Raw genomic sequence first — 57671 nt, forward strand, 5'->3', positions numbered from 1 at the left:
GTTTTTAATAAAATCTTGGCTATAGTAATGATTACTGTTATTTTAATTATCATTTTTATGCCAAAAACAAACCTTACAAATATTACTGAGAGAGTTACAGGAAAATACCTTTGGGTTGGAATGTTAGCCTTTTTCTTTTTTGGAGTTTATGGCGGATTTATAAATGCAGGACTAGGGTTTATTATGATTTTATTTTTGCATTTTTTTAATCATATGACATTAGTAAGAGCCAATGCAACAAAAGTGGCTGTTGTTTTTATGTACACCTTATCTGCATTAATTGTTTTTGTAGTTAATGATAAAGTAAATTGGTTAATAGGCCTTGTTTTAGCTATAGGAAATGGTACAGGAGCATGGGTATCTAGTAGAGTATCTGTATCAAAAGGAGATAAATTTGTAAAAACGTTTTTGATAATTATGGTAAGTCTTATGGCTATTAAACTATGGTTTTTTAATAAGTAAACTATTTTTAATTGAGTATTTTACAGTTTTTATAACGCTTTACGATATATTGATGTTTAATTTTGCATCAAATTAAAATGAAAATGGATATTATTGAAAAACTACAATGGCGTTACGCGACTAAAAAATTTGATACAACTGCTGAGGTATCTGGTGATAAATTAGAAATTTTAAAAAATGCATTTAATTTAACAGCATCCTCTTATGGACTACAACCTATAAAACTAATTATTGTAAATAATAAAGAATTACAAAAAAGTTTGGTTGAGCATTCTATGGATCAGGAGCAGGTAGCACAAGCGTCTCATGTTTTTGTATTTTGTATAGAATCTAAAATTGATACGAATTACATCAATACGTATTTTGAACGTGTAAAATCTATAAGAAATACGCCTGATGAGATTTTAAACCCATTTAAAGAGTTTTTAATTGAAGATTTTAATGAAAAATCTATTCAAGATGTTAAACTTTGGGCTACAAAACAAGCCTATCTTGCTCTAGGTAATATGTTAACTGTATGCGCTATTGAAGAAATTGATGCATGCCCTATGGAAGGTTTTAACCCTGATGCTTATAATACGATATTGAATTTAGAAGAAAAGGGATTGCAGTCTGTTTTAGTTATGCCAATAGGGTATAGGACTACTGATGATATATTTGCTGACTTTAAAAAAGTGAGAAAAGATATTACAGAAAGTATTTTTGAACTTTAATTAATAAGGTGTATAATCCATAATTTCTAATCCATAGCCTATGATCCCTACACGTTTTGTTTGCGTACTGGCATTAGAAACCAGATTAAGTTTATGAATATTTAAATCATGTAGTATTTGAGCACCAATACCAAAATCTTTAGAATCCATTTTTAATTTTGGAGCTTTAGATACTATATTTTCTTTTTGAATTTCTTTTAAAATACTTAAACGTTTTAATAAGTTATTAGATTTACTTTCTTTATTAATAAATACTATAGCGCCCTTTCCTGCTTTATTAATAAGATTAAACATATCGTCTAATCGCTTATCCGCATTATTGGTTAATGTTCCAAGAATATCGTTGTTTACTAGACTTGAGTTAATTCTGGTAAGTACAGTTTCGTTAGTAGACCATTCTCCTTTAGTTAAGGCAATATGTACTTGATCGTTTGTTGTTTGTTGATAAGCTCGTAAGCGAAATGCACCAAATCTAGTTTCGATAGTAAAATCTTCCTTTTTTTGGATAAGAGAATCATGTTGCATTCTATATGCTACTAAATCTTCAATAGAAACTATTTTTAAATCAAACTTTTTAGCCACTTCCATAAGTTGTGGTAAACGTGCCATTGTGCCATCTTCATTCATGATCTCTACAATTACTCCTGCCGGTTTTAAACCAGCTAACCTTGCAAAATCAATAGCGGCTTCAGTATGACCTGTTCTCCGTAATACACCACCTTCTTTAGCAACCAAAGGAAAAATGTGACCAGGACGTGCTAACTCAAATGGTTTTGTATTAGTATCTACTAATGCATTTACCGTTGTAGCCCTATCACTTGCCGAAATACCAGTGGTAACACCTTTACCTTTTAAATCTACAGAAACGGTAAATGCTGTTTCCATAGGATCGGTATTATTATTTACCATCATACCCAGCTCTAGCTCTTTACATCTACTTTCTGTAAGAGGCGCACAGATAAGTCCACGTCCATGGGTAGCCATAAAATTAATAACCTCTGGAGTTATTTTTTCTGCAGCAGTTAAAAAATCACCTTCATTTTCTCGATTCTCATCATCTACTACTATGATAACTTTACCATCTCGAATATCATTTATAGCATCTTCTATAGTATTTAATTGAATTTTTTGAGTTGAAGTATGAGCAGTTTCCGCCATAATAATTTCAATTTTTTGCAAAGATAGTTAAGAATAAGTTACTTAATTAGTTTTAAACCTTTATTCATCCTGTTTTTATGATAGATATAATGAATAAAGTAAAAAGGAATCCCTAATATAATAGAGATTATTGTAATAGGTAATAATTTCTTACCTTTTAATTTATTAAAATTGAATTGATTTTTTACAGATTTAAAATAAGTGATTAAAAATAGAATCATAAAAAATATACCTATTCCTAATAATGTTTTTCCCAATACAGAAAAACCATTGTTTTTAAGAATAGCTCCTAATATACTAGGCGTTATACCTACAAAGTATAAAAAAATAGACATTTTAGAATTTTCTTCATAACTAGATTTATAGCGTAATGCATTTGTATAATTCTCATTAGTTAAATTTCCAGAGAATTTTAATTCTTGTTCTCTATAACCTCTTAAATTTAAAATTTTTAATGCTGTGTTTCTATAGTTTTCAGCTTGAGGATACAAATGAAAGTTTTTAACGATATCTATAAGCTTCTTATCATCGTAAGTATTTAAATTTAAATAAGATTCACTTGTTTCTTCTAAAATAGAATTATCCTTAATGGGAGGGATGGCTTCTTTAATCACTAATTTTTTAAGAGGTGAGAGTAACTCATCTATATCTATTAAACTTCTATCTTTTGTTGCTCTTGAAGTAAAGTAAATACCTAAAGGAAGCATTACTAATGTAGGTAACCATGTTGCAAAAATTGGATTGACACTACTATCTTCAGCACTATTTTTAGCAAAAATACCTATAAAATGATATGTTAAAAATATAAGTACAGCGATAACTATAGGAAGTCCTATCCCGCCTTTTTTAATTAATGCGCCTAATGGAGCTCCAACAAAAAATAAAATAACACACATTATAGCTAATGCATATTTTTCGTAATAAGAAATAATAGTTTTATTGAGATTTCTTTCTTTATTAAGAAATGTTCTCTTATTGTTCTCAATAATTTGAATAGTGCTTTTACTCGAATTTATTGCTAAGTTTAATAATTGCACACGCTGTTGAGGTTCAAAAATCTTGAGAAAATCATTTTCTTTATATAATGTGTCTTTTTTGGGATTAATATTGGTGTTTAATGCTGAAACCCTAGACCTGTCAAACAAATTTTTTGAAAGCCTTTCAAAATCAGTCCTTTTAACCACTCGTAATGTGTCTATAACACTATCTAAAGCTTTAACCCCAAACATAGAGTATTTTTTCACAGAACTTTCTTTTTTAAAATCTACATCATTTAAACCTGAAAGATCTACAAACAATGTTTGTGCTTTAGAATTAGATTTAATAAACTCCTGCCTTACACTTTTTTTAGCCAAATTTGCTTGTTCTACATTTTTATAAGTATTCGCATCAAATAAAACAAGTTTTATGACATTTGAGTTTATACTACTTACAAGTTCTCCAGTTTTAGCAATAGTAACACTAGATATTTTCTTATCTTTTTCGTTTTCTTTTTGATGAATGATCACATTTTTTAAAAACTGCCCTCGATCTCCGCTTTTTTCTTCAACTTTAATATTTACCGTAGGACCTATTTGATTAAATTGCCCTTCAGCGATAACGGCAGAAGGTTTTAATTGTGCAATATTTCGTCTTAAGTTATAAAAGTTAAACTCTGCAGCAGGAATTACATTATTAGCAAAAAAGAAAGTCACTATGGATAAGCCTAAAATAAAAACGCTTAAGGTTTTCATTGCACGCTGAAGCGAAATTCCAGTAGATTTCATCGCAGCAAATTCATAGTTTTCTGCAAATTTACCAAACACCATAATTGATGATAATAAAATTGTAAGAGGTAAAACTAAAACTACTAATCTAGGGGTAACATTTATTAAAAATCGTAAAATAATATCTATTTCTAGATCTTTACCTGCTAACTCTCTTATGTACAACCAAACAGATTGTAAGATAAAAATTAGCATCAATATAATAAAGACGCTGAAAAATGTTTTTAAATATGTAGTAAGTATATATTTATCAAGTATTTTCAAGAGAAAATTAATCTAATTTGTTGATATAATAATCTTTATATTTTTCTTCGTCAAAAGTAAATAAGGTTTTTGATAAAGGCTCATTTGTTTTAAAAGAATTAACAGTGAGTGTAGTTTTTGTATTATTATTTCCTATTTCAATAAGATTGTAAATATGTTTTGTTTTAGAATCAATACCTAAAAGTACTTGCTTGATTTCTGAATTTGAATCGATAGGAGTTAATTTTACATATTGCACTTTTCTACCTTGCACGTTTTGAACGATATCCATTGCATAATTATAATCATTTTCATAAAAGGATAGCATTTTACTAGGAGTTATAGTACTATCGTCTTCTGTGTTTTCTGTAGAAATAGTAACTTCTTCATCTTCTGGGCTTATACTGTATAATGTCGTTCCGTTAAAAATACGTGTGATACCAAGAATGTTTAAAATATATTTTTCACCTTGCATGATTACATTCCCACGAGTTTCTTGATTAATACCTTCTTCTTCATTTGTTAAAACATATTTAAAGTCAATTGCAATATTCTCATAAGCTTTTACTTTTTTGGATACTTGATCCAGTAAAGCTTTTGCTTCTGTTGAATTTTGAGACATTCCAAAATTGCTTAATAAAAGTGTTATTATAATAAGAGTAAGGGATTTCATTTTTTATATATTATTTTCGTTTTCTAATAATTGATCTAGAGCAGTTAAATCTGATACTAGCACTTGTCTAGCTTTACTACCTTCAAAAGGACCCACTATACCAGCAGCTTCTAATTGATCTATTAACCTGCCTGCTCTGTTATATCCTAGTTTTAATTTTCGCTGTAATAAAGAAGCAGAACCTTGTTGTGCAGTAACAATTACTACAGCCGCTTCTTTAAAAAGTTTATCTCTGTCTGAGATATCTATATCAATACCTGTGCCATTTTCTTCTCCTACATATTCAGGTAATAAATGGGCATCAGGATAAGCTTTTTGAGATCCAACAAATTCTGTAATGGCCTCTACTTCTGGAGTATCAACAAAAGCACATTGTATACGAGTAAGCTCATTACCTTGTGTGTAAAGCATATCTCCTCGGCCAATAAGTTGATCTGCACCAGAACCATCTAAAATTGTCCTAGAATCTATTTTAGAAGTTACTCTAAAAGCGATACGTGCAGGGAAATTGGCTTTAATAATCCCAGTAATTACGTTTACAGATGGACGTTGAGTTGCAATAATTAGGTGAATACCAATAGCTCTTGCTAATTGAGCTAATCTAGCTATTGGAGTTTCTACTTCTTTTCCTGCAGTCATTATTAAATCTGCAAACTCATCAACTACCAGTATGATATAAGGTAAAAATTGATGACCGTCATTGGGATTTAATTTCCGTGCTTTAAACTTTTCATTATATTCGATAATATTACGACACATTGCATTTTTAAGCATTTCGTAACGATTATCCATTTCTATACACAGAGAATTAAGTGTATTAATAACCTTGGTATTATCTGTAATTATAGCTTCTTCACTATCGGGAAGTTTAGCTAAATAATGACGTTCAATTTTATTGAAAAGAGTAAGCTCAACTTTTTTGGGGTCTACTAAAACAAACTTCACTTCTGCCGGATGTTTTTTATAAAGCAGTGATGTTAATACAGCATTTAGTCCAACAGACTTACCTTGCCCAGTGGCACCAGCCATTAATAAGTGAGGCATTTTCGCTAAATCTACAACAAGAGTCTCGTTACTAATAGTTTTTCCTAAAGCAATTGGTAATTGCATTTCAGATTTTTGAAACTTTTGAGAAGCAATAACTGAACGCATTGAAACAATAGTTGCATTTTTGTTTGGAACCTCTATACCTATAGTTCCTTTTCCAGGAATAGGTGCAATAATTCGTATACCTAATGCAGAAAGCGATAAAGCTATATCATCTTCTAAATTTTTAATTTTTGAAATTCTTACTCCAGCATCTGGTACAATCTCATATAAAGTCACTGTAGGGCCTATGGTTGCTTTAATGCTAGAAATTCCAATTTTATAATTGCTTAAAGTTTCAACAATCTTATTCTTATTGTCTTCAAGCTCTTCTTGATTAATAGTAATCCCTTCTGTATTATATTTTTTTAACAGATCTAGAGGAGGGAATTGATAGTTTCCAAGTTCGAGAGTAGGGTCAAAACGACCAAAATCTTCAACAAGTTTATCTGATAAATTTTTTGTTTCTGATTGTTCCTCAACAATAGCATCTACTTTTATGTCAATGTCTTCTTCAACGGTATCTTCAACTGGAGCAATTTCAATATTTAATTCTTTCGAAGTATTTTCTGTTTTAGATTTGTTAATATTAGAATAATTAGTAATAGTCGGTTCTAAATTTTCTAATGGAATTTCAAATGATGATTTAATAGCTTCAGCTTCGGCAGTTAAATCATTATCCAATGGTATATAATCTTGAAAACTTTCTCCTTCTTTTTCTTCTACTTTAAACTCATCTTTAATGTTTTCTTTTGTTGATTTAAATAATTTTCCAAAATGTTGAGGTGTCATTTTAAAACGAGCAGCTAAATAAATAATTAAGCCTAATGCTAATAATAAAACAGTACCTATTTTACCAATATAATCTTGAAAAAAACTATTCATTTCAAAACCAATAGTTCCACCTAGTATAGAGTTATTGCTAAAAAAACCAAATAAAATGGAAATCCATATAGTTATTAAAGTACCCCAAAACCAATGACGTCTTAATCTAGATTTACTAATGTTTAATAAAAGATAAACACCTGATAAAAATATAAGTCCTGAAAAAATAAAAGATGCTACTCCAAAACCACGATAGATAAAAAAGTTACTTATCCAAGCCCCAGTTTTACTTAACCAATTTTCTACTTTAACATCTCTAGATGTAAATTCTGTTAAAGTACTTTGATCTACTTTGCCAGTAAATAAAAAAGATAAGAAGGCAAGAAAAAATAAAATACCAAGAATTAATAATAAGCTACCAAACACTAATTTTTGTTGATTAGATAAGGTTAAGCTTATTTTTTTAGATATTCTCTTTGACTTGGTTTTTTTCTTAGTTGTTTTTCTTTTGGCCATTTAAGGTTGGTTACGTTGTAACAAAAGTACAAATTACTAACGTTTATTCTAATGGTAATCGTATATTAAAAAATCTTTGGGAAATAAATTATAAACCCACCAATAACAGCTGCGACCGAAGCAATAAATACAGCGCCAGCTGCAATATCTTTTATAAAGCCAATTTTATGATGATGTTCAGGATGTACGAAATCGGCAATGGCTTCTATGGCAGTATTTATACCTTCTATACCAATAACCAATCCAATAGCAAGAATCTGTAAAATCCACTCAGTTGAAGATATTTGATAGTAAAACCCAGCAATCGTCATTATTATTGCTATAAATACCTGTGTTTTTATACTAGCCTCTGTTTTTATAAGAAGTACAGCTCCTTTAAAAGCATAAGAAATACTCTTTAATCTATTTGTTATAAAACTTTCTTTTTTAGACATTTATAAAACACTCATTACTGCATCATAATTAGGTTCATTAGCAATTTCTTGTACTTGTTCTGTATGTGTTATGATACCTTCAGAATTAATTACAACAATACAACGAGAGTGTAATGTTTCAAAAGGGCCATCTATAAAATTTACTCCGTAAGCCTTGCTAAATAAATTATCTTTATAATCTGCCAAGTTAATGATGTTTTCTAAGCCTTCAGAACTACAGTAACGAGATTGAGCAAAAGGTAAATCACGAGAAATACATAGTATTACAGTGTTTTCCATAGCACTTGCAGCTTCATTAAACTTTCTGGCTGAAGTTGCACAAGTAGAAGTATCTATACTCGGATAAATATTTAAAACAATATTTTTCCCAGCATAATCTTTTAGAGTTTTTGTAGACAGATCTACAGCTGTTAATTTAAAATCGGGAGCAACAGTTCCAACTTTTGGTAATTCTCCAGATGTTTCTACTGGTGTACCCCCAAGTGTTAATTTAGCCATAAGAATTTATTAAATAAATTTGATACGCAAAATTAATGTTTTATTAAACAATTCATACTTCTTTTATGTATTGTTAACTTATAGTTTAATAGATTATTTTGATGTAAACATAAAAACAATCAATTTTAACTATGGTAATTGCAAATATAATTTGGTAGTTTTGTCATTAAATATAGCTTTAAAAATTAATTACAAAAACAATATGGATAATATTAAAGGAGGCGATATAAGCCAGTGCCCATTTATGGGTGGTCCACAAAAACAAACAGCTGGAAACGGAACAACAAACCGCGATTGGTGGCCTAATGAGTTAAAATTAAATATTTTACGTCAAAATGCTGCAAAATCTAATCCAGTAGGCGAAAGTTTTGATTATGCTCAAGCGTTTAATGATATTGATTATGCAACGTTAAAACAAGAAGTTATTGATTTGATGACGGATTCTCAAGATTGGTGGCCAGCAGATCATGGGCACTATGGAGGATTTATGATTCGTATGGCATGGCATAGCGCAGGGACGTATCGTGTTGGTGATGGTAGAGGTGGTGCTAGTTCAGGATCACAACGTTTTGCTCCTTTAAATAGCTGGCCAGATAATGGAAATTTAGATAAAGCTCGTTTATTACTATGGCCTATCAAAAAGAAGTATGGTAAAAAACTATCTTGGGCAGATTTAATGATTTTGGCAGGTAATTGTGCCTTAGAATCTATGGGGTTCAAGACTTTTGGATTTGGAGCTGGACGTGAAGATATTTGGGAACCTGAACAGGATATATATTGGGGATCTGAAAAAGAATGGTTAGGAAATGACGCACGTTTTTCTGAAGGTCGAGATAAGTTAGAAGCACCTTTAGGAGCGGTACATATGGGGTTGATTTATGTAAACCCTGAAGGCCCTAATGGAAAACCAGATCCACTAGGTTCTGCTTTTGATATGAGAGAAACGTTTGGTCGTATGGCAATGAATGATGAAGAAATTGTTGCGCTTACAGCTGGAGGGCATACTTTTGGAAAAGCTCATGGAGCTGCAGATCCAGATAAATATGTTGGAGCTGAACCACATGGAGCTGCAATTGAGGAAATGAGCACGGGTTGGAAAAATACTTATGGAACCGGAGTTTTAGATGATGCCATTACTAGTGGTTTAGAAGGTGCTTGGACACCTAATCCAAATAAATGGGATCATGATTTCTTTAAAGTACTTTTAGATTACGATTGGGAGTTAACAACAAGCCCAGCTGGAGCAAGTCAATGGACTCCAAAAGCAGATTCTGGAGCTCCAACTGCAGCGACTGCTGGAGATGCATCTAAAAGACAAGCTTTAATGATGACTGATGCAGATATGGCATTAAAAGTAGATCCAGAATTCTTAAAAATATCTCAACGTTTTAAAGAGAATCCAGAAGCATTTGAAGATGCGTTTGCTCGTGCTTGGTTTAAACTTACACATAGAGATATGGGGCCAATTTCACGTTATTTAGGCCCTGAAGTTCCTAAAGAAGAGTTGATTTGGCAAGACCCAATTCCTGCAGGAACAAATCTTAGCGATTCAGAAGTCAATACCTTGAAAGATGCAATAATAGCTTCAGATTTAACAGTATCTCAATTAGTAACTACAGCTTGGGCCTCAGCTTCAACGTATAGAGATTCTGATAAACGAGGAGGAGCTAATGGAGGACGTATTCGTTTAGAACCACAAAGAAATTGGGAAGCTAATAACCCAACAGAATTATCTAAAATATTAGATATTTATGAAGGGATTCAAAATGGCTTTAATGGAACGGTATCTATTGCAGATTTAATTGTTTTAGGAGGATCTGTTGGTGTAGAATTGGCTGCTAAAAATGCAGGTTATAATGTAACGGTTCCATTTACAAGCGGGAGAGGTGATGCAACACAAGAGCAAACTGATGTTGAATCTTTTTGCTACCTAGAACCTCAAGCAGATGGATTTAGAAACTTTATAAAGAATAATCAAACTGCCGCTGCAGAAGAACTATTAATAGATCGCGCGCAATTATTAACATTATCTATTCCAGAAATGACAGCTCTTGTGGGTGGATTACGTGTTATAGGGGCTAATTATGATGGTTCAAATAATGGAGTATTCACAGATAGTAAAGGAGCATTAACAAGTGATTTCTTTGTAAATATTTTAGATTTTACATATACATGGAGCGCAACCTCTGCGGACGATACAATCTTTGAAGGTCGAAATCGTAGAACTGGAGAAGTAAAATTTACAGGAACTCGTGCCGATTTAATATTTGGATCTAATACAGAATTAAGAGCAGTTGCAGAAGTTTATGGTGCAGGAGATGGTGCAGAACAATTTGTAAATGATTTTGTTGCTGCATGGACAAAAGTGATGAATTTAGATCGCTTTGACTTAGCTTAATTATAGTAGTAAAATATATAATTGATTAATAGCAATAAAGGCAAGTTAATTTTACTTGCCTTTATTAATCTTTAACATTTATGGATACAACAGAAAATTTTTTTAATGCTATTCGTTCTGGAGAAGAGATAACAGTTGCAAAACTATTATCAGAAAATCCTGAATTGGTAAATACTAAAGATACAAGAGGATCAACACCTTTGATATTAGCAACGTACTATGATAATGAAGCTGTTGCTAATGTGATTATAGAACATGGAGGAAAAGTTGATTTACCAGATGCTTCTGGTAATACAGCTTTAATGGGAGTTTGTTTTAAAGGAAACCTTCGACTTGCAAAGTTTTTAATTGAGAAAGGAGCTGATGTTAATGCTAGAAATAATAATAGTACCACTCCACTTATTTTTGCAACCATGTTTAATAAAATTGATGTTGTAGATTTATTGTTAAAACATAATGCAAACATATCATTGCAAGATAGTAAAGGCCATACAGCTTTAGATCATGCTAAAATGCAATCACTAAGTGAATTAAAAGCATTACTTAAGCAATAATAAATAATAGAAGAAAATTATATACAAAACGTCTAACAAAATTAATTTGTTAGACGTTTTTATTTATGATGTAATAATCTTTCCTTTTAACTGCTTGATTTTGATGTTGAAAGCAGCAAATAATAAAGTCATAAATGGACTTAACCAATTAAAAATAGCATATAAAAAATATTCTCCTACACCAACACCCAATACACCACTATGATAAGCACCACAGGTATTCCAAGGGACTAGTACAGAGGTTACAGTGCCAGAATCTTCTAAAGTTCGACTTAAGTTTTCAGGAGCTAAACCTTTATCTTCATAAGCCTTTTTAAACATTTTTCCTGGAACTACTAGTGCTAAATATTGATCTGATGCAGTTACATTTAAAGCTAAACAACTGGCAACAGTACTAGCAAACAAGCCAAAAGTTGTAGTTGCTAAACTTAAAAGTGCTTTACTAATTCTAGCTAAAGCACCAATGCCATCCATAACACCTCCAAATACCATAGCACAAATGATTAACCAAATGGTACCTAACATACCACTCATACCTCCAGAAGTAAATAAATCATTAAGTTCAGTATTAGATGTTTCAACAGCAGTATCTACTGTTAAAGCATTCATAACACCTTGATAAGCAGATTGAAAATTTAAACTCTCTGCTCCAGCTACACTAGCTACAATATTGGGCTGCGCTATAATTGCTGCAATTCCACCTAAAAGTGTTCCTGCTAATAATGCAATCAGTGGTGGTGTTTTCTTTAGTATTAATAAAACAACTATAATAGGTACTATAAATAACCAACCACTTATATTAAAAGAAGCATCTATTGATGTTAATATGGATGCAGTATCTGCAACTCCAGTAGTATCAATGGTAAACCCTAAAATAATAAATACGATAAGCGTAACAGTTATAGTAGGAATAGTAGTTAATGCCATATATTTAATATGACTGAACAATTCACCTCCAGCCATTGCGGGTGCTAAATTAGTCGTATCACTAAGTGGCGACATTTTATCTCCAAAATAAGCGCCAGATAATACAGCACCAGCTGTCATTCCTAACGATATTCCCAAGGCTTCCCCTATACCAATTAATGCAATGCCTACAGTTGCTGCTGTAGTCCAGCTACTCCCAGTAGCAATCGATATAATTGAGCATATAATAACACAAGCTGCTAAAAATATAGTAGGATTTAATATTTGTAATCCATAATAAATCATTGATGGAATAATACCACTTATAAGCCAAGTACCAGCAAGGGCTCCAACCATTAAAAGGATAAGTATGGCGCCTGTAGTTGATTTTACATTCTCTGCTACTTCTGCAAGCATTTGTTTATAGGATACCTTATTGAAAAAACCAACTATAGCAGCCACAGCTGCACCTAATAATAATACAAATTGATTTGAACCGCTTAATGCATCATCACCAAATACGTATACATTATATGCTAACATACCTACTAAGGCAAATACAGGAATTAAAGCTTCCCAAATACTGAGTTCTTTATTATCAATTATGTTTTGATCATTAGCTTTAATTTCAGTAATGTTATTATCGTCTTGCATAGTTGTATTAAATTTGAAATGTAATGTTACGATTTTAAGATAAGCTATGCAAACAAAAAAGCTTAGGTAAAATGCCTAAGCTTTTTTTATATAAAAGAAAGGAGTTTTATAAAATATTTAATTCAATCATGCACTGTTTCATTAATGTATAAGTCCGTTCAATATCATCATCTAATCCTATTGAAAAACGAATTAAACCATCACTTAAACCCATTGCAATTTGCTCCTCTTCTGGGATTTCTGAAGAAGTTGAACTTCCTGGAGCACTAAATAATGTCTTATAAAACCCTAAACTCACTGCTAAATAACCTAAATTTCTATTCTGCATTAGCTCCATTAACTCATTGGCTTTTTCTAAAGAGCCTACATCTATAGTTAACATCCCTCCAAAACCATAATCTACATTCATTTGTTCTTTCATAATCTGATGAGAAGGATGATCTTTTAAACCTGGATATACGGTTTTAATACCGTCACTTTTAAATCTTTCAGCTATATATTGTGCATTTTTACTATGTTGTTTCATACGAATATGTAGCGTTCTTAAATTCTTTAAAATTGAAGCAGATCTGAAGCTATCCATTGTTGGACCAAGCAACATTGCAGCTCCATTGTTTACATTACGAGAAATATCAATAAATTCTTGTGATGCACAAACAACACCACCAACAGTATCGCTAGATCCATTAATGAATTTAGTTAAACTATGTATTACAATATCTGCTCCTAGCTTTATTGGAGAGATCATTAAAGGAGAAAATGTATTATCAATAATTAATGTTAAATCATACTTTTTAGCTAAATGAGCTAAACCTTTTATATCTGCAATTTCTAAAAGGGGATTACTAATCGATTCACAATAAATTACTTTAGTATTTTTTGTAATGTTTGCTTCTACAACATCTAATCTTGTAATGTCTATAAATGAGGTGTTAATGCCAAACTTTGGTGTAAAGTTTTTTAAAAAAGCATAAGTACCTCCGTAAATTGTTCTACTTGAAACAATATGATCTCCAGAATTACACAATTGTAATAGAGTAGAAGTAATAGCTCCCATTCCAGAAGCTGTAACATTAGCTGTTTCAGTATTTTCCATTGCAGCTAGAGCTTCACCTAAATATAAATTACTTGGCGACGAGTGCCTTGTATATAAATAACAACCATCTGCATTGCCTTCGAAGGTATCAAACATTGTTTTGGCTGATAAAAAAGTATAAGTTGATGCATCAGAAACTGAAGGGTTAACGCCTCCAAATTCGCCAAAGTATTGTAAATCTTGAATATTATTTGCTGGATTAAATTTCATTATAGTTTATTAAATAGTGTTATTTGTCATCAAAATTCAATATTTATTGAATTAAAAGCAATAAATTTGTATTTAATTAGAAAATAAATCTATAAAAATACATTTAAATAGTTTTATTTAATATTTTTTGAGTTTATAACTTAATTTTAATGAAAAATAACCTGTATGGTATTTGATATAATTGATAAAAAAATATTAGAATTTTTACAATTGGATAGTAAGCAAACAAATAAAGAGTTAGCTAATAAACTAAATTTGTCCACTACAGCAATTTATGAACGAATTAAAAAACTTGAAAAAGAAGGTTATATAGAAAAGTATGTGGCGTTAGTGGAAGCCAATAAAGTAAATCGATCTTTTGTTACATTCTGTCATATTAAATTAATACAACATTCGCAGGACTATGTTGTGAGGTTTGAAAAAGAAATAAAAACATTAGAAGAAGTAGTAGAATGTTATCATATTAGCGGTGATTACGACTATCTTATTAAAGTAATCGTAAAAGATATGGAAGCGTACCGAGAATTTATGGTTAAAAAACTGACTACCATTAATCATATTGGTAGCACTCATAGCATGTTTATGATTAATCAAGTAAAACATACTACTGCAATCAATTTATAACTTTATGCAATCTACATATTACAAACTCACAGAATTCTTACTTATTTTTATTTTACTTCCCATTAGTTTTGCAATACCATACCCTATTGGTATAAAAGCAATTATTACTTTAATAGGATTGTTATATATTATTTTTGTGTTGTTTCGAATCGAAAAAGTGAAATTTGAAATTGTAAAACATCTCAATTGGAAGAATTTCTGGAAGCAAACAGCTTTTAAATTTTTAATAATAGCTATTGTAACTACAGTTTTTGTGTTTTTTACAAGTAGAGCTAATTTATTTATAGTGCCTTTAACCAAGCCCAAATTATGGATAATTATATTATTTGTTTATAGTTTTCTTTCGGTATATCCTCAAGAATTAATTTATAGAACTTTTTATTTTAAGAGATATGAATCATTATTTAAAAATGAAAATTTATTTATTTTCGTTAATGCAATTGTATTTTCGTTAGCACATATATTTTTTAAAAACACTTTAGTTATTATATTAACATTTATTGGTGGCATTCTTTTTGCTATAACTTTCAAACAAACTAAATCAACATTATTAGTGAGTATTGAGCATGCTCTTTTTGGATGTTGGTTGTTTACAGTTGGAATGGGAAATATGCTTGGTTTTCCGTCATAAATTAAAAAACAAGCAACCATTTACATAAAAGTTGCGTCTGTATAAATAAATATAAACAAATTAATCATTTAATGAAAAACTTATTACTTAGCCTCAGCATCACATTTTTATTAGCTTCATGTGCTAGTATTGAAAAATACAATTTACAAGTTACAAAACAGCATTCTGTTGAAGATTTACATGAAGACGTAGATAAAGCTTACAAACAACTAAAACGACATCATCCTCATTTATATCAATATACTCCAAAAGAAACATTAGATTTTAAATTTGATAGTTTAAAAAAAGCTATTACTGAACCAATGGATAGTCGTACATTTTTTAAACAATTGGCAGCAGTAACAAAGTATGTTGGTCAAGGGCACATGACTTTAACTCCTCCTGGAAAACGATTCACTAAAAAAGAACGTAAAGCTTTAAGAGGTTCAAAATTTGATATTGTTAATTTAGACTATGAATATTTAGATGAAAAATTATGGATTGTCAATGCAAGAGGAAAAGACTCAATATTAATAGGAAGTGAAGTTATAAAGGTAAATAATGAAACCCCTCAAGATTTAATAAAAAAATATAAAAAAACGATTGTATCAGACGGATATAATACAACATTTCACGATAGAGTAGTTGGTGCTCGCTTTTTAAGTTATTATGCAAGAGATAAGGGGCGTTTTGATAGTATTTCATTAACTTTAAAAAATTCTGATTCTACATTTATTAAAAAGTACAAACGAACTCTTAAATCCGAACAGGTATTAGCTTTAAAAGATTCTACTAAAATAGACTCTACTAAAATTGTAAAAACGCAGAAAAAGAAACTAACTAAAGTAGAGAAAAAAGCTAAAAAAGCCGAAAGTAAAGCAAAATGGAAGTACAATCAAAAATATGGATATATAGCATCAAGGAAAGAATATACCAGAAATTTAAATTTTATTGGAAAAGATAGCGCAGTAGCGGTATTAAAAATAAGAGGCTTTAGTAATGGGAAATATAAAGAGTTTTATGCAGAGAGTTTTGGTAAAATTGATGCTCGTAATACTAAAGCATTAGTGATAGATTTAAGAGATAATTTTGGAGGACGTTTAAATGAAGTAACTCATTTATATACATATCTTGCGAATAAAAAATTCACGATGATTAATCCTAGTGAAGTGAATAGTAGGATTCCATCTCTAAAATTTTTAATGAGTAATACAACATCTACAGTTACTAAAATGTTTGTAGGGTTAGCATCTCCAGTTATACTAGTACAAAACCTGTTAAGAACAAGTAAAAAGGATGGGAAACTATATTATAGATTTAAATCTTCTAAAGAATCTGAACCTAACTTATTACATTATAGAGGCCCTATTTATGTGTTAACAAATGGCAATTCATTTTCAGGATCTTCTTTATTATCTACACAATTACATGGTAACAAACGTGCAACTTTTGTAGGAGAAGAAACTGGTGGTGCTTATAATGGCACAGTAGCTGGTCTTTATAAGATTTATGAATTACCAAATACTAAGGTAAGAGCGAGAATAGGTTTAATGCATATAGATGCTCCTTTTAAAGTAACTCCAGATGGTTATGGTATAAAACCTGATGTAGAAATTCTCCCTACAATTCAAGATAGATTAGAAAAAATAGACCCAGAACTGGAGTGGGTATTAAAAGACATTGAAAGTAAAAAATAAGATTTACGTCTATTAAAAAAAGCATTTTAAAAATTCGTAAAAACCACAATCAAAATTGTACTTTTGCGAAATAATTATCACCAAAGAACAATCATTTTATGAGTAAATATGATGTAGCCGTTATCGGTTCTGGACCTGGAGGTTATGTGGCAGCAATTCGTTGTGCACAGCTAGGTATGAAAACAGCAATTATTGAAAAATATACAACACTTGGAGGTACATGTTTAAATGTTGGGTGTATCCCGAGTAAAGCACTTTTAGATTCGTCTCATCATTATGAAGATGCTATAAAACATTTTGAAGAGCACGGGATAGAAATCCCTGGGGAAATAAAAGTGAATTTAGAAAAAATGATTGCCCGTAAACAAGCAGTAGTAGATCAGACTACTGGTGGTATCGATTTCTTAATGAAGAAGAATAATATTGATGTATATCAAGGTTTAGGGAGTTTTAAAAATGCTACACATATAACTGTTTCTGGTGAAGAGACAACCAAAATAGAAGCAGCAAATACAATTATTGCTACGGGAAGTAAGCCTTCAAGCTTACCATTTATTACTTTAGATAAAGAACGTGTTATTACATCTACTGAAGCTTTAAAACTTAAAGAAATCCCTAAGCATTTAATTGTTATTGGTGGAGGTGTTATTGGTTTAGAACTAGGTCAGGTATATAAACGTTTAGGAGCAGAGGTAACAGTTGTAGAATATGCAAATCGTATTGTTCCTACAATGGATGCTGGGATTTCTAAAGAGCTTAATAAAGTATTAAAGAAACAAAAATTTAAAATCAATGCGTCTCATCAAGTAACTTCTGTTGAGCGTATAGGAGATGAAGTTATTGTTAAAGCCAATAATAAAAAAGGAGAAGAAGTAGAATTTAAAGGAGATTATTGCTTAGTGTCTGTAGGACGTGCTCCTTACACCAATGGATTAAATGCTGATGCAGCAGGAATAAAATTAGATGATAGAGGTAGAGTAGAAGTGAATGCACATTTACAAACATCTGCACCTAACATATATGCAATTGGAGACGTAGTTAAAGGAGCTATGTTAGCACATAAAGCAGAAGAAGAAGGTGTATTTGTAGCTGAAACTTTAGCAGGACAAAAACCTCATATTGATTACAATTTAATTCCAGGAGTAGTTTATACTTGGCCTGAAGTTGCTGCAGTGGGTAAAACAGAAGAAGAACTTAAAGAAGCAGGAGTATCGTATAAAACTGGTCAATTCCCAATGCGTGCTTTAGGAAGGAGTCGTGCTAGTATGGATATTGATGGGTTTGTGAAAATCTTGGCTGATGCAACTACTGATGAAATTTTAGGGGTACATATGGTTGGTGCTCGTGCAGCAGATATGATTGCAGAAGCTGTTGTAGCAATGGAATATAGAGCTTCTGCTGAAGACATTTCACGTATGTCTCATGCACATCCAACATTTACAGAAGCGATTAAAGAAGCTGCTTTAGCAGCAACTGACGATAGAGCTTTACATATTTAAACTGAACTTTGTTTCGGTTTCTTTAAATTGTTTAGAGATCATCCTGAACAAAGCAATCTTTATAAAAAATCTAAAAGCATTTACTTTAAGTAGATGCTTTCTTTGTTTATAACTTTTAATGTTAGTTTTTATAAAGTATTGACTTCGAATATTTAAAATTATAACTTCGCTTATCACATAGATATAAATCATTAAAACGAATTCATATCATAACGTTGTAAAACATTTAAACTGAATGAAAATAACATTAACAATAATTGCTGTAATCGGAGTTTCTTTATTAATATTTTCTTGTACAAATAAGACCAAAAAACAAGAAAGTGAAACGATTACTATTGACCCAAACGAATTAATACCTGGACCGATTCAACATGAAGATTTATCTGAAGACCAACTGACAAAAATTAAATCGATTCACAAGACTTTTGAGGAAGTTTATCCAATAAGTTTAGAGGAAACAGTTACAAATTTTAAACGAGACCTTAATATTGATAGAGAAATTAATCTTTGGCTAAAAATGAAAGGAACATTTGAGAACGTTCTGAATGAAAAGCAGTATAGCAAAGTTGAAGAAAGAAAGGACGTTTTTAAAATTATTCTTATGAGAACTATGATGCCGAAAAATGAAGTAAAGAGTAATGTTGAAATTAATGAGTTATCCGAAAATGATACTGATTATATATTGAGTGAATTTGAAAAACAAATGAATAAATAAAAACGTTTTACAACAATGGCTATAAGTAGTTGCTTGAGGTTGGTAAGTACCAATCGGAATATTCTCCGAATATTACTCACCCTGTGCCTTTTTGCTAACTTAGTACTTTAAGCAACTACTCATAGCCGAGAACGATAAGTGTAACATTTCAAAATTTTTGTAACCTGCCTAATAACTTCTACTAATAGATAAAGATTTCTTATTAACAGTAATATGTTCGTTATTAAACGATTGTATTTACGAGATAGCAATAATATAAGAACGGTGTATGCGTATGAGCTGTTGTTTAGGAAGTTTGGCTTTACCTGCTAATATTCCTGTTGATCTCGTATATCATAATGTTGTGATTGTGTATCATAGCGTTTCATGAGTTTAACAGCTTTTTCTGGTAAATTAGCCATCGCATAATTTTTACCAACAAATCCTTTAATATCCTCTAGCTTGGAAAAGTTCATAATCGTAATAAACTCTATTTCTCCTTGATTCTCTTCAGAAACTCTGCGAAGTATTTGCATACCAAGGTAACCAGGTATCTGTTTGTTAGCGATGCCTGGCATAATATCCTCTTTTAATAGTGTCTCGTAAGCTTCGGCATTTTCAGGAGCTGTATAACCGTGCCATATACGTTGTATCATAATTTACATTATCTTTTTTAGTAATAATCAGTTTCATCTAAAAACCCTTAAATGCTATCCATTTCCTATAACATCTAAGAATCAACGAAAACAAATTTGTTTTCATTGCTAAATTATACCAAATCTTCTAAACTTGTTATAATTATACTTCGATATCATTTTGTGATGTGTCATTGATAACGCTCCAAAACCTGCAACACTTCTTTTTTATAACTTCGACTTATAGGTAATGCTTTGTTGTTAATAGTAATATGCTCGTTAGTAAAAGATGAAATACGGTTAATAGCAATAATATAAGAACGGTGTATACGTATGAGCTGTTGTTTAGGAAGTTTGGCTTCAATAACACTAATGGTTTCACGAGTGACAATAACTTGTTCTGTTAGATGTATCTTGATATAATCACTATAACTTTCAATATAAATAATATTGTTAAAATCAATTTTAATCATTTTTCGATCAGAACGAACAAACATAAAATCGATTGCCTCCGATTCTACTAACGCTTTCGTTGGAGTAGGAGTATACACATTAAAATAAGTATTTACAGCTTTTAGTAAACGTTCAAACGAAATAGGTTTAAGTAAATAATCTACCGCTTGTAATTCAAAACCATCTACAGCATAATCGCGGTAAGCTGTTGTAAAAATAATTTTGATTTCACTATTAATAGATTTTGCGAAAGAAATACCTGAAATATCAGGCATATTAATATCTAAAAAAATGAGATCAATCGTTTGCGTGCTAATGTTATTAAAGGCTTCCATTGCACTCTTACACACTGCTACAACATTTATATGTTCAATTTTAGATAAATGTGTAGTTATAACATCTCTTGCAACAGCTTCATCGTCTACAACAATACAAGAAATGGTTTTAGACATTGGTATTAGAATTTAAAATTAAATCTACTTCAAACATAGTATTTTTAGTGTAGATATTTAATTGATAGTTGTTTTTATAAAGGATTTCTAAACGTTTTTTTATATTATCTAACCCAATGCCTTGATGCTTACTTTTGGTAGACTCTGTTTTGTTTTTAATATTGAAATGAATATGGTTCGCATCACATGAAATACTAATATTGATTTGAAGTTCTCCATTTTCAATCCACCCATGTTTAAAACTATTTTCAACAAAAGGCAATAATACCATTGGTGTTATTTTATTGTGATGGGATTGATAATCCTCTAACAAGTTTACATTTAAGCGATCGTTAAAACGAAGTTCTTCTAATGAGATATAATCTTTTATATGATTAACCTCGTCTACTAGATTTACAAAAGGTTTATTGATTTGATAGAGTAGGTAATCTAATAAATTAGATAGTTTTAATATCATTTCTGGTGTTTCATCAGCTTTCTTTAAAGCAAAGCCATATATAGTATTTAAGGTGTTGAACAAGAAATGTGGATGAATTTGCATTTTAAGATAATTCAACTCATTCTCTTTTAATTTAAGCTGTGTTTCTAATATTTTAGTTTCTAATTGCTTGGCTTTTTCAGTATGTTTTAAATTAATTTTTAAGAGTTTAAAGGCACTTACTACTATTACAACCAAATAAATACAAGTAACAATAAAAAGCCCATTTCTACTTATAGGAATCATATCTTCAAACTTAAAATTTGATAAATATGTTAAGCTGAAAAAAATAGAAAACGAGATAGCAAATACAGAAACAATTAATGTATATAAGCTGTAAAGACTAAATAAAAGATAACGCTTTGTAATTAGATACTCAGGAATTAACTTGTAAATAACCACATAGGTTGTTGCTATGGTAACTGGCATTAAAAACAATGAAAAATAAAAAACATTGCTATAAATTTTATTATCAATTCCAAAAACATAGGTGTAAAATAAAAGAACACTAAACCAAAAAAATGCATGTAACAGTATTTGTTTTAATTTTTTGAATATGAATTGTCTTGAAAGCATTTTAATAATATATCCTTACAATAATAGTTTATTTTTGATTGAGGCAGAAGTTTTGTAGACGAATAACAATTTTAGCTCTGGTTTTGACATTGATGTTGTTTTTGAGGTTAAACCTGTTATTCATCGCATTTTAATTTTTTTAGAAAAACTCTAAACTATGTTTGCAATAAGTTTAATTAAAAATCATCAATCATGAACATATTATTACAGTTAATGTCAATATCAAAACTATTAGTATCCAATCCATTTGCAGATCGCTTTAGAGAAGGTGGTCCAATGATGTATTTTATTTTAATATGCTTGTTACTATCGTTATTTTTTATTGTAAAAGCATTTATAAAACGAAAAAATGATAGTATTCGATCAAAAAAAATGATAAGATTAGCAGCAGATACAGGTTTACTAGGGTTAGTAATAGGCTGTTTGGGATCTGTTACTGGTTTAATACAATTATTTGATGTGGTTGAAGCTGTTGGTAATGTAAGGCCAGATTTGTTTTCGGCAGGACTTAAAGTCTCTTTATTGACCATCACTTTTGGGCTAGCTTCGTTTGTACTTGTTAGAATAGCTATTCTCATTTTAAAATGGATGGAAGAATTGCGACAATGAATGGTTTTGATCGAAAAGAATTCCTTGACACTTGCCTTAGCTTTTAGTCAAAACCTGTATTGAGTTTGCTATAATCTGTTATTCTGAATAAACACAAAGCATTTACTCCTAAAGTAGATGCTTTTTTGTGTTTGATTTGACGATTCATATTAAAATTTATTTGATATATAAATTTTCTTATAAAATTTAACTCATTCAAAAAGTATTTTCACTAAGTTAGTAGTTTAGTTAACTCAATAGCATTTTATATCTGCAGATAAGCGTATTAAGTTTGATAAAACTTTATATTATGAAAACACAAAAATTACCACAAAACTATTTAGATTTAAAAAAGGCAAGATGTGTTAAATCTACTCATTTTAACTCATTAATTGTAATGAGCTTTGTATTTATGATGACTTTATCGAACTCTATTCTCGCTCAAAGTATATCTGATGAATCAATAATCGTTACAGGTTTAGAAAACCCTATAATAGAAACCGTTAAAGAATATGTTCAAATTAAAGGTATTGTAAGTGATAAAGAAGGACCGTTACCTGGAGTTACCATCTTATTAAAGGGAACAACTATTGGTACGTCATCTAATAGTAAAGGAGAGTTTACCTTTCCTAGAAATCTTAATTCGGGAGATATTTTGATGTTTAGTTATATTGGATATAAGACTAAAGAAGTGACAATTAAAGAGAATACATCATTTATAAAAATGACTATGGAAGAGGAAGATATAAATATCTTCGAATCGTTACAAACAAACAAGCCTTATAAAACAAAGCGTAAATCACTATAATATTCTTAATGAAATTAATAATATTTATTGGATTCTTTGTTTTTGTCATTCAATTACAAGCTCAGATATCTGATTTTAATCATATTGATTTTCATAAAGCAGATACTAAAGCACTGACATTTAGAAAAGAAAACCTTAAAGATTTACCGAAATTAGCATATAAACTAACATCAGATTTAGATACTGATGTAGAAAAGTTTAGAGCTATTTATATGTGGGTAACTGCTAATATTGCTAATGACTATAATTTCTTTTTAAAACATAAAGCTAAAACACTACGTTATAAAGAAGATAGCCTTAAGCTCGAATATTGGAATGAAAAGTTTAGAAAAAAACTGTTTAAAAAGCTCCTGAAACAACAAAAAACCATTTGTACAGGATATGCTTATATGGTAAGGGAGCTTTCTAAACTAGCTAATTTAAACTGTCAGATTGTAAATGGTTTTGGGAGAGTAAGTGCTACAGATATCGAGAGGTTTGATACTCCAAATCATTCTTGGAATGCTGTTAAATTAGAAGGAAAGTGGTATCTCAGTGATCCAACTTGGGCTAGTGGGCTTATAAATGCAGATAATGGTAAATTCAAGTTTGAGTATAATGATGGTTACTTTTTAACACACCCTAAACTTTTTGTTAAAAATCATTATCCTATTGATAAAAAATGGATGCTTTTAAATGAAAATAAAGCTCCTTTATTTGAAGAGTTTTTAGAAAACCCAGTTATTTATGGTGCTGCCTATAAAAAAATATTATATCATAATACACCTCAGAAATTATATAATGAGATTCTTAAAAAAGAGAAGGTTATATTTGAATATCAATTAATAGCACCAGTAAATATAAGTGAAGTGGGTTTAATAATTGATAATGGTTTTGAGGGCAAAACTGTAAAACCTAAGATAACTCTTAGTGATAATAATATTCTAACTTTAGAGTATCAATTTGATAAAAAAGGACTTTATGATGTTCATTTTTTTATTGGAGACGATTTAATTTCTACTTATACGTTTAAAGTAAGGAGTTAGATAAGGTTTTTATTAAATAAATTAGTTATTTAATTATAAATTTGATGCAATGAAAAAATGGATTAATCGTAAAAAGATTATCATTTTTATAATAGTTATTTTACTGTTGTTATTATGGGTAGAACTTGGCGTTGGGATTTTTGGATCTCCTATTGCTGGTGATTAAAATTATTTAACCTTAGACCCATACAATTCAATATCTGCAGTTGTCCAATTTTCTTTAATTAGGCGTTCCATTTTAGTTATATTTTCAATGTCATCTAATTTTTCGTAGGCGAGTTTTAATCCATGGTATGCCCAACCATTTTTAGGAAGTCGTTTTAAATCTTCGTTATAAGTATCAATTGCATCATGATAGTTACCAGCTTTAATTTGTATATCTCCTAAATGATGTCTGATAGAAAAAAACCAATCAGGAGGTTCATTATAATTTAAGCTATCTTCTATAATAACAGCTTCTTTTAATAGAACACTACTTTTTTCAAAATCACCAGCTATTGCTAATAATTCGGCTTCTAAAACACGACTAGCAATTTGTATTAATGTTCCTACCGAATTAATATCCCAAATAGTAATTTCATTTAAACTTTCATCTTTAGCATAGCTTTTTAATGCAGATAACTCCATTTTGGCTTTCTCCAAATTATTGATATTGGCATAAGCCATGCCTTTAGCGTAATGTTGTATTGCTAAAGGATATTTAAGAGAACTAGATTCTTCTCGTTCTAAAATAAGATTCCATTTACCAAATTTTACCATAGAGTAATAGGGTATTACATAGTAATGCTGTAAAGTTCCCCAACCAGGTTCAGCCATAATATCTGGGTGAACATGTTCAGAAACTTTATTAGCTCCTATCATTGCCCAATGACTATTGCCTTCTAAAGCAGCAGTAGCTGCCATAAAATGATAATTATGAGGATAGTAGGCTAAAGGGTATGCACCTTGTGCATGGCATATCGTGACATAAGTACTATCTGCTTTTACGGCATTAATATTTGCAATAGTGCCTTTATGGTAATCTCCAGTTCTGATATAAACATGAGATGGCATATGTACCAAATGCCCAGCGCCAGGTACTGCACCATCATCAAATATTTTTGCAGAATGATATGCACGTTCTGGTGTATCTGAAGCTTCTACTGCATGAATATAAAAATGATTAGCACCAGGATGTTTGGGTGATTTTTCTATAATAGTTTCTAAAACAGAAACAATTGGTTTGGTCCATGCTTTTTCAGTGCCATCTTTTTCATTGAGGTCCCATGGGTGTAAATTCATAACAGATTCTGCATACATCGTAGCTATATCTAAATCATCTGGAAATTTATCTAATAAATCTTTTAAAGCTTCAGAATATGCAATATCTAAATACGAACGATCTTCAGGAGGTGATATCGCATAACGCTTAGCCATTGCTTGTATTAAACCTTGTTCTTTTTCTGTAGCATTTTTAGAAAGTTTTACAGCTTGTTGAATGGCATTATAGGCACGTTCATAATGATCATCTTCCATTCCTGCGTTATAATTAGGACCTAGTACATAAGCATAACCCCAAAATGCCATAGCACAATTGGGGTCGAGTTTTGTGGCATAAAAAAAAGAACGTGCAGCTTCTGCATGATTAAAACCATAAGCAAGAACTAAACCTTGGTTAAAATAGCGTTGTGCTAACTTATTTTTTGTGGAAATAGGATATTTTAAAACGTCTAATCCATCAAAAAGAGGAGCAATGTTGTCTTTTTTATACCAATCTACATCTGTTATACGTGGTGTACAACTGTATTTTGATTGAGGAGGGGATTTGGTAATAATATAATTTTCTGTAGTATTATTTTTTTTGCAGGAAGTTGTTAATAATAATAGGGCATAAAAAAGTAATGATAACTGTTTCATGATCTTAATTAATTGATTTATAGTTTTTTAATAAAATAAAGATACGAAAAATGTAATTGTCATTTCTCTACATCACTATGTTTTAAAATGATAGTAGTATATTTATTACATTAAAAACAGATTGTTATGAGAAACCTATTTACTTTGTTACTATTATGCTCAAATTTAATTATGGTAGCTCAATCAGATATTAAAACCATACAAAATGAAATTGATCAAACAGTTTGGAAACCTTTTCAAAAAGCATTTGAAACTTTAGATGCTAAAGCCTTAAATGCGATTTATGCAGAGAAAACACTTAGAGTAACACCTCAAGGAATTGATACTAAAGAGGCATACAAATCATTAAATGTTGAACGCTTTAAAGCATCAAAAGATGGTAATGTTTCTATTAAATTAGATTTTTGGTTTGATAGCCGCTTTACTAATGGAGATACTTCTTACGAAGTTGGATTTTACAGAATCGCAGCTACGATAAATGGACAAACTAATAACAGTTATGGACAATTTCATATTGTAATAAAAAAAATAAATGATATTTGGAAAATCACTCAAGATTGGGATACGACTACAATTAATGGTCATATAATTGATAATACTGATTTTGAAAAACAGTTACCTTTAAAATTTTGACTAAAAGATTATTGACATTTAGTTATTTTCTCTTATTACGTCTGTTATAGTTTTTATCTCCTCTAGTTTTAGGTTTTTTATATTTTTGAGCAATCTTAAATTTATATGAGCCTCCAAGGTTTTCTTTTTGATTCTTTTCTGATTTCTCATGAAATGCAGGGCCAGGAGCATTTTCGTCTGTTTTTCTTTTATGAGGATTATTAGGTTCTTTTAGCTGAGGGCGCTCTTCTTCAATAAGCTCATTAGAAACTTCTACAGTTTCAGGAAAATCTAATACAGGAATATGTATATGCATCAATGCTTCTATATTTTCAATATATTCTTTTTCTTTTTCAGTAGAAAAAACAAGAGAAACCCCTTGTTTTTCAGCACGTCCAGTTCTACCAATCCTATGAATGTAATTTTCAGGATAATCAGGAGTATCAAAATTAATAACATGAGAAATATTATCGATATCTAAACCGCGAGCCATTACATCTGTAGCAATTAAAATCCTGTTTTCACCTTCTTCAAATTGTTTGATACTGCGAAGCCTATAATTTTGTGTTTTGTTAGAATGAATTACGCAACACTCATCATGAAATAATTCTTCTAGCTGATCAAACAAGCGATCTGCCATTCGCTTATATGCTACAAAAATTAATACCTTAGAGTATACCTCTTCATTTTTTAATAAATGATTTAGTAAATTAACTTTGGTATAAAAATTAGGAGCATTAAAACGTTGTTGAGAAATATTCTCTAAAGGCGTACCAGAAACCGCTACAGAAACTCGTTTTGGGCTAATAAAGAATTCATCAATAATTGCATCAACATCTTTAGTCATAGTAGCAGAAAACATAATATTCTGCCTGCGCTGCGGTAAAATATCGAAAATATTAACTAGTTGATGTCTAAATCCTAAATCGAGCATTACATCAACTTCGTCAATAATTAATTTCTGAATAGATTTTAATTGCAATACACGACTTACTGCTAAATCATATAAACGCCCAGGGGTAGCTACTAAAATATCAATTCCCTCTGCAATTTGACGTTTTTGAGTATTAATATTAGTGCCTCCATATACTCCAAGGATACGCACATTAATATATTTAGATAATTTTTCGATTTCGTCAACCACTTGCACTACAAGCTCTCTTGTAGGAACCAGCACTAAAACTCTAGGATTATCTTGAGTAGAATATGCTAAGTTCCTAAGAATAGGAAGTGTATAAGCAAATGTTTTTCCTGTTCCAGTTTGCGCAATACCTACAACATCTTTTCCAGAACCAATAATACTAAAGGATTTTTCTTGAATTGGTGTAGGGTATATAAACCCTAAATCATCAATAGCATTGTATAAAGGCGTGGTTAATTTTAAGTCTTGGAAAGTCACATCAAAAATTTAAGCAACAAAGGTAATGTATTCTTTAATAATGTGTGGTTTATTATTCTTATCTGATTAACTTTACACGCTTAAAGAATCTTAAATTCTATTGCGAACAAAACAAATAATATCGTTTGAAAATATTGAAGAGTTCAGTCAAAACTTATTGGCTTGGGCGCAGCAGTATAAAACTGTGGTTTGGTTAGACTCTAATAACTATAGTAAGAGTAAATCAAATTACGATATAATTTTAGCAGTTGGAGCACAGACGTTTTTAAAATCGGAAGTTACCAATGCTTTTGATAAACTAAAAAAATATCAAACAGAAGTAGAAGATTGGATCTTTGGCTATTTAACTTACGATTTGAAAAATGATGTTGAGAATTTAGAATCTAATAACTTTGATGGATTAAATTTTCCTGAGCTATACTTTTTTCAACCTCAAAAACTCTTTTTAATAAAAGGAAATCAAGTAGAAGTTCAATATTTAAAAACTATTGAAGATGATATTGAAAGTGACTTAAATATTATAAAAAACAAATGTCATTTCGAGCAATATCAAAAAACTGCAACGAACGATATTAAAATAAAACTACGTATTCATAAAGATGAATATTTCGATAAGGTAAACAAAGTGTTAGCACATATACATCGAGGTGATATTTATGAAGCTAATTTTTGCCAGGAATTTTATGCTGAAAACACGGAGATTAGCCCTTTAAATATCTATAATAAATTAGATGAAATATCACAAGCTCCTTTTGCTACTTTTTTAAGACTAGATGATAAATATTTATTGTCTGCTTCACCTGAACGTTATATTAAGAAAGAGGGTTTAAAAGTTACATCACAACCTATAAAAGGTACAGCAAAACGTTCTAATAATTTTGAAGAAGATTATAAACTAAAGGAAGATTTAAAAAAAGATACTAAAGAACGTAGCGAAAATATAATGATTGTAGATTTAGTAAGAAACGATTTGTCACAAACTGCAATTAAAGGAAGTGTTACTGTTGAGGAATTATGCAAGGTATATTCTTTTAAGCAAGTACATCAAATGATTTCTACGGTGACTTCAAAAGTGAATGAGAAAATACATCCAGTAGACATTATTAAAACAACTTTTCCTATGGGAAGTATGACAGGTGCTCCAAAAATTTCAGCAATGCGTATTATTGAAGCATTAGAAGAAACTAAACGTGGGTTGTATTCTGGAGCAGTAGGTTATTTTATGCCTAACAATGATTTTGATTTTAATGTTATTATTCGCAGCATTTTATATAATGAATCAAAAAAGTATGTGTCTTATTCTGTTGGTGGAGCAATTACTGCAAAAAGTGACCCTTTAAAAGAATATGAAGAATGTTTAGTAAAAGCAAAGGCGATGCGAGAAGTTTTGGAAGATCAAACTTTTAAATATCAAAAATCAATCCTCAAAATTGTAAATTAGTAATTTAAAAAACAAAAGTGACTCATAATTTTGTTAGATCAGTTCAAAAATCATATTAATCAAAACTTATCGTTTTTAACTGATAGCAAACTTCTTATCGCTATTTCTGGAGGAATGGATAGTGTTATGCTAACCCATTTATGCTATCAGTTAAAGTTAAACATTGTTTTAGCTCATTGTAATTTTAACCTTAGAGGAGATGAAAGCGATAAGGATGAGAGTTTTGTAATAGAATTTGCTGAGGACATAGGAATAGAAGTTTTTGTACAGAATTTTGATACTATAACTTATGCAAAAGAAAATAAGTTGTCGATACAAATGGCAGCACGCGAATTACGATACGATTGGTTTAATGATTTGGTAGAACAATTAGAATTTGACTATATACTAACTGCACACCATGCTGATGATAATCTAGAAACATTTCTAATTAATTTGTCTAGAGGTACTGGTTTGGAAGGTTTAACTGGAATCCCTGTAGTTAATGAAAATATTGTAAGGCCATTATTACCGTTTTCAAGAAAAGATATTAATAAGTATTTAGAGTTTAATAAATTGACTTATAGAGAAGATAGTAGTAATTCTTCAACTAAATATTTGAGAAATAAACTACGTCATGAAGTACTTCCAGTTTTAAAAGAAATTAACCCTCAACTTCTAGAAAGTTTTAATAAGACACAAAACCATTTAAAGGATTCACTAGAAATTATAAACGATAGAATAGATACAATTTCAAATAAAGTGATCGATGTTATTTCAGAAAAAGAGATTCATTTTAATATTGAAAAAATAAAAAAATTAGACCATTCTAAAGCTTATTTATATGAATTGCTAAAGGGTTTTAATTTTACTGAATGGAATGATATATACCATCTACTGCAAGCTCAATCTGGGAAACAAGTGTATTCAAGTACACATCGTTTACTTAAAGATCGAGAGGTATTAATTTTGACGAAGAAAGATATTAATGAAAAACAAATCATCTATATTAAAGAAAAAGAAAAAGAAATAGTGACACCTTTAGGTATTTTATTTATTGATAATGTAGATGCTGTTTTAGAAAAAAACTCTAATAATATAGTTTATTTAGACGCCGATAAGTTTAAATACCCATTAATATTAAGGCAATGGAAAGATGGAGATTATTTTTATCCAGCAGGAATGCAAGGAAAAAAGAAGTTAAGTAAATATTTTAAAGACGAAAAACTATCACTTGTTGAAAAAGAGAATACATGGTTGTTATGTTCTGAAGAAGATATTATTTGGATTATAGGGAGGCGATTAGATAATCGTTTTAAAGCTACAAAAACTACAACTAACTGTAAAAAAATAACATTTAAAAATGCCTATAATTAAATCGGTTTATAATCCTCCGCTACCGTTTAAAAATGGACATTTTTCTACTATTTATTCTGCTTTATTACGAAATGTAAAAGATGTATTACAAGAGCGAGAACGGTTAAAACTTCCTGATGGCGACTTTTTAGATTTAGATTGGAGTTATACATCTACTAAAACAAAAAAACTCATTGTTGTTTTACATGGTTTAGAGGGTAATGCACAACGACAATACATGTTAGGAACTGCTAAAATTTTTAACCAAAATAATATAGATGCTGTTTGTGTAAACTTTAGAGGGTGTAGTGGAGAAGAGAATTTAAAATATAAATCATATCATTCTGGAGAAACTGAAGACTTAAAAGTAATACTTAATTATATAATAGATACAAAAGTATATAATGAGATTTATTTAAAGGGGTTTAGCCTAGGCGGTAATGTAATATTAAAATATTTAGGAGAAACTAACAATATTCCAAATCAAATAAAATCAGCAATATCAATCTCTGCACCTTGCCATTTACATGGATCGATGCTGGAACTACATAGGTTTAAAAATGTGTTATATAAAAATCGTTTTAAAAAGCATTTGAAACAGCATTTAAAATTAAAACAAAAGCAGTTTCCAGAAAAAGTAACTATAGAAGATATTAATCGTATTAAGACTCTTAAAGATTTTGATGATATTTACACTTCAAAAGCAAACGGATTTAAAAATGCCCTAGATTACTATGAAAAATCAAGTAGCCTTCAGTTTTTAAAATATATTAGTATACCTACATTAATTATTAATGCTCAAAATGACTCATTTTTATCTCCAGAATGTTTTCCTATTGCTGAAGTTAAAGCAAATTCGAATTTATATTTAGAAATACCAAAATATGGTGGACACGTTGGGTTTTATCAAAAAGGAGAGTTTTATTATAACGAAACTAGAGCTTTAGAGTTTGTGAATATTGAAATTTAGTTTAATAAAACTCTTGTTTTTACTATATCTATTAATAACAACATTTTTATGAGATTGATTGAAATAATATATTTTTAGCATATAAAAAACCATTTATTTATGATAAAGCATAACCATCTTTATATATTATTCTTTTTATTTATTTATGCTTGTAACTCTAATAGAATTAATACATCTAATGATTTAGAAGCAAAGATTCAAAGAATAATAACATTACAAAAAGAAGCTAAAGATAGTATTAGTGACTCTACATTAATCGATTTAAAAGAAGTAGATGATATCATTAATAATAACAAAAATATTCCAGATACTTTAAAAACTGAAAACATTTTTAGGAAAGGATATTACTTTAAGCAAGTTAAGAATTTGGATTCGGCTTCTTATTATTTTCATAAAACTATAGATGTTATAAATACACCTATAACTAGAGATAGGGAGCTGACATATTTTTGGAACACATGGCAATTAGATTTTGAAAAAGAAAATTATACAAATACTATTAGTGTTGCCAATAAATATATAAAATTAGTAGGGACAAGAAAAGATTATGATGGACTAAAACGAGCGTATAATATCCTTGAAAGAACTTATTTAGAGTTGAGGCAATATGATATTGCATTATTAAACAATGAGTTAGCACAGAAAACATCAAGTTTAGCTTTTGATATTGAAAGTGCTTGTATTACAGCAATATCTAGAGCGAATATTTATTATTATTACCTAAATAAAAGAGAAACAGCTTACCAAATATTAGATAGTATATCAAACTTAAGCGAGTATAATGATGAAGTAAAAAGGCAGCTATATAGGCAATATGGTATATTAAACTATGAAGATAGTAATTATGAAAAAGCTATTGCTAATTATAAAAAATCTTTAACGTTTTTAAAGAAGAATAAAAATATTGTAAACGATTTTGATACAGAAATGTTGCAAAGCTATACTAATATAGGAGAGGCATATATTGAATTAAAAGATTTAAAAATTGCAGATAAATATATAGATTCGGCAGATGTTCATGTTAATATAAATACCGACTTTAATGACCTTTCATTTTTAAATCAAAAAAAAATGATTTCTAATTATTTAGGACGAAAAGGAGTTGATAATGTATTAAATAGCTATAATAAATTATTGAATACTCAGAATGAATTTCATAAAAAACTTATTGGAGAACGATTACATGCACTTAATTCGGCTAATGAAAATGAAAAATTATTATCTAAAAAAAATCAAGCAATAGAGATAGAAAATATTAAACTTGAATCTAGGCAATTGTTTTTTATAATTTCATTTATCTTATTTTCTATTATCGGTTATTTATTCTTTAGACAAAGAAAATTTAGATTTGAAAAAGCAGAACTTAAAATGCAACAGCGTTTATTAAGATCGCAAATGAATCCTCATTTTACGTTTAATGCATTGTCAACTATCCAAAATGAAATAAAAAACAACAAAGAGTTAGCTTCAACATATTTATTAAAGTTCTCTAGATTATTAAGACTTATTTTTGAAAATTCGACACAAAATTATGTACAATTAGAAGATGAGTTAGAATTGCTCAAAAAGTATATGGATTTACAGTTAATGAGTTTTCCTTCAAGATTTACTTATAATATCACTTTAAATGATATAGATGAAGAAGATTTGTTGTTTATTCCACCTATGATAATGCAACCCTTTATAGAAAATAGTATCGAACATGGGTTTTTAGGAATTCATTATGAAGGGAAAATAGATATTTCTCTATCTCTTAATAATAAATTTATAAGCTGTAGCATTGATGATAATGGAATAGGTATAAATAAATCTAAATCTAAAAATAAAGAATCGATGTCTACAAAACTTATTTCAGATTTTATTTTTAAAACGACTCAATCAAGAATATCAGTTATAAACAAAAAAGAAATATCGGTAAATGAAACAGGTGTTAAAGTGGAATTTTTTATCCCTTATAAATTAACAGAGAATGGTTAGAGCTTTAATTATAGATGACGAATCTCAAATGCGAGATGACATTAGAAACAAAATAACAACTTATTTTAATAATGAAATTGAAATAATAGGAGAAGCTGATAGTGTGGTATCAGGCTTAGCTTCAATTAAAAAACTTGCCCCTGACTTATTATTTTTAGATGTGCATTTATCTGACGGGACTGCATTTGATATTTTAACACAGTTAACAAAAAAAGCATTTGATATAATATTTATAACTGGTTTTGATAATAATGCCATAAAAGCTATAAAAGTCGGCGCTTTAGATTATATTTTAAAACCTATTGATATAGAGGAGTTTAAAGAAGCTACAGTAAAAGCTATCAAAAATAAAATTACAGAAAACCCGATTGAAAAATTAATAGAAGTTTCTAATGAATATTTTAAGGGTATTGAAAAGCGTCGTATCATTTTAAAGACTGCTGATACTGTTTATGCTGTTTATGAAGATGATATACTTTATTGTAAATCTGAAGGGAACTACACAACTTTTCATACAATTCGATCAGAAAAAATAATAGTGTCAAAATCAATGAAAAAAAACCTTGAAATCCTTTCTGAAGATGTTTTTGTACGCTGTCATCAATCATATTTAATTAATAAAAAATATGCTTTAAAATATAATAAAAATGGAATACTTGTATTAAGTCAAGGTATAAAAATACCTGTTTCTAGTAGAAGAAAAGATTATACTCTTAAAAAAGTTTTTGACTAACGTATTTGAAGTTAATTATAACGCTTTTGAAATAAAGTCTATCGTATATATAAATGACTAATTATATTTTGTAATTAAGTTTTATATTGTTTTTTAAATGATGAAAAATCGAAAATTTATGAAAAAACACACCTGTAAAATTTTAACATTACTTTATCTATGTTTCTCCTGTCAAACGGATGATAATATAGTAATTGAAGAAAACATTTTTAGTAACGAATTAAATCAGAATGCGATAATTAGTTTGTCAGAAATATCAAATGAACCCCATCTTTTAAATAGAAAAACAGAACAATTAGAGAATCAAATGCAGTGGACTGCATTTTTAGTAGGAGAAACTTTGGTTTCTAATAGATTAGCTGAAAATGAGTTTGTTAATGTTTTAAGTATTCAAAACTCTAATACTATAAATTTGAGAGATTTACTTTTATCAATCAATAATAATTCTGCTTTTAAAAAGGCTTTTAGGAAACAATTCGATATATATTTAATCCCTCAAAATGAATGCGGTAGACCTAGAGGAGGCCCAGTGCTTACTGGAGGCCCAGGAGGAGGTTCTAATGAGTTAAAATTTTTGAACTTTATTAACTATTTAACAGTAATTAATTGTATAGAGCTTTATTTACCACATGGATATAATGCTTCTATAGCAGAAAATTATTCATCTGCTCATCCTTTAAATGCAATTCACTCAAATACGGCTTATATTCATCCTAGAGATTGCATAAATGATGATGTTCAAATATCACCGTTTAATTTGTTAAATGATAGTAATGTTATAATAGCTAGGCCATTAAGATCTAGTAATTGTAATTATGAAGAATATTCTGAAATTGATTTCACAGATTTTTTAAGTAATTAAGTAAATAGAAATAGTATTAAAATTTTAAAACTCCTTATAGAATTAATTCTATAAGGAGTTTTTTATTATTTAAAAACTGCTTGATAATCATTTAATATAAAAACGAATATGAAATAACTTACTTCGTTTATGAATCCTCTATTGTATGATTTTTTAATTAATATAATATTTAAACTAATTATTGAAAACATGAATTTAAAGAGTAGATTACTGTGAACAATTCCTTAGCAACTCAGGTAGAACTATTATTATTTAACAATGCCATCTCTTGTGATAAAGAAGAGTTATCCTTTCAAATAGAAAGCCATCCTTCCTATCCAAGTCTACATTCCATAACAGGAGTCCTAGATCATTTTAATATCGATAACATCGCTCTGGATGTCCCCATCAATCAAGAAACACTATCGCAACTCCCTAATTGTTTCTTAGCTCAGATCAAAGATGAAAGCGGAATGAGTTTTGTTATTGTGAACAACAATAATGAAGTTTATAATCTCATCTCTGGTGATAAGAAAAAACAAAATGTGTCCTCTAGTGAGTTTCTAGAGAAATTTACCGGCATCATCGTCGCTGTCGAAAAAACAGAAGGTATTGAACTTAAAAAAAATGACACCTCTAAAGTAAATACTATTCTTATCTCTTTATCTCTAATGCTCTTAGCTGGTCTTTTTATTAAAGTGAGCTCCAGCTTAAGTACTGCTGTCTACTTTTTATTATCTGCCATAGGTGTCTATATAAGTAGAGCTATTATAAAACAAGAACTGGGTGAACAATCTCTCTTAGGGGATGCCTTCTGTTCTCAATCTACTAATACAGGTAACAGTTGTAATTCTGTATTATCTTCTAAAGGAGCTCAATTTGGAAGGTATAAGCTAAGTGATTTTAGTATGATTTACTTTATTGGTCTATTGCTATCTACATTACTATTAACACTTATTGCAAGTAGTTTAACTATCGTATTTATTTTTAGTTTAATTGCCATTCCTGTGACATTGTATTCTATTTACTATCAATATGCAGTAGTCAAACAATGGTGTTTCTTATGTTTAAGTGTTACCGCCGTACTTTGGATTCAGGCTGCTCTTATTCTTTCTCTTAATTATAATTCTATTGTACTTTCTAATATTACTCTAAATGCTCTACTGGTGAGCTCCTTTAGTTTCTTATCTGTGTTTACCATCTGGAATATACTCTCTCCTAATATTAAACTCATCAAAGAACTTAAAGAGTCTAAGATCAAGTATTTTAAGTTTAAAAGAGATTACAGCTTGTTTGAGGCTTTATTAAATAAATCTACAGTTGTAGATACTACTATTACAGGTGCGTCTGAAGTTGTTTTCGGAAATCCTGAGGCACCTTTAAACATTACACTTATCACAAGTCCGTTTTGTGGGCATTGTAAACCTGTACATACCTTAATAGAACAGGTATTAAAAAAACATTCTGAAGAGGTTCAGATACACATTCGTTTTAGTACTCACCAGGATAATACGCCTTTAATTAATATTACCAGCAGGTTGTTGGAGTTGTATCATACTGAAAGCAAAGCAAAATGTTTAGAGGCCATGCATGACATCTATGGAGGCTTAACGTCTGAACAGTGGTTTAATAAGTGGGGAGAAACTAATAACAGAGCACCTTATTTAAATACGCTTAAACTAGCTAGTGAATGGTGTAAGGACAAAAACATCAACTTCACTCCTGAGATCTTAATAAACGGACGTTCTTTCCCTAAAGAATACGAACGTTCTGAACTGATCTATTTTATTGAAGATCTCTATGAAAATGCTAACCTGAAACAAACTAACACTTTACATAAAACTGTATAAATAAGTAAAGCCCAATTAAGGGCTTTACTGAACAAGATATTCTCTCGCGAAGAATAGACACAATTTGTGAGTGTCTTTAAATGTTCACAGCAAATATAATTTATTAATCATTTTATTATGAAAAATTTGAAAAAATTAAAAGGTGTTAAACCACTTACTAGAAAAGAACAGCAAACTATCAACGGTGGTGAATTAAATGCCGGTGGTGGGCTAACTGCCAGAGAAATAGCAAGGAAAAACGCTTGCGAAAGCGGAGGGGGTTATTTTTCTTGCCTTATTTACTCGTCAGGCCAACGATTTTGTTCTTGTAGCTGCCCAAGTAGCTGTAATCAACTATAGAACTTAACTATATCTTAGTAGTCGATTCATAATTATTGAATCGACTACTTCTATCAAAGAAAACTTGACATTAATACAATTTTTAAATATTGTAGTGATTTAAACTTTTTAGAAAACTAAAAAAGTGAAAGCGCTTACTAGAAAGGAACAAGAATTTATTAGTAGAGATTGTGAAGACTCAAATCATAGATAGTTGCGCTGAAAGTTACTGTAGATTATATAGGGATTAGTTGTTTGTGAGTGTACAAAAGATTGAAATACATAAATGCTACTGACCATTCTGTTTTGTAAGGAACTATAAATAAACTAAAAGAATGATAAGTTCTTTTTTACAAGCAAATCGAAACTAATAATTATAACTATTAATGATTGTAAGACTTTAATTAAATAAAGATACTGTCATAAGATCTAGTTGAAAATCAATTTAAACTAGGGATTAATAATATTCTCTCGCGAAGAATAGACACAATTTGTGAGTGTCTTTAAATGTTCACAGCAAATATAATTTATTAATCATTTTATTATGAAAAATTTGAAAAAATTAGGTAAAACCCTAAACAGACAAGAACAAAAAACTATTAATGGAGGAGAGCTTACTATTACACCAACTGGATGTGGTAATAGAACGTGCGGTGTAGGCTGTGCATCTAATCAAGAATGTGTCGAAATTTTCTGTGGCCCTGGCCCCAATGATGTTATATCTTCTGAATTTCAATGCATCAGTATTGTAAATCATAAATAGTTAACGTTTTAAACTAGTTCAATTTTTTTTGAACTAGTTTTTTAAATTATATTTTTTGAGATTAAAATTTCCATTTTACAAACAAGCCGAGGCTAAAGACTGTGGCCCTACCTGTATTAAGATCATTGCCAAACATTATGGTAAGACCATTAGTGCACAACAATTACGTGAACTCTCCGAAACCACTCGTGAAGGAAGTAGTTTGCTTGGTCTTAGTGATGCAGTAGAATCTCTTGGCTTTCGCTCTCTTGGAGTGAAACTCTCTTTTGAGAAGTTAAAACAAGCCTCCTTCCCCTGTATTGTACATTGGAACAAGAACCACTATATCGTGGTCTATAAAATAAAAAAAGATACTGTCTATGTCTCTGATCCTGCTCATGGGCTATTAACATACTCCAAAACTGAGTTTATCAAGTTCTGGATCGGTAACAATGCCAATGACGCTACTGAAGAAGGCATTGCCTTACTCTTAGAACCCACACCCTTGTTCTACAACGAAGAGTTTGATGATGACAAACAATCCTTTGGCTTTGGATTTATCTTAAAGTATGTCTATAAATACAAACGGTTTGTCGTACAACTAGCCATTGGTCTGCTTGCTGGGAGTCTATTACAACTCATCTTCCCATTCTTAACTCAAAGTGTGGTCGATGTCGGTATTAAAAATCAAGATCTCAACTTTATCTATCTCGTACTTGCAGCTCAACTCTTCCTCTTTATTGGTAGAGCTTCCCTGGAAATTATTCGGTCTTGGATTCTTTTGCATCTCAGTACACGTATTAATATCTCTCTGATCTCTGATTTCTTTATAAAGCTCATGAAACTCCCCATCTCTTTCTTTGATGTACGAATGACAGGGGATCTATTACAACGCATTAACGATCATAAGCGTATTGAAAGGATTCTAACCACCTCCTCACTTACCATGTTGTTCTCTTTCTTTAATCTGATCGTCTTTAGTTTTGTGCTGGGCTATTACAGCTTACAAATCTTTAGTGTCTTCTTCTTTGGGAGTTTACTATATGTTGGATGGGTACTCTTCTTCTTTAAACGTAGAAAAGAACTCGACTACAAACGGTTTCATGAAGTCAGTAACGAGCAGAGTAAGGTCATTGAGCTTATCAATGGTATGCAAGAAATTAAACTCCACAATGCTGAAAAACGCATGCGATGGAACTGGGAGTTTGTACAGGCACGCCTCTTTAAGATCTCTACCAAGAATCTTGTCTTAGAACAAACACAATCCGTAGGATCTAATTTTATTAATGAGCTCAAGAACATGTTCATTACCATTCTCTCTGCTAAGTTAGTGGTTGATGGAGATATTACGCTGGGGGCCATGCTGGCCATTACCTCTATCGTAGGACAGCTCAATGCGCCTATCAGTCAGCTTATTAGTTTTATGAGAGATGTCCAAGATGCTAAAATCTCTTTAGATCGTTTAGGAGAAATTCACAATAAAGAGGATGAGGAATTAGCTACTGACGAAAAAGTGAAATCACTCCCTGAGAATTCAGGCATTCAACTCAATAATATCTCTTTTAGATATATCGGAAGCTTAGAGCCTGTGATCAAAGGATTGTCCTTAACCATCCCTGCTAATAAAACAACTGCTATTGTAGGAGTGAGCGGTAGTGGGAAAACCACACTGATGAAACTCTTACTCAGATTCTATGAAGTCGAGAAAGGGGATATATCGATCAATAATTTTAATCTCAATAATATCTCTCAAAAGGTATGGCGTGAGCACTGTGGGGTGGTCATGCAAGAGGGGTATATCTTTAATAATACTATTGCTCATAATATTGCAGTGGGACAGGATTATGTCGATAAAGATAAACTAGCGCATGCTATTGATGTGGCCAACATCTCTGATTATATTGATAATCTCCCCCTGGGGGTGAATACTAAAATAGGAACTGAAGGAACAGGTCTTAGTACTGGACAAAAACAGCGTTTGCTTATTGCTAGAGCAGTCTATAAAAATCCGAGATTTCTATTCTTTGATGAAGCCACCTCGGCATTGGATGCGAATAATGAAACGGTGATCATGAAAAAACTAAATACTTTTTTTAAAGATAAAACGGCTGTAGTGATTGCACACCGATTAAGTACGGTAAAAAACGCACATCAGATCGTAGTGCTTGATGGAGGAAAGATCGTAGAAATTGGAAATCATCAACAGCTCATTAAACTAAAAGGAAACTATTACAACCTAGTCAAAAATCAACTCGAATTGGGTGATTAAAATAAAACTATATGCCAGAAAACAGTCAACACATAGAACTCCGCAGTGAAGAAGTCCAAGAGATTCTTGAAGCCACTCCTTCTTGGATGATCCGTTGGGGGAACATCTTAGTATTATCTCTCATCCTGATGTTCCTCTTTATCTCCTGGTTTGTAAAATATCCAGATATCATTGCATCCCAAGCACTAATCACAACTATAATCCCTCCTCAAAAAGAATATGCCACAATAAACGGTAAAATAGCATCTATTCTGGTCTCTGATAATGACACAGTAAGCTCTGGAACTCCTCTTGCCATTCTAGAGAACACAGCTAACTACAATGATGTCTTTCTTCTCAAGTCTATTATAGATACCATTACTGTTAATAATAAATCCTTTGAGTTCCCTATTGCTTCCATCCCTGTTTTAAACCTAGGAGATATTCAACAAAACTACGCTACCTTTGAACTTGATTTCTTAAGATATATCAATAACAAAAAATATCAACCTTTCTCTAATGAAGAAAATGCAAATCTCATCTCTAAAAAAGAACTCACCTTTAGACTACAAGTACAAAAAGCACAATACGAATCTGGAAAAGCTGAACTAGCTCTTCAAAAAAAAGATCTTGATCGTAATAAGGATATGTTTAATAAAGGTCTTATTGCTGCTCAAGCTTATGAGAGAGAAGAGGCTAATTATATTCGAGCTGAAAGTAATTTAACAAGTATTAGCAATTCTATCTCTCAAACCAGAGAGGCCATTAGTAATGCTAATAAAGCATCTAAAACCACTACAATTAATAAATCTACAGAAGAGGTGCTGCTATTTAAAACGGCAGTTCAATCATTTAATCAATTAAAACGCGCTATTAAAGATTGGGAGCTGCGTTATGTCTTACAGTCTAATACTGATGGAAAGGTCTCTTTTTTAAATACATGGACGGTAAATCAAACTGTTAATCAAGGGGATCTGCTTTTTACCATTATCCCTAAGGAGAACTCTGCCTATATCGCTAAATTAAAAACACCTGCTCAAAACTCTGGGAAATTAAAAGTGGGACAAAGGGTAAATATTAAATTGCAAAACTATCCTGATACTGAGTTTGGAACGCTACAAGGGCATATTGAAAGTATTGCTTTATTTCCTGATGAGGAAGGATTGTATCTGGTAAATACCTCTTTACCTAAAACACTGATCACTTCTTATAAAAAAAAAATCCCTTTTAAACATGAAATGAATGGGAGTGCCGAAATTATTACTGAAGACTTGCGCCTTATTCAGCGCTTCTTCTCCCAACTTAAAAATGTGTTTAACAACTAAAAATATTCTCTCGCGAGGTAATTAGACACAAACTGTGAGTGTCTTTAAATGATCACAGATTTAAATAATTATTAAATCTTATTATTATGAAAAATTTAAAAAACCTAGGCAAAGCCCTAAACAAAAATGAACAAAAATTAATTAGTGGTGGTTTTGGAGGGGTACCTATTGCATCTACTTGTGATTACAATTCATTACAATCTTGTTTAAATGCTTGTACACGCCCAGGGACAGAATGTGCTCCTTGCGCTGATAATAATCCTACTCCTGGCACTTATGAGTGTAGAGTTAGCGGTTTTATTATACCTTTTGGAAGATAATAACTTTAAACTGTAATTTAAAAGAGAGCAGATATATCTGCTCTCTTTTTAGCTTAAAGAATAATTAAAATTAATATTTATTATTATTTTTCCTACATTTAAGCAAACTAATTTTTATGCTTAAAAAAGTTTTTGCTAGCGCGGTATTTGGAGTAGAAGCTTCAACAATTACAGTAGAAGTTAATGTAGATAAGGGAATTGGGTATCACTTAGTAGGCTTGCCTGATAATGCCATAAAAGAAAGTAATTATCGTATTGCAGCAGCTCTGCAAAATAATGGATATAAAATTCCTGGTAAAAAAATCACGATTAATATGGCACCAGCAGATTTAAGAAAAGAGGGAAGTGCTTACGATTTAACTTTAGCAATAGGAATTCTGGCTGCATCTAATCAAATTAATGCAGATAATCTTGAAAATTACCTTATTATGGGAGAATTATCTTTAGACGGTAGTTTGAAACCTATTAGAGGAGCTCTTCCTATTGCGGTAAAAGCTAGAGAAGAAGGTTTTAAAGGCTTTATTTTACCAAATCAAAATGCTAAAGAAGCTGCAATTGTTAATGATTTAAATGTTTACGGTGTAGATACAATTGAACAAGTTATTGATTTTTTTGATAAAGGAAAGTTATTAGAACAAACAATTATAGATACACGAGAAGAGTTTTATAAAAGCCTAAATTTCCCTGAATTTGATTTTAGTGATGTTAAAGGACAAGAAAGTATTAAACGTTGTATGGAAATTGCTGCAGCTGGAGGACATAATATTATTTTAATAGGACCACCAGGTGCTGGAAAGACAATGCTGGTAAAACGGCTGCCAAGTATTTTACCACCAATGACATTACACGAAGCATTAGAAACTACAAAAATTCATTCTGTAGTTGGACGTGTAAAAGAACATACAGGTTTAATGGCACAACGTCCATTTAGAAGCCCACATCATACAATTTCTAATGTTGCACTTGTAGGAGGAGGAAGTTACCCGCAACCAGGAGAAATATCACTATCACACAATGGTGTTTTGTTTTTAGATGAATTGCCAGAATTTAAGCGTGAAGTATTAGAGGTTATGAGGCAACCTTTAGAAGATCGAGAAGTAACTATTTCTAGAGCAAAATTTACAGTAACATACCCATCGTCGTTCATGTTAGTTGCTAGTATGAATCCAAGTCCGAGTGGTTATTTTAATGACCCTAATGCGCCAGTAACCTCATCTCCAGCAGAAATGCAACGCTATTTAAGTAAAATTTCAGGCCCTTTATTAGATCGTATTGATATACATATAGAAGTAACACCTGTACCATTTGAAGAATTGTCAAATGAGCGAAAAGGAGAATCATCTGTAGAAATTAGAAAACGAGTTACCGCTGCTAGAAAATTGCAAACAAATAGATTTAAAGATTCAGATAAAGTACACTATAACGCTCAAATGAATACAAAGCAAATTGCTAAGTATTGTGTATTAGATGGTGATTCAAAAGAATTACTTAAAACAGCTATGGAACGTTTAAACCTTTCGGCCAGAGCTTATGATCGTATTTTAAAAGTATCTAGAACAATAGCTGATTTAGAAACTTCAGAACATATTTCAAAAGAACATATTTCTGAAGCAATTCAATATAGGAGTTTAGATAGGGAAGGATGGTTAGGGTAATTTTTTAAATAAAATAATTTATAACTACTACCATTCAACGATTTAACATTCTATAAACAACAAAAACAATCAATTATACTTACATTTAAAGTCTAATCAGAAATCAAACATATTATGAGTAACATTAAATTTAAATCAATAACACTGTTTAGTGCTATATTGCTTTTAGCCTTTACTGCTTGTCAAAAAGATAGTAGTAGTGCTTCAGCGAGTGATAAATTATCTATTGATTTTGAAAAGTACGAGTTAGACAATGGTCTACAGGTGATTTTACATCAGGATAAGTCAGATCCAATAGTATCCTTGGCTATTCAGTACGATGTGGGTTCTAATAGAGAGAAAACAGGACGTACAGGATTTGCACATTTATTTGAACATATGCTGTTTCAAAAATCAGAAAATGTAGGTGAAGATCAATTCTTTAAAAAAATTCAAGATGCAGGAGGAACTCTAAATGGAGGGACTAGTAAAAATGCCACAACATATTATGAAGTGGTGCCTAAAAATGCATTAGAGAAGATATTATGGTTAGAGAGCGACCGCATGGGGTTCTTTATTAATACTGTGACTGAAGCTGCTTTTGTTAATCAGCAAGAAGTTGTGCAAAATGAAAAACGCCAGCGTGTAGATAATAACCCTTATGGGCATACTAATTGGGTGCTAGATAAAGCGATTTACCCGGAAGGGCATCCGTACAATTGGCAAGTTATTGGAGAGTTAATTGATTTACAAAGTGCAACTGTTGAAGATGTTATTGAATTTTATGATAATTTTTATGGACCTAACAATGCAACTTTAGTATTGGCAGGTGATTTTGAGACTGATGATGCAAAGGCATTAATAGATAAATATTTTGGTGAAATTAAGCGTCGTAAAGAAGTAGCGAAATTAGAACCACAACGCGTAACGTTAAACGAAACAAAGCGTTTATATCACGAAGATAATTTTGCTAGAGCTGCACAATTAAATATGGTTTGGCCTACTGTGGAGCAATATACAGATGATGCTTATGCGCTTCGTTTTTTAGGGCAATTATTGTCTGATGGTAAAAAAGCACCAATGTATGAAGTATTGGTAAAAGAAAAAGAGCTAACAAGTAATGCTGTAGCTTTTAATGGATCACAAGTATTGGCGGGAGCTTTTAGAGTAATTATTACTGCTAATAATGGTAAAAATTTAACAGATGTAGAAGCTGCAGTTTTAGAATCTTTCAAACGTTTTGAAGAAAAAGGCATTTCTGATCGCGACTTAGAGCGCCTAAAAGCTGGTTCTGAAACTAATTTCTATAATGGTATTAGTAGTGTCTTAGGAAAAGCATTTCAATTGGCAGGATATAGTGTGGCAACTGGAGATCCTGGCTTCGTGACTCAAGATATCGAAAACATCAAAGCGGTAACTAAAGAAGATATTATGCGCGTATATAACACGTATATAAAAGATAAGCCTTATGTGATTACTAGTTTTGTGCCTAAAGGACAAATGGATCTAATTGCTAGTAATTCTGTAAAAGCTGAAGTTGTTGAAGAAGAGATTAAAGAAAATGTTGAAACTGTAGTTGCAGAAGCTGAAGAAGAAATTAAAAAAACACCATCTAATTTTGATCGTTCTATAGAGCCAGCAGATGGAGAAACACCAAAATTAAATATACCTGAATCCTGGACAGCAGAATTGTCTAACGGAATGAAAGTGTATGGTATAGAACAAACCGAAATTCCTATTGTAAATTTTAATATCAGAATTGATGGTGGGCATTTACTGGATTCGTTTGATAAAATAGGTGTTGCAAACTTACTTTCTGATATTATGATGGAAGGAACTGCTAATAAAACGCCTGCAGAATTAGAAGAAGAAATAGATTTATTAGGGGCTTCTATTTTTATGTTTACAGGAAGAGAATCTATAGGTATTCAAGGAAATACTTTAGCACGTAATTTAGATAAAACATTGGCTTTAGTAGAAGAAATTTTATTACAACCACGTTGGGATGAAGAAGAGTTAAAACGTATTAAAACGAGTACTATTAACGGAATTAAACGCCGTGCTGCAAATCCTAATGCAGTCGCTAACATAGTAGCTAATAAGTTGCTTTATGGTGAAGATCATCCGTTTGCACACCCTACTAGTGGAACAGTAGAATCTGTAGAATCTATTACAATGGATGATTTAAAAGCATTTTATGAAAAAAATATATCACCTTCTATTAGTAATATCCATATTGTAGGTAGTATTAATAAAGATCAAGCAGTAGCGGCTTTAAGTAATTTAGAATCCAATTGGCCTGCAAAAGAAGTGACAATTCCTACATACGAAATTAAAAATAACAGAGACAAGGCATCATTATATTTTGTAGATATACCTAATGCTAAACAATCGGTTATTAATATTGGTTACCTTGGAATGAAACGTACAGATCCTGACTATTATGCAGCAACAGTAATGAACTATAAGTTAGGAGGATCGTTCTCAGGAAATGTAAACCTAATATTAAGAGAAGAAAAAGGATATACTTATGGAGCTCGTACTGGTTTTAGTGGAACCAATATCCCTGGAATATTTTCGGCATCATCTAGTGTACGTACCAATACTACATTTGAATCTGTAATGATTTTTAAAGAAGAGATCGAAAAGTATAAAAACGGGATTTCTCAAGAAGATTTAGATTTTACTAAAAATGCATTAATAAAATCGAATGCACGTCGCTTTGAAACACAAGGAGCTCTCTTAGGAATGTTGTCTACAATGAGTAATTATAACTTACCAGGCGATTATATTGCTAATGAAGAACAAATTGTATCTTCCATGACTTTAGATAAACATAAAGCTTTAGCAAACAAACATTTGGATGCTTCTAAAATGGGATATTTGGTTGTGGGTGATGCTGCAACACAATTCGCTAAATTTAAAGATGCTGGTTTTGATGAAGTTATTCTTTTGGATAAGGATGCTAAAGAGGTAAAGCTATCAGAAATTAAGCAATAAGAACTTTTATTTTTAAACATAAAAAGCTTCTACTTTTATTGTAGAGGCTTTTTTTGCGCTTAAGAGGTGTTAAAGAAATAATAAAAAATAATTCTATTGCAGATTTTAATTAATTTTAGAATCTTTTAATTACCAAAAACCAACCAAAATGAAAACTTTAATAAAAGTAGTATTTACTTGTGTCCTAGCTTTTAATATGGCTTATGCACAAACCCCATTAGTAAATGAACCTGCATTAAGTCCAGATGGAAGATCTATAGCTTTCAATTTTCAAGGAGATATATGGACCTCAGACGTAAATGGACAAAATGCAAAACGAATCACAGTTCATGAAGCTTACGATACAAAACCAATTTGGAGTCATGATGGAAAGACTATAGCTTTTCAAAGTAATAGGTATGGCAATAATGATATATATGTAGTACCATTTAATGGCGGCTTGCCTAAACGATTAACATATCGTTCTGCTGGAGATAATATAACAGATTATACCAAAAATGGAGATATACTTTTTTCTACTAGAAGAGATTTTGCGCAAGTAGAACGTGAAGGCGAAACTCATATTGTAAATAATTCTGGCGGAACTCCATACAGATATATGAGTGCCCTAGGATTTGATGCAACAATATCTCCTAATGGTGATTTTATTGCTTTTGTAAAAGGGAATTGTAGAATTCAAAGAGAAGCATATCGAGGACCTGCAAATAGAAATATCTGGTTGTATGATATAAAAAATGATAAATATACCCAGTTAACGACATTTAATGGAAATGATTTTTATCCACAGTGGGCTAATAATTCAACCATTTATTTTCAATCATCTAGGAGTGGAAGGTATAATATTCATAAGTTAACAATTGATGCATCTGGTAAAAAAACAGGAAATATAGATGCGGTGACTTCTTTTAAAGATTTTGGAATATTCTCTTTTAAAATGAGTGCTAATGGTAATGATTTAATTGCAACTAAAGCAGATAAATTGTATACGATTAATGCATCAACAAAAGCATTAAAAGAAGTGACTATTAATATTGCTTCAGATTATAGGTTTGACCCTATAGTGCATCAGCGTTATACAAATAGAATTAATGGTGGAGCAATATCACCTGATGGGAAATATAGTGTATTAGTTATACGAGGAGAATTATTTATTACAGAAAATAATAAAGAAAAAAATAGAGCAGTTAATGTATCTAATTCGCCTTATAGAGATCGAACGCCAGTTTGGATAGATGATAATTCAATTCTTTTTGTATCTGATAGAGATGGGCAAAATGATTTTTATATGCTTAAATCTGGAGACCCTAATGAGGCAAATCTTTTTAAAAGTTTAAAACATAAAATAACAAGAATAACAAAAACAAAAGGAGAAGAAAGCTTACCTGTGATTTCTCCAGATGGTAAATCGATTGCATTTCTTAGGGGAAGAGGAAAACTTGTTGTTGCTTCAATAAATGATGGTAAACTCTCTAATGAAAAAGTACTTTTAGATGGATGGAGTACTCCTACAGGATATACATGGTCTCCAGACTCTAAGTGGTTGGCTTATAATTTGAGAAACTTAGATTTTAATGGAGAAATATATATTCATAAGGCAGATAATTCACAAAAGCCAGTAAATATATCATTGCATCCAAAACAAGATAATGCTCCGATTTGGAGTCCAGATGGAAAAAAACTGGTGTTTTCTTCTAATAGAAATAATAGTGATTACGACGTATGGTTTGTTTGGTTAAATAAAAAGGATTGGCAAAAAACGACTCAAGATTGGGAAGAAGAAGCAAATACACCAACTAAAAAAGATAAAAAAGAGAATGGTGAAAAAGAAGTAGCTTCAATGGTTATTGATTTTCAAGATATTCATGAGCGACAAGTACAGGTGACGTCTTATACTGGAGGAGAATTTGCACAAGCGGTTTCTAAAGACGGACAAACTATATATTATTCAACTGGTAATGGAACTAGGGAAAACCCTAATGTACAATCAGATTTGTTTAAAATTAAATGGAATGGTAGAGATCGTAAACAGATTACCAAAAATAACACTAGACCAAGAGGGGTTATTGTAAACAAAAAGAAAACCCATTTGTATTTAGTTAGAGGTGCAGGAACCTTATCGAGAATTAATTTGGCAAATGATAAAATGGAAAGCTTGCCTATTTTAGCTAGAATGGATGTTAATTATATTGAAGAATCCAATCAAATATTTGATGAAGCATGGAAAGCTATTAATGATGGTTTTTACGACCCAAATTTCCATGGTCAAAATTGGAATGAATTAAAGAAAAAGTACAAACCATTAGCTTTAAAAGCATCTACTCGAATCGATTTTCAAGCAATTTTTAATTGGATGTTGGGGCAAATTAATGCAAGTCATATGGGGTTACGAGGAGGTGCTCCAAGAGAAAATTTACAACGAGAAGTAACAGGTTTGCTTGGGTTAGAAATGAAACCACAAGCTAATGGAGGTCTTTTGGTAGAAGGAGTAATAGCAAATATGCCTGGAGATAGAGAAGTTAGTAAAATAAATCCAGGAGATGTGATTACTTCTATTAATGGGACTAAGCTAACAAAAGCTACAAATGCTTACAGTTTGTTTACTGGAACTGCTAATGAGAAAATTTATCTTGAAGTAGTTAATGGAACTGCTAAAAGGGAAGTTGTTATTCGCCCCAAAAGTAGCAATAGAATAGAAAGTTATAATGCTTGGGTTAAAGAACGTAAGCGATTAACAGAGCAGTATTCTGGTGGAAGATTAGGGTATTTACATATACAGGGAATGAACTGGATAAGCTTCGAGCGTTTTGAAAGAGAACTAACAGCGTCTGGATTAGGGAAAGAAGGTATTGTAATAGATGTAAGGTATAATGGAGGCGGTTGGACCACAGATTATTTAATGGCGGTCTTAAATGTAAAGCAATACGCTTATACAGTGCCTAGAGGTGCTGCTAAAAACTTAGAAAGAGAGCATAAAAACTTTGTGAATCATTATCCATTTAGTGAGCGTTTACCATTAGCATCATGGGTAAAACCATCAATTGCTTTAATGAACCATACGAGTTACTCCAATGCAGAAATTTTTTCTCATGCTTATAAAGCATTAGGAATTGGTAAGTTGGTAGGAGAGCCTACATTTGGTGCGGTAATTTCAACTGGAGCTACAGGTTTAATAGATGGATCTTCTGTGAGAATGCCTTTTAGAGGATGGTATGTGAAAGCTTCAGAATCTAATATGGAATTAGGACCTGCTATTCCAGATGTTGAAGTTTACAATAACCCAGACGATAAATCAAAAAATAAAGATTCTCAATTAGAAAAAGCTGTACAAGAACTTTTAAGTCAAATAGATAATTAATTGAAGAATATTTTTAAGAACATAGGCCCAGGCCCCTTAGTAGCAGCAGCATTTATAGGTCCAGGTACGGTAACGGTATGTACCATTGCAGGAGTGAATTTTGGCTATAGTTTGCTATGGGCGATGACCTTGGCAATAATTACAACAATTGTATTTCAAGGAATGTCTGCAAGATTAGGATTAATTTCTCAAAAAGGATTATCAGAAACCATTAGAGAGGAAATTAAAAATCCTGTATTTAAGGTATTTTCACTTATTCTTATTTTATCTGCAATTGTAATAGGAAATGCAGCTTATGAAGCTGGTAATATTAGTGGAGGTGTTCTAGGACTAGAAACCATTATAGGCAATCCTAGTGTAACTATAGGTAATGTATCTATTAATGCATTAAGTCTTGTTATTGGGACAATTGCTTTTATATTATTATACATTGGTAATTATAAAGTGTTAGAACGTGTTTTGGTAGGCATGGTAATACTGATGAGCTTAGCCTTTATAATTACTGCTATTTTAACTAAACCTGATCTGATAGAAGTCTTTAAAGGGGCTTTTATACCAAAATTCCCCAAAGAAAGTATATTGACCATAATAGGATTGGTAGGTACTACTGTACCACCTTATAATTTGTTTTTACACGCATCACTAGTAAAAGAAAAATGGCATTCTGAAAGTGATTTAAAATATGTTAGAAAAGACACGATTATCGCAGTAGTATTTGGAGGTATTGTCTCGATGTGTATTATAATGGCGGGAGTATCAATTCAATCTGCCGATGTATCTAATGCATCAGATTTAGCAAAAGGATTAGAGCCTCTGTTTGGAAGTTATGCGAAATACTTTTTGAGTATAGGATTGTTTTCTGCAGGAATAACTAGTGCGATTACTGCACCTCTAGCTGCTGCATTTGTTGCAAATGGCTGCTTGGGTTGGAAAGCTCATATGAAGTCCAGGAAATTTAGAGCAGTTTGGATGGTTATTTTACTTTTAGGGGTTTTGTTTTCTTCTTTAGGCATTAAACCTATCGAGATTATAAAGTTTGCTCAAGTAGCTAATGGAATTCTGTTACCTGTTATTGCTGGGTTTTTAATTTGGATAATGAATAAATCTTCTATTTTAGGGAAATATCGTAATAACTTAATTCAAAATATATTTGGTTTTGTGATTTTAGCGATCAGTATCCTTTTATCTGTAGCAACACTTAATAAAGTTTTTAATTTAAATATTTTTTAATGTCAAAATTTAAAGTAGACCTTAATTGTGATGTAGGCGAAGGAGTTGATAACGAAGCGTTTTTGATTCCAAATATATCATCTTGTAATATCGCTTGTGGAGGTCATGCAGGAGATACAGAGACTATGCAGACTGTTGTTAAGTTATGTAAAGAATACAATGTAAAAGCTGGCGCGCATCCTTCATTTCCAGATAGAGAAAACTTTGGAAGGAAAGATATGTCAATGCCTCACGATGATTTAGTAAAATCTGTAAAATCACAAATAGAAGATTTAATTGTTGTTTTAAATGAAAATAAAGTACCACTTTATCATATCAAACCTCATGGGGCTTTGTATGATATGGCTGCTAAAAATGAAACTATAGCTAAGGCAATTATTGAGGTTATGCAAGATTATAAAGAAATTCACTTGTATGTACCTTATAATTCAGTAATGGAACGATTAGCTATTACTGCTGGTCTTTCTATTATCTACGAAGGCTTTGCAGATCGAAATTATAATGAAGATTTAAGATTGGTATCACGAGCATTGCCAAATGCATTAATTATAGATGAAGAAGAAATGTTTGAACACGTCTATAGAATGGTAACTCAAGAAAAAGTAAAAACGGCAAGTGGAGTAGAAGTGAAGATAAAAGCACAAACATTTTGTGTACATGGAGATAACCCTAAAGCGATAGAATTGATTGCTGCATTAAAAACAAATTTGACAAAATCAGGAATTGAAATAACATAGAGTTTTTGAACGGTTTCGAATTAACATATAAACGCTTTGGAGCTCGTTCTATTTTAATAGAATGGCCTTCTGTAATTAGTGAAAAAGTGCTTTATGATGTGATTTCTTTTAGAGATAGTTTAATTAATTCTAATATTAAATGTATAGTTGAAGTAAAATCTGCATATAATTCAATATTAGTATCTTGCGATACAACTATAGATAATGTCTATGATAAGATATTGGAACTTAAGTCGCAATATAACCCTTCAAAATCCAAAAAAAATATATCCACAACTCTATGGACAATTCCGGTATGTTATGAAGATGAATTTGCTTTGGATTTAGAAGAATTAGCTATTGCAAAATCCTGTACTAAAGAAGATATCGTTAAGCTGCATTCTAATGATGTATATACCATTTACTTTATCGGATTTTTACCTGGATTTTTCTATTTAGGAGGCTTAGATAAAAAACTACATTTTCCCAGGAGAAAATCTCCAAGGTTACAAATTAAAAAAGGAGCAGTTGGGATAGGAGGGAACCAAACGGGAGTATACCCAAATGTAAGCCCTGGTGGCTGGAATATTATAGGTAATTCGCCCGTTAATTTTTTTGATGTATCTCTACAAGAGCCTTGCTTTGGAAAGCAAGGTGATAAAATTAAATTTGAACCTGTATCATTAAAAATGTATCATGATATTAAAATATTGGTTGATGAAGGGGTATATCATATAAAAAATGAAGTAATTAATGATTGAAGTTATTAAACCAGGGTTTTATACTACAATTCAAGATTTAGGTAGGATGAATTATCATCAATATGGTGTACCTTATTCTGGGGTAATGGATAAGAAGTCATCCAAAATTGCTAATGCTTTGCTTGGAAACCGAGAAAATGATGCAGTTTTAGAAATTACTATGACTGGGCCTACATTAAAATTTAATACAACTACTATAATTAGTATTACTGGAGCAGATTTAACACCGAGAATTAATGGAGATAGAGTATCGCTTAATAGAAGTATTTCTGTAAATAAAGAAGACGTATTGTCTTTTGATAAGCTTAAATACGGATATAGATGTTACTTGGCTGTGTATGGTGGTTTTCAAACGGAAACCGTGATGAAAAGTAGAAGTATGTATAAAAATGTCACTTCTCAATTTACGATACAAAAAGAAGATCGTTTGCCTGTTTTAAGTCTAAGCAAAACTATTTTTAAAGCAAATGCTTCTATAAAAATTGATAAAAGTCATTTTAGTGACCCAATGCTATTGACTTATAAAGGGCCTGAATTTGAACACTTACCTCAATCTGCACAAAAACAATTATTTTCTCAAAACTTCAATATTTCTAAAGATAATAACAGGATGGCATATCAATTGGAAGATATTGTTGAAAATAAATTACAACCAATTATAACGTCATTAGTTCAACCAGGAACTGTACAGTTAACACCATCTGGAAAACTAATTGTTTTAATGGCAGATGGGCAAACTGCTGGCGGATACCCCAGAATATTACAACTTACTGATATAGCAGTAAGTAAGCTTTCTCAGAAATTTACAAGTAAGAAAGTTCGTTTTGTATTAAAAGAAAATTAGTATAAAAATACTTTTTGTTTTAAGAGTTTTCGCTATTTTGGTCTGATTAACAATTAATACAAAAAAATTATGGAAAACAACAACAATGATCCCTCAATCCCTTCTGGAGTTATCTCAAGAGAAAAAGCAATTGAATTAAACAACGAATGGACCAAAACACGAGCTGAAGCTATGAATCAATGTATTAGCGATGTCACTGGTGGTAAGGTCACAAAAGACAGCCGTTCGTCATGGTGGTCTATAGAAGATTTAGAAGCATATATTAAATATGCCAAAAAACAAGATAAGGATGTTAGTGGCTTACGCATATATTGTGGCGCATATAGTGATGACAATTGTTACTCAACATCTTTTATCGTACCTACAGCAACTGTAAAAGGTTCTTTAGGAAAAGATGTTGGAGATGATGAAGAGGAAGAAATGGATTTACCAATACCGCCATTAAATAGAGGAACAACTAAGATTCCACCTGAAGATGGATATGAAGGATAACTAAATTCAACTTTTTGGACTCACTTTACATATATAACTATATAATTACATATAGCGTAGAATTTATTGCTGCAATGGCGGGTTCAATTTACCTTAAAAAAAGCCGAGACCAGAGTGTTCGGCTTTTTGTGAAATATTTATGGTTTACTTTTATTGTTGAAGTTATTGCATTGTATGCTTTGTTTGTTTATTATTATAATTTTGATTATGAATGGTTTCAATGGATAAAGAATAGTTCTTTTGCTAGTAATGCATGGTTATTTAATATAAAATCCTATATAGATGTTATTGTTTTAGGGTGGTATTTTATAAGTTTAATAAGAACAGTTAACTATCGTAAATTCATAAAAAGCCTAATTGTATTTTATTGTATTTTTGCTACTTTTTATACTTTTTATGTAGAAAATACAAGTGTGTTAGAAACGATTAACTATCTTGTAGAAGAGATAGTTATACTTGCATGTACTGTTTTATATATGTTTGAATTATTTAAAAGTGAAAAAGTTTTAAAATTTTATAATTCCATTCACTTTTATACTGCATTAGGGTGGTTTGTCTGGTATTTATGTGTAATGCCTATTTTTATATTTGGAGAATTTTTTACACAAGTAAATAGATTATATCACGATTTTAGAATATTAACAATACTATCATTTAACGTATTATTATATTTATGGTTCACTTATGGATTTTATTATGTATTACGCAAACAGAAGCAGTTAGCAAAGAACAAGTAGTTTTAATAGCTTACTTTATTATTGCAATTTTACTATTTACTGTACTCTTTATTGTATTTTTTATTACGTTTCAAAAACGAAAGAATAAATTATTATTAGATAAAATAAAACAACAACAAATTTTTGAAGAAGAGATTTCTAAAACACAATTAGAAGTACAGGAACAAACGCTTAAAAATATAGGTTGGGAATTACATGATAATGTGGGACAACTTTTGTCATTTACTGGCATGCAAATGAATTTATTAGCGTCACAAGTTAAAGATGAACTTAAAGATAAAGTAGATAACGCAAATAATTTACTTAAAGAAAGTATACAAGAAGTAAGAGCACTCTCGAAAACTTTAAATAGCGATGCACTTTTAAACCAAGGCTTGCATCAGTCTATACAAAATGAAATAGACCGCTTGAACAAGTTAAAATCAATTGCTGCATCATTTATTGTTGAAGGTGGAGAAAAACCTTTTAGCAATCCAAAAGATGAGATTGTTATTTTTAGGATACTACAAGAATTTTTATCTAATTCTGTAAAATATTCTGAAGCTCAAAATTTAACGATCACCTTAAATTATACACAAGAAACACTTTTAATTACAGCCAAAGATGACGGGAAAGGTTTTGATATGAATACAGTAAAGAAAAACTCAGGACTTATTAATATGAATAATCGTGCAGCTTTAATTAATGCCACTTGTGATATTGTATCGCAACCTGATAATGGAGTTTTATTAGAACTTAACTATCCACTTAGTTAGACTGTTAAGACAAATATTTAAAGAGTCGCTTTAATAATTTCAATTTCCCTTTATAAGGAGCATACCTAAGAGAAATATCTAACCAAGTTCCTTTTTTTACTATTGCTTTTTGATGCGAAAAAGTAGTGAACCCAGTTTTACCATGATAAGCTCCATAACCACTGTGACCTACACCACCAAAAGGAAGCTTATGATTTGCAAAGTGAACTAATGTATCGTTTATTACACCTCCACCAAAGCTATATCGAGAAAGAATAGTGTTTATAAATATTTTGTCTTTAGAAAATACATAAAAAGATAATGGTTTTTCAAAATGACTAATAACATTATCAATATCTGTTTCGGTATCAAATGTTATTATTGGAAGTATTGGCCCAAAGATTTCCTCCTTCATAATAGCACTTTCCAAACTAGGATTATCTACAAGCGTAGGAGCCAAGTAATTAGTTTCTATATTTGTTTCTCCTCCATACAATAGTGTTTCGTCTTCTAATAAGTTTTTTAAACGTTGTAAGTGATTATGATTAACAATCCTTGAATAATCTTTAGATTGCTCTATATCTAAGCTGTAAGCTGCTTTAATTTCGTTAATAATGGCAATAGTTAACTGCTCTTTAATATTTGATTTTACAAGTAAATAATCAGGAGCAATACAAGTTTGACCAGCGTTTAATAATTTCCCCCAAACAATTCGGCGTGCTGTAAGCTTTAAGTTTATAGTATCATCAACTATACAAGGTGATTTTCCACCTAATTCTAAAGTAACGGGTGTTAAATGCTCAGCAGCAGCTTTAGCAATAAACTTCCCAACAGAAACACTACCTGTAAAGAAGATATAATCCCATCTATGTACTAATAGTTTTTCTGCAACTGAAGCATCACCTAAAATAACACTAACATACTTAGATTCAAAAACTGTGGTTATTATCTTAAAAATTAACCGAGAGGTATTTGGAGTGTGTTCGCTAGGTTTTAAAACGACAGTATTACCTGCAGCAATAGCCACAATTAAAGGCGCAATAGCCAATTGAAATGGATAATTCCAAGGAGATATAATTAGTACCGTTCCATAAGGGTCATTATAAATATAATCGTGAGAAGGAAAATTGAGTAATGAAGCTCTAACACGTTTAGGTTTGGCCCAACGATTAATGTTTTTAATTGCTAAATCTATTTCAGACAATACAACTCCAATTTCACTTATATAGGTTTCAAATTCAGGCTTATTAAAATCATCCTGTATTGCATTATAAATATCCTGCTCTCGTAAGAGAATTTCAGCTTTCAACTTTTTAAGAGCTGTTTTTCTGTAATCTACATTTTTAGTTTGATGTGATTTAAAAAAAACTTGCTGAGAAGCGATTAAATTTGAAGCATCCATACCGTAAATATAAAAACTTTAAAGATGACAAGCTTCCCAAATAATATCTTTAGGAGTAGGAGCTATAATAATTGTATTTTCTTTTGTTACAGGGTGGATAAATTCTAATTTTCGAGAATGTAAATGAATACTTGCATCTTTATTACTTCTATCAAAACCGTATTTTAAATCTCCTTTTATAGGACAACCAATACTCGATAACTGAGAACGTATTTGATGATGTCTACCAGTATGTAAATTAACTTCTAGCAAATAATAACGATCTAATGATTTAATGATTTTATAATCTAAAATAGCTTTTTTACTACTGGCAATTTCTTTAATATAAGCTGTTGATTTGTTGTTTTTAGGATTTTTCTTTAACCAATGTGTTAAAGTGGCGTATTCTACTTTAGGCTTTTCTTTAACAATAGCCCAATATGTTTTAT

Annotated in this window: 51 protein-coding genes (2 of these 51 only partly in view); 35 read left to right on the plus strand and 16 right to left on the minus strand. The window is 30.8% G+C overall.

Annotation, left to right across the window (positions count from 1 at the left end; translation table 11 throughout):
- Together D1817_07895 and D1817_07900 are read left to right on the plus strand one after the other, a co-directional pair.
- Positions 1–462 carry the 3' portion of a sulfite exporter TauE/SafE family protein gene (locus D1817_07895; GenBank protein ID AXT19804.1) on the plus strand. 297 nt of this gene lie to the left of the window's left edge, so the window shows 462 of its 759 coding nt (coding positions 298–759); its start codon lies off the left edge, out of view; the stop codon is at positions 460–462.
- An 83-nt stretch (positions 463–545) separates the two neighbouring features.
- Positions 546–1175, plus strand: a complete 630-nt coding sequence (locus tag D1817_07900; protein ID AXT19805.1) for an NAD(P)H-dependent oxidoreductase — start codon at positions 546–548, stop codon at positions 1173–1175.
- Here the strand turns inward: D1817_07900 and ribB are convergent, their stop codons facing one another.
- The 6 genes from ribB to D1817_07930 form a co-directional block, all read right to left on the minus strand.
- Positions 1176–2333 (minus strand): 3,4-dihydroxy-2-butanone-4-phosphate synthase, encoded by a 1158-nt coding sequence (gene ribB, locus D1817_07905; GenBank protein ID AXT19806.1) that lies wholly within the window; start codon positions 2331–2333, stop codon positions 1176–1178. It lies immediately after the preceding gene.
- A gap of 38 nt (positions 2334–2371) precedes the next feature.
- Positions 2372–4363, minus strand: a complete 1992-nt coding sequence (locus D1817_07910) for a YjgP/YjgQ family permease (protein AXT19807.1) — start codon at positions 4361–4363, stop codon at positions 2372–2374.
- A 7-nt stretch (positions 4364–4370) separates the two neighbouring features.
- Complete coding sequence (locus tag D1817_07915; protein ID AXT19808.1) at positions 4371–5015, minus strand: outer membrane lipoprotein carrier protein LolA; 645 nt, start codon at positions 5013–5015, stop codon at positions 4371–4373.
- 3 nt (positions 5016–5018) lie between these two features.
- Positions 5019–7442 carry a DNA translocase FtsK gene (locus D1817_07920; GenBank protein AXT19809.1) on the minus strand — a complete coding sequence of 808 codons (2424 nt, stop codon included), beginning with the start codon at positions 7440–7442 and terminating at the stop codon, positions 5019–5021.
- A gap of 65 nt (positions 7443–7507) precedes the next feature.
- Entirely contained in the window at positions 7508–7876 is a 369-nt protein-coding gene (locus D1817_07925) for a diacylglycerol kinase family protein (protein ID AXT19810.1), read from the minus strand.
- The gene (locus D1817_07930; GenBank protein AXT19811.1) at positions 7877–8374 is read right to left on the minus strand and encodes a thiol peroxidase; all 498 of its coding nucleotides are present in this window, start codon (positions 8372–8374) and stop codon (positions 7877–7879) included.
- Between the two features lie 202 nt (positions 8375–8576).
- Between D1817_07930 and katG the strand changes: the two genes are divergently transcribed.
- Both katG and D1817_07940 read left to right on the plus strand, forming a co-directional pair.
- The gene (katG, locus tag D1817_07935) at positions 8577–10772 is read left to right on the plus strand and encodes a catalase/peroxidase HPI (GenBank protein AXT21245.1); all 2196 of its coding nucleotides are present in this window, start codon (positions 8577–8579) and stop codon (positions 10770–10772) included.
- 80 nt (positions 10773–10852) lie between these two features.
- The gene (locus tag D1817_07940) at positions 10853–11326 is read left to right on the plus strand and encodes an ankyrin repeat domain-containing protein (protein ID AXT19812.1); all 474 of its coding nucleotides are present in this window, start codon (positions 10853–10855) and stop codon (positions 11324–11326) included.
- A 63-nt stretch (positions 11327–11389) separates the two neighbouring features.
- Here the strand turns inward: D1817_07940 and nhaC are convergent, their stop codons facing one another.
- Positions 11390–12886, minus strand: a complete 1497-nt coding sequence (nhaC, locus tag D1817_07945) for a Na+/H+ antiporter NhaC (GenBank protein AXT19813.1) — start codon at positions 12884–12886, stop codon at positions 11390–11392.
- Positions 12887–12992: 106 nt separating this feature from the next.
- On the minus strand, positions 12993–14192 hold the full coding sequence (locus D1817_07950; protein AXT19814.1) for an aminotransferase class I/II-fold pyridoxal phosphate-dependent enzyme: 1200 nt from the start codon (positions 14190–14192) through the stop codon (positions 12993–12995).
- 165 nt (positions 14193–14357) lie between these two features.
- Here D1817_07950 and D1817_07955 point away from each other — a divergent pair, with 165 nt between their 5' ends.
- From D1817_07955 to lpdA, 4 genes are all read left to right on the plus strand, one after another.
- On the plus strand, positions 14358–14816 hold the full coding sequence (locus tag D1817_07955) for an Lrp/AsnC family transcriptional regulator (GenBank protein ID AXT19815.1): 459 nt from the start codon (positions 14358–14360) through the stop codon (positions 14814–14816).
- Between the two features lie 4 nt (positions 14817–14820).
- Complete coding sequence (locus tag D1817_07960) at positions 14821–15447, plus strand: CPBP family intramembrane metalloprotease (protein ID AXT19816.1); 627 nt, start codon at positions 14821–14823, stop codon at positions 15445–15447.
- A 71-nt stretch (positions 15448–15518) separates the two neighbouring features.
- Positions 15519–17123 (plus strand): peptidase S41, encoded by a 1605-nt coding sequence (locus D1817_07965; protein AXT19817.1) that lies wholly within the window; start codon positions 15519–15521, stop codon positions 17121–17123.
- A gap of 98 nt (positions 17124–17221) precedes the next feature.
- Positions 17222–18622 carry a dihydrolipoyl dehydrogenase gene (lpdA, locus tag D1817_07970; GenBank protein AXT19818.1) on the plus strand — a complete coding sequence of 467 codons (1401 nt, stop codon included), beginning with the start codon at positions 17222–17224 and terminating at the stop codon, positions 18620–18622.
- Here lpdA and D1817_07975 read toward each other — a convergent pair.
- A complete protein-coding gene (locus D1817_07975; GenBank protein AXT19819.1) occupies positions 18611–18814 on the minus strand; it encodes a hypothetical protein in 204 nt (67 codons plus the stop codon). The genes lpdA and D1817_07975 overlap by 12 nt on opposite strands.
- A gap of 43 nt (positions 18815–18857) precedes the next feature.
- On the opposite strand from D1817_07975, the gene D1817_07980 reads away from it, so the two are divergent.
- Complete coding sequence (locus tag D1817_07980) at positions 18858–19337, plus strand: hypothetical protein (GenBank protein ID AXT19820.1); 480 nt, start codon at positions 18858–18860, stop codon at positions 19335–19337.
- A gap of 308 nt (positions 19338–19645) precedes the next feature.
- Here the strand turns inward: D1817_07980 and D1817_07985 are convergent, their stop codons facing one another.
- The 3 genes from D1817_07985 to D1817_07995 all read right to left on the minus strand — a co-directional run bounded on the left by D1817_07985 (position 19646) and on the right by D1817_07995 (position 21910).
- Entirely contained in the window at positions 19646–19972 is a 327-nt protein-coding gene (locus tag D1817_07985) for an antibiotic biosynthesis monooxygenase (protein AXT19821.1), read from the minus strand.
- Positions 19973–20142: 170 nt separating this feature from the next.
- On the minus strand, positions 20143–20856 hold the full coding sequence (locus tag D1817_07990) for a DNA-binding response regulator (protein AXT19822.1): 714 nt from the start codon (positions 20854–20856) through the stop codon (positions 20143–20145).
- Positions 20849–21910, minus strand: coding sequence for a histidine kinase (locus D1817_07995; protein AXT19823.1), 1062 nt, complete (start codon positions 21908–21910; stop codon positions 20849–20851). Before D1817_07995 ends, D1817_07990 begins: the two co-directional genes overlap by 8 nt.
- A 213-nt stretch (positions 21911–22123) precedes the next feature.
- Here D1817_07995 and D1817_08000 point away from each other — a divergent pair, with 213 nt between their 5' ends.
- The 3 genes from D1817_08000 (at position 22124) to D1817_08010 (ending at position 24331) form a co-directional block, all read left to right on the plus strand.
- The gene (locus D1817_08000; GenBank protein AXT21246.1) at positions 22124–22519 is read left to right on the plus strand and encodes a hypothetical protein; all 396 of its coding nucleotides are present in this window, start codon (positions 22124–22126) and stop codon (positions 22517–22519) included.
- A 289-nt stretch (positions 22520–22808) separates the two neighbouring features.
- Entirely contained in the window at positions 22809–23306 is a 498-nt protein-coding gene (locus D1817_08005) for a hypothetical protein (protein AXT19824.1), read from the plus strand.
- 8 nt (positions 23307–23314) lie between these two features.
- A complete protein-coding gene (locus tag D1817_08010) occupies positions 23315–24331 on the plus strand; it encodes a hypothetical protein (protein AXT19825.1) in 1017 nt (338 codons plus the stop codon).
- A 168-nt stretch (positions 24332–24499) separates the two neighbouring features.
- Here D1817_08010 and D1817_08015 read toward each other — a convergent pair whose 3' ends face one another.
- Positions 24500–26227 carry a hypothetical protein gene (locus tag D1817_08015; GenBank protein AXT19826.1) on the minus strand — a complete coding sequence of 576 codons (1728 nt, stop codon included), beginning with the start codon at positions 26225–26227 and terminating at the stop codon, positions 24500–24502.
- 126 nt (positions 26228–26353) lie between these two features.
- On the opposite strand from D1817_08015, the gene D1817_08020 reads away from it, so the two are divergent.
- Positions 26354–26860, plus strand: coding sequence for a nuclear transport factor 2 family protein (locus D1817_08020; protein ID AXT19827.1), 507 nt, complete (start codon positions 26354–26356; stop codon positions 26858–26860).
- Positions 26861–26882: 22 nt separating this feature from the next.
- On the opposite strand, the gene D1817_08025 is transcribed toward D1817_08020, so the two are convergent.
- Positions 26883–28238 carry a DEAD/DEAH box helicase gene (locus tag D1817_08025; GenBank protein ID AXT19828.1) on the minus strand — a complete coding sequence of 452 codons (1356 nt, stop codon included), beginning with the start codon at positions 28236–28238 and terminating at the stop codon, positions 26883–26885.
- Between the two features lie 100 nt (positions 28239–28338).
- Here D1817_08025 and pabB point away from each other — a divergent pair, with 100 nt between their 5' ends.
- From pabB to D1817_08135, 22 genes are all read left to right on the plus strand, one after another.
- Positions 28339–29679, plus strand: coding sequence for an aminodeoxychorismate synthase component I (gene pabB, locus D1817_08030; protein ID AXT19829.1), 1341 nt, complete (start codon positions 28339–28341; stop codon positions 29677–29679).
- Positions 29680–29709: 30 nt separating this feature from the next.
- Entirely contained in the window at positions 29710–31035 is a 1326-nt protein-coding gene (gene tilS, locus D1817_08035; GenBank protein ID AXT19830.1) for a tRNA lysidine(34) synthetase TilS, read from the plus strand.
- A complete protein-coding gene (locus D1817_08040; GenBank protein AXT19831.1) occupies positions 31022–31984 on the plus strand; it encodes an alpha/beta fold hydrolase in 963 nt (320 codons plus the stop codon). The genes tilS and D1817_08040 overlap by 14 nt, the downstream gene beginning before the upstream one ends.
- Before the next feature lie 99 nt (positions 31985–32083).
- Positions 32084–33961: a hypothetical protein gene (locus tag D1817_08045; GenBank protein ID AXT19832.1), complete on the plus strand. Its 1878-nt coding sequence runs from the start codon at positions 32084–32086 to the stop codon at positions 33959–33961.
- The gene (locus tag D1817_08050; GenBank protein ID AXT19833.1) at positions 33954–34694 is read left to right on the plus strand and encodes a DNA-binding response regulator; all 741 of its coding nucleotides are present in this window, start codon (positions 33954–33956) and stop codon (positions 34692–34694) included. Before D1817_08045 ends, D1817_08050 begins: the two co-directional genes overlap by 8 nt.
- 100 nt (positions 34695–34794) lie before the next feature.
- Positions 34795–35556, plus strand: coding sequence for a hypothetical protein (locus tag D1817_08055; protein ID AXT19834.1), 762 nt, complete (start codon positions 34795–34797; stop codon positions 35554–35556).
- A gap of 212 nt (positions 35557–35768) precedes the next feature.
- Complete coding sequence (locus tag D1817_08060; protein ID AXT19835.1) at positions 35769–37385, plus strand: hypothetical protein; 1617 nt, start codon at positions 35769–35771, stop codon at positions 37383–37385.
- Between the two features lie 117 nt (positions 37386–37502).
- Positions 37503–37724 carry a hypothetical protein gene (locus tag D1817_08065; GenBank protein ID AXT19836.1) on the plus strand — a complete coding sequence of 74 codons (222 nt, stop codon included), beginning with the start codon at positions 37503–37505 and terminating at the stop codon, positions 37722–37724.
- Positions 37725–38247: 523 nt separating this feature from the next.
- Positions 38248–38466 carry a hypothetical protein gene (locus D1817_08070; GenBank protein ID AXT19837.1) on the plus strand — a complete coding sequence of 73 codons (219 nt, stop codon included), beginning with the start codon at positions 38248–38250 and terminating at the stop codon, positions 38464–38466.
- A gap of 55 nt (positions 38467–38521) precedes the next feature.
- Positions 38522–40714: a peptidase domain-containing ABC transporter gene (locus D1817_08075; protein AXT19838.1), complete on the plus strand. Its 2193-nt coding sequence runs from the start codon at positions 38522–38524 to the stop codon at positions 40712–40714.
- Positions 40715–40725: 11 nt separating this feature from the next.
- Positions 40726–42018, plus strand: coding sequence for an HlyD family efflux transporter periplasmic adaptor subunit (locus D1817_08080; GenBank protein ID AXT19839.1), 1293 nt, complete (start codon positions 40726–40728; stop codon positions 42016–42018).
- A gap of 86 nt (positions 42019–42104) precedes the next feature.
- Positions 42105–42338, plus strand: coding sequence for a hypothetical protein (locus D1817_08085; protein AXT19840.1), 234 nt, complete (start codon positions 42105–42107; stop codon positions 42336–42338).
- 116 nt (positions 42339–42454) lie between these two features.
- Complete coding sequence (locus D1817_08090) at positions 42455–43993, plus strand: ATP-binding protein (GenBank protein ID AXT19841.1); 1539 nt, start codon at positions 42455–42457, stop codon at positions 43991–43993.
- 114 nt (positions 43994–44107) lie between these two features.
- The gene (locus D1817_08095) at positions 44108–46972 is read left to right on the plus strand and encodes an insulinase family protein (protein AXT19842.1); all 2865 of its coding nucleotides are present in this window, start codon (positions 44108–44110) and stop codon (positions 46970–46972) included.
- Between the two features lie 148 nt (positions 46973–47120).
- A complete protein-coding gene (locus tag D1817_08100; GenBank protein AXT19843.1) occupies positions 47121–50327 on the plus strand; it encodes a peptidase S41 in 3207 nt (1068 codons plus the stop codon).
- A complete protein-coding gene (locus D1817_08105) occupies positions 50328–51557 on the plus strand; it encodes a divalent metal cation transporter (protein AXT19844.1) in 1230 nt (409 codons plus the stop codon).
- Entirely contained in the window at positions 51557–52294 is a 738-nt protein-coding gene (pxpA, locus tag D1817_08110) for a 5-oxoprolinase subunit PxpA (GenBank protein ID AXT19845.1), read from the plus strand. The genes D1817_08105 and pxpA overlap by 1 nt, the downstream gene beginning before the upstream one ends.
- A gap of 5 nt (positions 52295–52299) precedes the next feature.
- Positions 52300–53034 carry a 5-oxoprolinase subunit PxpB gene (gene pxpB, locus D1817_08115; protein ID AXT19846.1) on the plus strand — a complete coding sequence of 245 codons (735 nt, stop codon included), beginning with the start codon at positions 52300–52302 and terminating at the stop codon, positions 53032–53034.
- Positions 53027–53878, plus strand: coding sequence for a biotin-dependent carboxyltransferase (locus tag D1817_08120; protein AXT19847.1), 852 nt, complete (start codon positions 53027–53029; stop codon positions 53876–53878). The genes pxpB and D1817_08120 overlap by 8 nt, the downstream gene beginning before the upstream one ends.
- A 69-nt stretch (positions 53879–53947) precedes the next feature.
- Positions 53948–54370: a hypothetical protein gene (locus tag D1817_08125; GenBank protein AXT19848.1), complete on the plus strand. Its 423-nt coding sequence runs from the start codon at positions 53948–53950 to the stop codon at positions 54368–54370.
- 74 nt (positions 54371–54444) lie between these two features.
- Positions 54445–55107: a hypothetical protein gene (locus tag D1817_08130; protein ID AXT19849.1), complete on the plus strand. Its 663-nt coding sequence runs from the start codon at positions 54445–54447 to the stop codon at positions 55105–55107.
- The gene (locus D1817_08135; GenBank protein AXT19850.1) at positions 55044–55862 is read left to right on the plus strand and encodes a sensor histidine kinase; all 819 of its coding nucleotides are present in this window, start codon (positions 55044–55046) and stop codon (positions 55860–55862) included. Before D1817_08130 ends, D1817_08135 begins: the two co-directional genes overlap by 64 nt.
- Before the next feature lie 4 nt (positions 55863–55866).
- Here the strand turns inward: D1817_08135 and D1817_08140 are convergent, their stop codons facing one another.
- Positions 55867–57243 carry an aldehyde dehydrogenase gene (locus D1817_08140; GenBank protein ID AXT19851.1) on the minus strand — a complete coding sequence of 459 codons (1377 nt, stop codon included), beginning with the start codon at positions 57241–57243 and terminating at the stop codon, positions 55867–55869.
- Positions 57244–57261: 18 nt separating this feature from the next.
- Positions 57262–57671, minus strand: partial view of an RluA family pseudouridine synthase gene (locus D1817_08145; protein AXT19852.1) — the 3' portion only. The gene runs 289 nt beyond the window's last position; only the last 410 of its 699 coding nucleotides appear in the window; its start codon lies off the right edge, out of view — the gene reads right to left on this strand; the stop codon is at positions 57262–57264.

The sequence above is a fragment of the Flavobacteriaceae bacterium genome, from assembly GCA_003443635.1.
Taxonomy (GTDB): Bacteria; Bacteroidota; Bacteroidia; order Flavobacteriales; family Flavobacteriaceae; genus AU392.

What these genes read in the sequence shown, in the direction of transcription:
- D1817_08120 (AXT19847.1), top strand. Translation starts at nt 53,027, where the DNA reads ATGATTGAAGTTATTAAACCAGGGTTTTATACTACAATTCAAGATTTA.
- D1817_08085 (AXT19840.1), top strand. Translation starts at nt 42,105, where the DNA reads ATGAAAAATTTAAAAAACCTAGGCAAAGCCCTAAACAAAAATGAACAA.
- D1817_07965 (AXT19817.1), top strand. Translation starts at nt 15,519, where the DNA reads ATGAAAAACTTATTACTTAGCCTCAGCATCACATTTTTATTAGCTTCA.
- D1817_08070 (AXT19837.1), top strand. Translation starts at nt 38,248, where the DNA reads ATGAAAAATTTGAAAAAATTAGGTAAAACCCTAAACAGACAAGAACAA.
- D1817_08135 (AXT19850.1), top strand. Translation starts at nt 55,044, where the DNA reads ATGGTTCACTTATGGATTTTATTATGTATTACGCAAACAGAAGCAGTT.
- D1817_08010 (AXT19825.1), top strand. Translation starts at nt 23,315, where the DNA reads ATGAAATTAATAATATTTATTGGATTCTTTGTTTTTGTCATTCAATTA.
- D1817_07980 (AXT19820.1), top strand. Translation starts at nt 18,858, where the DNA reads ATGAAAATAACATTAACAATAATTGCTGTAATCGGAGTTTCTTTATTA.
- D1817_08080 (AXT19839.1), top strand. Translation starts at nt 40,726, where the DNA reads ATGCCAGAAAACAGTCAACACATAGAACTCCGCAGTGAAGAAGTCCAA.
- D1817_07925 (AXT19810.1), bottom strand. Translation starts at nt 7,876, where the DNA reads ATGTCTAAAAAAGAAAGTTTTATAACAAATAGATTAAAGAGTATTTCT.
- ribB (AXT19806.1), bottom strand. Translation starts at nt 2,333, where the DNA reads ATGGCGGAAACTGCTCATACTTCAACTCAAAAAATTCAATTAAATACT.
- katG (AXT21245.1), top strand. Translation starts at nt 8,577, where the DNA reads ATGGATAATATTAAAGGAGGCGATATAAGCCAGTGCCCATTTATGGGT.
- D1817_08040 (AXT19831.1), top strand. Translation starts at nt 31,022, where the DNA reads ATGCCTATAATTAAATCGGTTTATAATCCTCCGCTACCGTTTAAAAAT.
- D1817_07985 (AXT19821.1), bottom strand. Translation starts at nt 19,972, where the DNA reads ATGATACAACGTATATGGCACGGTTATACAGCTCCTGAAAATGCCGAA.
- D1817_08100 (AXT19843.1), top strand. Translation starts at nt 47,121, where the DNA reads ATGAAAACTTTAATAAAAGTAGTATTTACTTGTGTCCTAGCTTTTAAT.
- D1817_08090 (AXT19841.1), top strand. Translation starts at nt 42,455, where the DNA reads ATGCTTAAAAAAGTTTTTGCTAGCGCGGTATTTGGAGTAGAAGCTTCA.
- lpdA (AXT19818.1), top strand. Translation starts at nt 17,222, where the DNA reads ATGAGTAAATATGATGTAGCCGTTATCGGTTCTGGACCTGGAGGTTAT.
- D1817_07900 (AXT19805.1), top strand. Translation starts at nt 546, where the DNA reads ATGGATATTATTGAAAAACTACAATGGCGTTACGCGACTAAAAAATTT.
- D1817_08045 (AXT19832.1), top strand. Translation starts at nt 32,084, where the DNA reads ATGATAAAGCATAACCATCTTTATATATTATTCTTTTTATTTATTTAT.
- D1817_08055 (AXT19834.1), top strand. Translation starts at nt 34,795, where the DNA reads ATGAAAAATCGAAAATTTATGAAAAAACACACCTGTAAAATTTTAACA.
- D1817_07920 (AXT19809.1), bottom strand. Translation starts at nt 7,442, where the DNA reads ATGGCCAAAAGAAAAACAACTAAGAAAAAAACCAAGTCAAAGAGAATA.
- D1817_08125 (AXT19848.1), top strand. Translation starts at nt 53,948, where the DNA reads ATGGAAAACAACAACAATGATCCCTCAATCCCTTCTGGAGTTATCTCA.
- D1817_07955 (AXT19815.1), top strand. Translation starts at nt 14,358, where the DNA reads ATGGTATTTGATATAATTGATAAAAAAATATTAGAATTTTTACAATTG.
- D1817_08065 (AXT19836.1), top strand. Translation starts at nt 37,503, where the DNA reads ATGAAAAATTTGAAAAAATTAAAAGGTGTTAAACCACTTACTAGAAAA.
- nhaC (AXT19813.1), bottom strand. Translation starts at nt 12,886, where the DNA reads ATGCAAGACGATAATAACATTACTGAAATTAAAGCTAATGATCAAAAC.
- D1817_07975 (AXT19819.1), bottom strand. Translation starts at nt 18,814, where the DNA reads ATGATTTATATCTATGTGATAAGCGAAGTTATAATTTTAAATATTCGA.
- D1817_07940 (AXT19812.1), top strand. Translation starts at nt 10,853, where the DNA reads ATGGATACAACAGAAAATTTTTTTAATGCTATTCGTTCTGGAGAAGAG.
- D1817_07990 (AXT19822.1), bottom strand. Translation starts at nt 20,856, where the DNA reads ATGTCTAAAACCATTTCTTGTATTGTTGTAGACGATGAAGCTGTTGCA.
- D1817_07915 (AXT19808.1), bottom strand. Translation starts at nt 5,015, where the DNA reads ATGAAATCCCTTACTCTTATTATAATAACACTTTTATTAAGCAATTTT.
- D1817_08095 (AXT19842.1), top strand. Translation starts at nt 44,108, where the DNA reads ATGAGTAACATTAAATTTAAATCAATAACACTGTTTAGTGCTATATTG.
- D1817_08050 (AXT19833.1), top strand. Translation starts at nt 33,954, where the DNA reads ATGGTTAGAGCTTTAATTATAGATGACGAATCTCAAATGCGAGATGAC.
- pxpA (AXT19845.1), top strand. Translation starts at nt 51,557, where the DNA reads ATGTCAAAATTTAAAGTAGACCTTAATTGTGATGTAGGCGAAGGAGTT.
- D1817_08020 (AXT19827.1), top strand. Translation starts at nt 26,354, where the DNA reads ATGAGAAACCTATTTACTTTGTTACTATTATGCTCAAATTTAATTATG.
- D1817_08130 (AXT19849.1), top strand. Translation starts at nt 54,445, where the DNA reads ATGGCGGGTTCAATTTACCTTAAAAAAAGCCGAGACCAGAGTGTTCGG.
- D1817_08140 (AXT19851.1), bottom strand. Translation starts at nt 57,243, where the DNA reads ATGGATGCTTCAAATTTAATCGCTTCTCAGCAAGTTTTTTTTAAATCA.
- D1817_08015 (AXT19826.1), bottom strand. Translation starts at nt 26,227, where the DNA reads ATGAAACAGTTATCATTACTTTTTTATGCCCTATTATTATTAACAACT.
- D1817_07930 (AXT19811.1), bottom strand. Translation starts at nt 8,374, where the DNA reads ATGGCTAAATTAACACTTGGGGGTACACCAGTAGAAACATCTGGAGAA.
- D1817_08000 (AXT21246.1), top strand. Translation starts at nt 22,124, where the DNA reads ATGTCAATATCAAAACTATTAGTATCCAATCCATTTGCAGATCGCTTT.
- D1817_07995 (AXT19823.1), bottom strand. Translation starts at nt 21,910, where the DNA reads ATGCTTTCAAGACAATTCATATTCAAAAAATTAAAACAAATACTGTTA.
- D1817_07960 (AXT19816.1), top strand. Translation starts at nt 14,821, where the DNA reads ATGCAATCTACATATTACAAACTCACAGAATTCTTACTTATTTTTATT.
- D1817_07950 (AXT19814.1), bottom strand. Translation starts at nt 14,192, where the DNA reads ATGAAATTTAATCCAGCAAATAATATTCAAGATTTACAATACTTTGGC.
- D1817_08005 (AXT19824.1), top strand. Translation starts at nt 22,809, where the DNA reads ATGAAAACACAAAAATTACCACAAAACTATTTAGATTTAAAAAAGGCA.